Source organism: Candidatus Palauibacter polyketidifaciens, assembly GCF_947581785.1.
In the GTDB taxonomy this organism is placed as follows: domain Bacteria; phylum Gemmatimonadota; class Gemmatimonadetes; order Palauibacterales; family Palauibacteraceae; genus Palauibacter; species Palauibacter polyketidifaciens.
In genome coordinates this window covers 1-57,671 of the sequence record NZ_CANPVO010000025.1, presented here as the reverse complement: position 1 = coordinate 57,671, position 57,671 = coordinate 1, and the positions used below count along the sequence as shown (strand labels likewise).

Here is a 57,671-nt window from a genome sequence, read left to right as displayed (position 1 = left end):
GCCGGTCCGGCACCGGGCATTTCTCGAGCGCGCGCTGGCTGCGATACCCGGTGTGGACGGCGTCGTCGGTCTGGCGGCGGGCGGTTCGTTCATCGCGGGCGAGATCGACGAGTTCTCCGACCTCGACCTCGTGCTGGCGGTGGAACCGGCGGCCTGGCCGGAGATCCTCGACCGGCAGCAGGCGGTCGCCGCCGACCTCGACCCCTCGTTTCTGGCGGGCTTCACCGGGGAGCACGTCGGCGAGCCGCGTCTGCTCGTGTGCCTCTACGGTCCTCCCCTCCTGCACGTGGACCTGAAGTTCGTGTCGCTCGACGACGTGCACGAGCGGATCGAAGATCCGGTCATCCTGTGGGAGGTCGACGGCTGCCTGAGCGCCGCGTTCGCCCGTGCCGCACCGCGCTACCCGGCCGCGGATCCCGGCTGGATCGAGGATCGCTTCTGGATCTGGGCGCATTACGTCGCCGACAAGATCGAACGTGGCGAGATCTTCGAGGCGCTGGACGGTCTCGGGTTTTGGCGGGCCGTGGTGCTGGCGCCGCTGGCGTTCAGACGGGCCGGCGTGGCGGCCACCGGCGTGCGCCGGATCGAAGACCGGCTCCCCGCCTTCGCGACGGATCTCGAACGGACGGTTGGAGGCGTCGACGCCGCGGCGTGCGTGGCCGCGCTCGAGGCCGCGATCGAACTCTACACCGAGCTTCGGGCAGCCGACGGCACGGGAAGCGCGGTCGAGATGAGCGTCGTCGAACGGGAGGTTCGGGCTTATGTGGTGGGGCTTCCGGGCAGGCTGCAGTTACCCGGCCGAGGCGCGTAGGGAGTCCGGGTCGAGCATCAAACGGGGGCCGGGATCCGCTCGACGTGGATCCGGTCGGCCCTCTTCATGGCCTGAGCAACATGCTTCACGGTGTGTGGGGTCATCTCGTTGAGCGGCGGTTGGCCGACGTGGTATGATCGAAGGGAGCGGTGTCCCCCACGATCTACAGGAGGCGGTTGGTGGGAAGCAAACGTATAACCCGGAGGGCGGTCCAGGCTGGCATCCTCGCCGGAGCGTGGCTCTTTGCCGGGTGCTCCCCGGCAGGCGACGGGGACGTGGGCGGAGCGGCTGACGGCGGCGCAGAGGGCGGGGCAGCGACGACGGAGGCTGTCCACTTCGCGTTCACGGAGGTCGTGCCGGGGGTGTACCACGCTCGCGGGGCAAGCGACCTCGTCGTGGGATCGAACGCCGGTGTGGTCGTGAACGAGGCGGACGTGCTCCTCGTCGATTCCCACATTTCCCCCGCGGCGGCGAGCGCCCTCATCGAGGACCTGCGCTCGATCACCGACAACCCCGTGCGCTACGCGGCGAACACGCACTGGCACTTCGACCACGCGCACGGCAACCAGGTGTATCCGCCCGAGGTCGAGATCATCAGTCACGAGGCGACCCGGGCGGCGATCGCGGCGGGACGCTCGAATTCGGGCCGCTCGTACGAACTCTTCGTGGGATCGATCCCCGGGCGGATCGAGCAGATGGAGGCGACGCTCGACACGATGACGGACGCGACGGCGCGAGCGGAACTGGAGGCCACGCTCGAACGTCAGCGGACCTACTACGCCCAGTTGCAGGAGGTCGTCCCCACGCCCCCCAACACGACGCTCTCGGAACGACTCACGCTCCATAAGGGCGGACGCGAGATCCAGTTCCACTTCTTCGGGCGCGCCCACACGGAGGGCGATGTCATCGTCTACCTGCCGGATGACCGCGTGATCATCACCGGAGACATGCTCACCGCCGGTCTCCCCTACATGGGCGACGGGTATGTGAACGAGTGGATCGAGACGCTCGACCGCCTGAAGGCGCTCGACTTCGACTGGATCATCCCCGGCCACGGCGAGCCGTACCGGGAGCGAGAGCGGATCGACCACCTGCAGGCCTACATGCAGGACCTGTGGGACCAGTCCGCCACGCTCCACGGTCAGGGAGTGAGCGCCGAGGACGCGGCGGCGCGCATCGACCTTACGGCACACGCCGACAACTTCGGCGGGATCGCCAGCCCGGGCGCGAACCCGGTCGCGGTGCTGCGGATCTTCGAGCTGCTCGACGGCACCGTGAACTGAGACGGAACCATGAGGACGAAACCATAGAGACGAAACCAGAAAGGGAGTTCACGATGTCCACAGATTCGAACCGGCGCGATTTTCTGAAGGTCACGGCTGCGGCGGGCGCCGTCCTCGGGTTCGGCGTCCCCGGTGCGGCCCGCGCCCTCGCGCCCCGGCCGTCCGCGAACCGGGCGCCCGCGGGGCAGGCCCGGACGCTGCTCATCCTGGGCGGGACCGGGTTCATCGGTCCCTACCAGGTTCGATCGGCGCTCGCGCAGGGGCTGGAAGTGACGATCTTCAACCGCGGCAACCGCCCCGGCATGTTCGAGGGCGTGGAGGAACTCGTCGGGGACCGGAACGGGGACTTCGAGTCGCTGCGCGGCCGGACGTGGGACGTCGTCGTCGACAACTCCACGGCGCGTCCCGACTGGGTGACGAGCATCGGGGAGTTCCTGCGCGACTCGGTGGGATACTTCTACTACGTCTCCTCACGCTCGGCGTACGCGAGCCACTCCACCGTGCCGATGACGTCCGCAGTGCCCTCCTACACGTACGAGACCGCCGGCGTGGACCGTGCGACTGCCGACATCACGCGGCTGCCCTACGGCCTCGCGAAGGCGGAGTCCGAGCGGGAGGCGATGAGGATCTTCCCCGACCGGTACGGGATCTTCCGCCCGGGCCTCATCATCGGCCCCGACGATCCCACGGACCGCTTCACGTACTGGCCGGTGCGGATCCACCGGGGCGGCGAGGTGCTGTCTCCCGGCGACGGGACGGACCCGGTGCAGATCATCGACGTGCGCGATCTCGGCGACTTCATGGCGCTGTCCTCGGACCGCGGGCACACGGGCATCTTCAACCTCGTGGGACCCGCGACGCCGCGGCCGATGTCCGAACTCCTGTACGGCATCCGCGCCGTGACGACCGCTGAAACGACGTTCACGTGGGTGCCGCGCGAATTCCTCGCCGAGCGCGACGTGCGGCCCTACGCCGAGATGCCGGTGTGGCGGCCTCCGACTCCGGGATCGGAAGGGTTCGCGCGCTTCGACCTCTCCAACGAAGTCGCGCACGGGATGACGTTCCGCTCGCTGGCGGATACGACGCAGGCGACGCTGGACTTCCATTTCTCGCGTTCGGCGGAGCGGCAGGCGGAGATGCGGCCGGGACTCCCGGCGGAGCGTGAGGCGGAGATCCTGCAGGAGTGGCACGCGTCGCGCTGAAGGCCGGTCGCCGGGGCGGCCCTTGCTGGCCGCCGTGAAGGCGGCAACTGTGGTCAGCGCGCACATGTGAGGTGGTGCGCGGGACGGGGCGGAGGTGGGGCACGAGACCGACGGAAACGGAGGCGACGTGAACGACCGAGACGAGAGCTCCGGACTCACGCGGCGAGCTTTGATCGCCGGGGCGGCGGCCGCCGCCGGGGGCGCGATTACGGCGGGCGCGACGCGCGGACTGGTCCAGGAGGCGCCGGATCCGACGAAGGTGCCGGGCGCGCGTCCCGTCACGGTCGGGTCCCGCTCTCCGCACGAGACGCCGGAGAAGCTCCTGTCCGGTTCGATGGGCGGCTCGTCGCGGACCCCGCTCCAGGATCTGCACGGGATCATGACCCCGGCCGATCTTCACTTCGAGCGGCACCACCACGGGATCCCGCAGATCGATCCGGCGAGCTACCGCCTCCTCATCCACGGCATGGTCGACCGGCCGACGCTGTTCACGCTCGAGGACCTCAAGCGCTTCCCGCAGATCTCAAAGCTGCTCTTCATCGAGTGTTCCGGGAACGGCGGCGGTGCGTACTCCCCTTCGCCCAGCCCGCAGAACACCCCGCAGTCGATCGACGGCCTTCTGAGCACGAGCGAGTGGTCCGGCGTCGCGCTTTCGACGCTGTTCGAGGAAGTGGGGGCGCACGCGGACGCGACCTGGTTCCTCGCCGAGGGATCGGACGCGGCGGTCATGGGCCGCAGCATCCCGATGGAGAAGGCGTGGGACGACGCAATGATCGCCTACGCCCAGAACGGCGAGGCGATCCGGCCGGAGCAGGGCTATCCCGCGCGGGTATTCCTGCCCGGGTGGGAGGGCAACGCGAGCGTGAAGTGGATCCGCCGAATCGAACTCTCTGACCGGCCGTCGATGTTCCGCGATGAGACGTCCAAGTACACGGATCCGCTCCCGGACGGGACATCGCGGCAGTTCTCCTTCGTGATGGATGCGAAGTCGATCATCACCCATCCCACCTACCCGCGGCGGCTGCCGGGGCCGGGATTCGTCGAGATCTCCGGCTACGCCTGGACCGGCCGGGGTCTGATCGAACGCGTGGAGGTGAGCACGGACGGCGGCGACTCGTGGCACGACGCGGTGCTCCAGGAACCCGTGCTGCCCAAGTGCACGACGCGGTTCCGCCACGGCTGGGAGTGGGACGGCGGTCCGGCGCACCTGCTGAGCCGCGCCACCGACGAAACGGGGTACACGCAGCCGGTTCGGCAGCAGGTCCTCGACGCGCGCGGGCCCGGCACGCGCTACCACTCCAACGCGATCCGCGGGTGGCGTGTGGCCCGCGACGGATCGATCGAGTTCGCGCCGGTATGAGCCGCGCCAATGCGGTCTCGCGGCTGGTGGTGGTGGCGGCCGTCGTGCCGGCGCTGGCGGCCTGCGGTGCGGACGACTCCGCGGGCGGCGTGGAGGCCGGCAACGCCGCACCCGGCGCGGCTACGGTCGTGACGACCGATCCGGGCGACGGGATGACCGGGCGGGCGGGCGCGGACGAGCCCGTGTACGGCTTCGGGACGCCCGCGACGGTATCGCAGATCGCGGCCTGGGACATCGACATCGGTCCAGACGGCGCAGGCCTGCCGCCCGGAGAGGGCACCGTCGCGGAGGGACTGGAGGTGTGGGAGCGCCACCGCTGTGTTCTCTGCCACGGACCCACGGGGCGCGAAGGGCCGAACGACATCATCACGGGCCGTATCCCGGGTGACGAATTCCCGTTCGCGAACGACCGCACTCTGCGCTCCACCGTCGGCAACTACTGGCCGTACGCGACGACGCTGTTCGACTACACCCGCCGCGCCATGCCCTTCGACCTGCCGGGCACGATGACGGACGAAGAAGTCTACGCCGTGGTCGGCGCCATGCTCTACTTCAACGATCTCCTGCCGGCGGACGCCGTCGTCGACTCCGCGATGGTCGTCGACACACGGATGCCCGCGCGCGACCGCTTCGTCCCCGACAACCGAACCGGCGGTCCCACCATCCGCTGACCGACGCGGCTACACGAGTTCGATTCGGAGGCGCCGCCCCAGTGCCTCGGCAGCCCCTATCAGCATGGCGAGTTGTATCCGATCATTGTCGGGGTCCAGTATCCGGTCCAGTTGGCTGCGGCTCGTGTTCATCTTCCTCGCCATCGCATTCTTGCTCAGGCGTTCCGTAGCCATGGCCTCCTTCAATTGCCACGCGATGACGCGCTTGACGGCCGCAGCCGTTGTTTCCTCCAGCGTCCCCTGTTCCCGGAGATAATCCTCGAACGACGAACCGACGCCTCCCCTTTCGTCAACCATGACGAACTCCCTTGCCCGCCTTCGTGCGATGTCGATGTCGGACTCCGGCGCCTTACCGGATGCATGACCTGTGGTACACGCCGTCAAGCGCGGACGTGAGGGGCGCGGTGCGCGATGCCGGGTCGCTTCAGGCAACCTGCCGGGCCGGCATGTGCGTGTCGATTCTCATCGTGTTGATGTAACTAGGTTTACGTGATCGACAACGCGGGTTCCCGCCAATTGATTCCCGCCAATTGGCGGTCTCAGGCTTGAGACCGCCGACGAGCTTCCAGAGCCTTCCGAAGCTGTCCCGCGTCGGGGCGCTGGTAGCATTCGAGCACCGTTTTGGCGTTCTTCCAGCCTCCGAGCTCGCAGAGGATCTTGAGCGGCTGGTCCATGAGGTCGGAAGCGAACTTCCGTCTCAGAGAATGCCAAGTTCTGCCGGGCATCGGATCCAGTCCCGCAAGGATCTGGGCCTTCCTCCACCAAGCGCGCAACCTGCTGCCGTCCGGACATGCCAGCGGATTCCTGGGCGCAGGCAGCACCGGCACTTTGCCGGTTCCGGGGTTCATCCTCCGCGCCTCTTCGAGAACGGAGAGCGCTTCGGAGGTCAGGGGCGTGACGTGTTCGTGACCCGCCTTGTCGTGCTCGGCGCGCCAGAGGATCGTTCCGCCCTCGAAATCGATGTCGCACCAACGGAGTTTTCTGATGGCTCCGATCCGGTGTCCCGTCTCGTGTGCGAGCACGAGCGCTACGCGGAACCGCCAGTCCACCCGGCGTGCCACCTTGAGGAGCGCCAAGTACTCGTCCTCGGCGAGCACTACCCGAGTCGGGTTCTTCTCCGTCGGCTTCCTGAGGCCCTTGAGCGGGTTCCGGTCGAGAAGCGGGTGGCCCCGTTCGTCCCTCGACCTCGCGGCCCAATTCAGAACTGCGATCAGGAACTTGAGGTCGTATTCCACCGTCCGGTCGCCCACGGGCCTCCCGCTCCGGCCGATCCTGCCAGCCCGGCGCTCCCGAATGAAGCGGTCCCAGTCGCGCTGGGAGAGCGTTGCCGGGTCGCGGTTCCGTCCGAAGAAGCGGAGGAACATGCTCATGGCGGCCCGGTCGTGCCCTCGCGTATTCGCGCCCTTGGTGGGTGTCACCTCCTCACCGTAGATGTCAAATAGCGTCCCCAGCGTGAGCGGCTCCGGCTCGGCTTCCGCCTTGTCGTTGGGCTCGTGTATCGCGAAGCCCGCGGCGGCCTCGTCGGCCTGCCGCTTCGCCCGCGACCAGTCGCGGTGTCCCAGCGACCGGGTGAGCCTTCGCCCGTCCTCGCGCCACTCCAACTGGAACAGGCCGGTCTTCGGGTCGGGGAACGCCCGGACCCGGTTCCGGCCCCATTCGCCGGCACCGTAGGAGCGCCGACTTCGTTTCGTGCGTGCCATCATTCGATTCCTCTCGTGATGGACCGCACGATCTGCGCGAGCAAAGTATCGCGGAGAGAGGGTGTCTCTGCCAGTGCGTGGCGGCCTTCCTTGGATTGCGTGAGAAGGTCCCGCCATGGGCGATTCCAGGCGTAGCGGGCCCGTGCCGCGATGGGGGTCTTGCCATCGTGAACCCGTCGGTCAAGAAGCAGAACTTCCCGACGTGGCACGGCTGCAACGGCACGCGGTCATGACGGAGGTCCCCCCAAAGCACCCGACTTTCGGCCGATCCGTAGAGTGCAACCGCAATCCGGCCATCCCCTCGGGTGGCTTCTGTGTAGTCTCCGGCGAGTGTTACGTTCAGAAACTTGACCCGATCACTAGTGAACGCGAGCGTCCGACAGCTACGGGGGCTTCAGGAGCTTGGCGCGGTGATGGTCGGCCGGTCGGCCAAACCAAGAGCCGGGTGTGCCACGTCGCTGGCAGACTCCGCCGACCAGACCGCGGCTGCGGGGGCTTATGGTGGCCAGTAGGACACCGGAGCAGATCTCTCGCCGCAGTCTGGGGTCGCGCCCACTGAACACTGAGGAGTACCGACTTGTCCGACGCACCCTGGCAGCTACATCCCGATGTGCATGGGATGACCGTCAGCACCCTTCTCGACACTGTAATGGATCTCGGCTCGGCCGTCGACAGCTTGCAGGGAAAGCAGTCGCTGTTCGACACCGACGGAGGCTGGCGTGTGCTCCAGGCCGTCGTCCGCCAGATCTCAGTTCCCGTGCGGAAACTCTGCGTCGACAGCGAAGGCGCACTACTCAAGAAGACCATCGTTAGCCCAACCTTCCATCCCCTCGGCGGTCGAAAAGGTCGATACCGCCGCGCAACGATGTCGTGGCGCTCTGAGCGCCGAGAATGGGTCCTCGGCTACGCGACGGGGAAGAAGCAGGCAGTGGTGGTCCCCGAGACCCAACACGAAATCGAGATCGGAAGACTCTACGGTGTCGACTTCCTCGACGACGGTTGGTGCGCGATTCACACCCCTTTCGATCTCACATCGCGACCCATTGCATTGGACGCTTGGCTAGACGCCAAGGCTGTGCAGGTCAACTCAGTCAGTTACACCGTCCGAGACGCGCTGAAGATCGTAGCCGACTACGAGGGCGCGCACACCAACGAACTGCCTGCTTGGGTTGCGGTCGGCGTGAATCCTGAGGACATCGACAAGGGCAGGAACATGAAGTACCGCTTGGTCAATTCGGTGTACTTCGGATGTCTGTCGTACGTTCACATCGTGGTTCTCTACGCGGCGCTGTACCTCACGGGAAGATTCCAGGAACTCCTGGCCGAGTCAGCCAACACGCCTGCGGCGGTGGTTGCCTCTCCTGTCGAGCGCTTGATTCGGCACATCCGCACCGACCTCGTCTTCCGCGCTCGCATTGTCAACGCAACCCATGAGATGATCGTCGTCGGTAAGTCTGATGTCCCCGGAAGCCGTCGTCGCCGCCCCGTCTATCGCCTGTGGTCGGGTTCGCCCCAATGGGACGCCCCTGCCCCCCGCCCGGATCCGGTCGATCACCCGTAATCCGGTCTTTGCACTGGGTTCCCCGCGGGTCAAGAGGACGGACAGCCTCCGTGTGGGTTCGCCGAGCGGCCTCTCAGGGCGGAGCACGACGACTGGCTGGAGCCCGAGGCTAGCGCGATGATCCGCTGAAAGCGGGTCTTCATTGCGATTGACTAGGCGCGGCTCGTCTGCGGAGTGCGCAGGCCCGATCTGCACGTTTTGAAACTTCGCGCAGGGCGGGCCCGTCGTCCAGAGTTGGCGCCCCGGTCGGCTTTGGCGCGTGCGCGCCACGGGGGCGTGTGTTTCTCCGGTTTGTGGAGGAGCCAGATGTGTTTTCGCTTCACGAAAACCTCTGGCCGGGGGATACCCCCGGACCCCCGCAACGACATCTTCGCGCGCCACAAGGAGGCCGCCCGATTTGGTTCGTCCCCGGAAGCCCGAGGCCGAACGCAGGAGCCGCACGATCGGCGTGCGCGTCACGGCCGCGGAGGCCGCGGAGATCGCCAAGCGGGCCGCAGAGGCCCGCATGACGACGGGCGGCTACATGCGCCGGAGGGCGCTGGGGCAGCCGGTCCGCGTGGCGGCCGTACACCGTCTCGGCGCCAGGGAGCGGGTCGAGCTCCACCGGATCGGCGTCAATCTCAACCAGATCGCCCGCGCCCTGAACTCGGGGGCCTCGGCACCGACCGGGACGCTGGAGGCGGTCGAGCGGGTGGCCGAACTCGCGGCCGGTCTGCTGACCGGCGAGGCGCTGGACCGATGATCCCGAAGATCAACGGACTGGGGCGGTCGTTCGCCGGAGTCGCGGCGTACTGCCTGCATGATGCCCCGGAGCCGGACGACCGCCGCCCGGAGACCTCGGAGCGTGTCGGGTGGACCGACACCCGGAACCTTGCAACCGTCCGACCGGAGCGTGCTGCGCGGCTGATGGCCGCGACCGCGAAGGCGGCTCCCGACCTCAAGCGGCTGGCGGGCGGGGCGCAAGGGGGCCGGAAGCTGGCGAAGCCGGTCCTGCACTACTCGCTCAGCTGGGCGCGGGACGAGACGCCCGACAGGCGGGAGATGAGCCGGGCAGTGGACGGGAGCCTTGAAGCGCTGGGGCTTGAGCACCACGAGGCGCTGATCGTCGCGCACGAGGACACGCGGCACCCCCATGTCCATGTGATCGCGAACCGTGTCGATCCGGCGACCGGGAAGGCGGCGAAGCTGGGCAACAGCAAGCTCCGGCTGTCGCGCTGGGCCGAGGGCTTCGAGCGGGAACAAGGCCGGATCCGGTGCGAGGAGCGGGTCAAGAACAACGCACGGCGGCGCGCGGGCCAGGAGGTGGTTCGCAACCCGTGGGAGCGGCCGCTTCATTGGGCGCGCTACCGCCGCGAGGGGATGCTGCCCAGGCGGGCGAGGCGGGCGAGGGGACCGGTCGACGAGAAGCGGGTCGACATGGAGGCTTGGCGGCGCGCCGAGGCGCAGGCTTGGGAGAAGGTCGAGGACGGGCGGTGGCTGGGGTTCTGGCGGCTCGAGACCCAGGCGCGGAAGGAATGGGCCGAGTTGCACAAGCGGCAGGAGGACACGCGGCAGAGGCTCGACCGCGAGAGCCGCACCGTCCGCGGCCGGCTACGGATCTGGGGGGTCGAGCGCTCGTTGCGGGAGTTGGTCGGGGCGATCCGTGGCCGGGGCGATCTGGTCGAGGGCTGGCGCGAGGAACTCGACCGGTACCACAAGCACGAGCGGGCCGCGCTAGGCAAGGCGCACGGCGAAAGCGCCCGGGAGATCGAGCGGAAGGTGCGAGAGAACTACGGAAGGGGGCTGCGGGACGCGGAGCGGTGGGCGCGGGAGATGAGGGACCGCGAAGGGACGCGGGCGCGCGGCCCGAGCATCACCCGCATTGTACCGCAGCAGCCGCGTCCCAGAGGCCCGGACCGCGGCGGGGAAAGGTTCGAGCGATGACCCTCGTTATTGGATCGTGGTAGAATGACCCATGACCGGTAAGGGGTTACGAGCGAACTCTGGAGCTCATTCTTGGGGCGACTGGATTGGCTTGCGTACGGACGCATGTTCGGGGTGCGCTTCCTTCATCGTCGCGTATGAAGCGGGAGGATGCCTGGATGCGTTGCCACGTTCCTCAAAACAGGTTCTGGACGTTCAGGCCGAGACGGCTCGTCCCTCTGTATTTTTGCATTAGGTGGGACGTACCATTAGGTTTTCGGTGGAATTTCGGTTTTCATCGGGTGGATTGGTAGCGCCTGGGATTACATCTCAGTCAACGGACTGCTTCCAGAATCCCCATTCCGGACGATTAGGTTCACCTTTTCCTCCTCCCTGGGATCGAGCGGCTCGGGCGGCTTCCACGGCTGTAGCCCTAGTTCGTTCACGACATCGGCGATCCTGAGCGTCAACTCTCCGGACGCGACCTCATCGGGCGCGAACACCTCCCGGAGCCGCCGCTCCCTGGCGGATGCCCCACGGCGCTTCGAGGGTGTCCGCAACCCGGTCCCGATCCTCGGCGGACAACCCCGAGGCTGGGTGCATGCGGACATGATCGGCGGCCTTGAAGAGCGGGCGGATGGTGGGCCGGAGCGGGGCCGGACGTGGCGCGCATCCATTCGTCGTAAGCGACCGTCCTCAGGTGCCCGCAGTTGACGAAACGCCTTGAGGGGTGTACGGTTACGTTCAATGTTGGCTTATTCATTCTGCTGGAGGAGATGATCCTGAGAAAGCTCAAGAACGGATTGGCCGCCCTGCTCCCCGCATGCTGCATCGCGCTGGTGTTTACGCTCACCCCTGTGGACAGCACCTACACTTTTGGGATCGTCGGTGCTGATCCGGTGTGCGCCCAAGCGGATGACGCTGCTGACCGCTGCGAGGACTGGTGGGAGTTGATCAGCGCGGTGCACGACTTGGCCTGCCCCCCCGGCACGAGCGCAAACTGCCAAGTCGCTTGCAACTTGGACGGTGATGTCGTGGAATCTAGCTGCATGTGCTTCCGGTAGCGTTCGCGGCAGGCATTGCAGCAACAGGTGAAGTTGCGGCATGAATCTGCCTACCCACACTACGGACACGTCCCTTGTGACGATTGACCTTCGAGCGCGGCGCATGAGCAACCGGCTACGGGGCTGGACGTTGTTCCTTGCCCTGATCTCCGGGGGGTATGCCGGATTCCCGGCGTCGCTCGTGGCCGGTAAGGCAGGTCAGGAGTTGCCGGTTTCCTATCGCGTGTCCGAGGAACCACGAGTCCAGATCGGATCCGTTGACGACGACGCCTCCGCCCTCTTCGGGGTCACCGACGCGATTCGCCTGAGAGATGGCGGATTTCTCGTGGCGGATGGAGGTTCGCGGGCCCTGAAGTTCTTCGATTCGCGCGGCGCCTACGTGAGGTCGCTCGGCCGCGCGGGAGACGGACCGGGCGAATTCAGGGGGCTGTACAGGGTCGCGGAACTTGAGGACGGACGGATCGCGGCGTTGGATGTCATTCTGGCGCGCGTGACCCTTTTCTCGATCGATGGGGGGCGCGACCACACCTACCAAGTACCCCGGGGGCTTGGCGGAACGGAAAAGGGTATCGAGGCGCGCGGGTTGCTTGAAAACGGATCCGTGGTAGGGTTCCGGGAGGTCGAGGGGGCCGGCGTCGAGACGCGGTACGGAGATAATCCGGGTAGCATGCTGGTCCACAGTGCCCCGGTGGTTCAGCCCGTCCTCATCGATACCCTGGGACGCGTCTCCTCCTTCCTGAGACCGATACCGGGGACTGAGACTCTCTCCCAAAGAAGCATCAGGCGGGACGCCGAGACCATTAACATAAGCGGACAGTTAGTCCCCTTACCGTTCCTTCGTAAGGTGGTGGTAGCGGCGCGCGGCGACCGGATCGCCATCGGACCTGTCCTCGGGTATTTCGTCAGCACCTTTGACGCGGATGGAACGATGCGAACCTCCTTCGGGGGATCTCTACCGATGAGGGAGGTGCCGGAAGGAGTTCGCGAGGCGTGGGTCGACGAATGGGTTGCCAGATTTGCTCGCCGTAGCGAACGGCGGGAATGGCGAGGGCGATACGAGGAGTTTCTGTCTTCCGGATCGGCATCGGCGGTCCTGCCGGCCTTCACGGCGCTGGCGGTCCAGGCGGACGGAAAAGTGTGGCGGAAGATTTACGACCCGGAGCTCGAGGAGAGTGACCCGTCCCGCTGGATCGTCGTCGATCCGTCGCGTCAACTAGGTTCCAGCGGTACAGTGACGCTGCCGGGGGGCTTCCTCCCGTACGATATCGGCCCCGACTATGTGCTGGGTGTGTGGAAGGACGTGCTCGGCATCGAATACGTACGTGTGTACGATCTGATCGAGGTGCCATCCGGCGGGTAGGCCACCTCGGGGTGGTGAAGCCCGACCCCGCCCGGGTGACGGCCATCCACCTGGTCGACGACGGGGATTCCCGCTATTCGACGCCGTTTTCCCGCTATATTAAAACGGTGGAACTAGATGCGGTCTAGCGGCAAGAAGCGCAGATCGTGCAGTCCTGATTGAACTTATGTGATTTCCTGCCGTGATTCGGTCCTTTGGCGTTCCGTCGGGCCGGCATGTGGGCAGGGTTTTCGGGATTGTCGTGAGTACCCCATTGGGTTACCATGCGCCATGCACACCGTCGCTGAGACACCAACCTTCTCCCGTCACTCGAAGTCCGACAAGACCGACCTGACCCGCGGCGAGCGCCGAGCGGTGGCTGCGCTCATCGCCGCCATCAAGCTTCAAGGAAGGCAGGGGAAATGAGCACGTTTGGAGAAGACCTGATCCAGTCCTTGAACGAGGCCTTGGACGATGCGAAGGGGGAGGGTCCCGCCATCGTTCACGCCCCGATCTCCCCGCGCGAAGTTCGTATGGAGGCGAAGCTTACACAGGCTCAAATGGCGGCCCTGATGGGAATGAGCCTCTCCGGCTATCGGAAGTGGGAGCAGGGGAGACGACGCGTCAGCGGCCCGGCTGCGGCGCTTCTGCGCATCATCAAGCACGATCCCAACGCCGTGAGGCCTGCGCTGGTGCAGTCGCCATAAGAGGTGGAGCGTCCGTCGGCCCGCCCTGGAGAAGCTTGAGTTCCTGCAGCCGCAGCTGTTCCGCCGCGGCGCTCGTGAGTCTGCTGGCGGTCGTGGGCACCGCGCAGGCGCAGGACGGCACGGTCGGTTCCGGTCAGGCGGGGAGCTACATCGGCGCATTCGCGGGGCCGGGCTCGGTGGACGTTCGCATGACCGACATCGACGGCTTCACGGGGTCGAACGGCGTCCCGGGCCAGGCGTTCGAGTACGGTGACACCGGACTCGCGGCCGGTGTGCTGGCGGGGCGGTACTTCCGCCTGGGGAGCGTACAGCTCCTGTTCGAGGCGGACGGGGCGTTCAGCGGTCTGTCCGCGTCCCCCGGACAACTGGATGCGGCCGGAATGGACGAGACGGCGGCGGCGGAGTTGCACTGGGCCGGGACGGCGCGCATCGGCGTTCGGAGGTCCCTCGGGCGCGTCAGCGTGTTCGTCGCCGGCGGCGCGTCGGTGGCCGGAATCTCCAACTCGTTCACCGATCTCGACCCGGGAACGGACGATCGCCTGCAGTTGGACCCCGACGATTCCTTCGACGAGCGGCCGACGCGGGTCGGATGGGTCGCCGGGGTCGGCATCGAAATGCCGGTGGCGAGTGCCTGGACCCTCCGATTCGAAGGCCTCTACAACGATTTCGGCGAAACCGTCCACCAGGCGGAAAATCGGCTTGGCGTCAACGCCGGCGTCTGTGGACCGACCGGGCTCCCGAGCCCCTGCCGCTACGGCTTCGACGAGCGGTTCGCTCTCCTCCGCCTCGTCCTCGTGCGCCGTCTCGGCCGCTGATCGCCCCACGACCCCAAGGCTCCCGCCCGACCCGCCGACGCGTCAGCCGCTGATTTCGTGTGCCTCGCCTGCCCCGCGCGGGAGCCGGATCCGCTCCACCAGCCGCTGGGCCTCGGCCGGCGGCGGCGGCGTGAAGCGGGACACGACGGACGCCACGGCGAAGTTCACCGTCATTCCCACCGCCCCGATCCCCTCGGGCGAGATCCCGAACCACCAGTTCTCCGCCACGTTCGCCGCCGGGTTCACGAACTTGAAGTAGACGATGTAGGCGGCCGTGAGCGTGATTCCGCACAGCATGCCCGCGATCGCCCCCTCCCGGTTGAGCCGCTTCGAGAAGATGCCGAGGATGATGACCGGGAAGAACGACGACGCCGCGAGCCCGAACGCGAACGCGACGACCTCCGCTACGAAGCCCGGTGGATTCATCCCCAGGTAACCCGCCACGACGACGGCGAACCCGGCGCTCAACCGCGCCGCGATGAGTTCGCCCCGCTCGCTGATGTCCGGCCGCCAGTTGCGCTTGAGCAGGTCGTGGCTGATCGCCGCCGAGAGTACGAGCAGGAGTCCGGCCGCCGTCGAGAGCGCCGCGGCCAGCCCGCCCGCCGCGACCAGTCCCACCACCCAGTTCGGCAGCCGCGCGATCTCCGGGTTCGCGAGCACCATGATGTCGCGGTCGATCGTGAGTTCGTTCTGCACGGGCGCGCCCGCCGCGTCCACCGCCTCCGGTCCCACGTACTGGATGAGTCCGTCCGCGTTGTGGTCCTCGTACGAGATCAACCCCGTCGTCTCCCACTTCGTGAACCACTCCGGCATCTCCGCGTACGGCTGGTCCGTCACCGTGTTGAGCAGGTTCGTCCTCGCGAACACCGCCACCGCCGGCGCCGCCGTGTAGAGGAGCGCGATGAACACGAGCGCCCAGCCCACGCTGATCCGTGCGTCCCTCACCTTCGGCACCGTGTAGAAGCGGATGATGACGTGCGGCAGCCCCGCCGTCCCCACCATGAGCGCGGCCGTGATCGCCAGCACGTCGAGCGTCGATTTCGTCCCGTCCGTGTAGGCGGTGAAGCCCAGCTCCTGGTGCAGGCCGTTCAGCCGGTCGAGCAGGAACGTCCCCGTCTCCTGATCCGCCGCCCCGAGCCCGATCTGCGGAATCGGGATCCCCGTGACGAGCATCGACAGGAAGATCGCGGGCACCATGTACGCGAAGATGAGCACGCAGTACTGTGCGACCTGCGTGTAGGTGATCCCCTTCATCCCCCCGAGCACCGCGTAGAAGAAGACGATCCCCATCCCGATGGCGACGCCCAGCGTAATGTCGATCTCGAGGAAGCGGCTGAACACGATCCCCACGCCGCGCATCTGGCCCGCCACGTAGGTGAAGGAGACGAAGATCGCGCAGATGACGGCCACGACCCGCGCCGTCTGGGAGTAGTAGCGCTCGCCCACGAAGTCGGGGACGGTGAACGCGCCGAACTTCCGCAGATACGGAGCGAGCAGCAGCGCCAGGAGCACGTACCCGCCCGTCCACCCCATCAGGTAGACCGAGCCGTCGTACCCCAGGAAGGAGATGATCCCGGCCATCGAGATGAAGGAAGCGGCCGACATCCAGTCCGCCGCCGTCGCCATCCCGTTGGCCAGGGGATGGACCCCCTTGCCCGCCACGTAGAACTCGCTCGTGGAGTGGGCCCGCGACCAGATCGCGATCCCGATGTAGAGCGCGAACGAAAGTCCGACGAGCGTCGCCGTCCACTGGAGAACCGTCATGCCGCGCCCTCCTCTCCGGCTACGTCGTCACGCTCGTCGACGTCGAACTCCCGGTCGAGCCGGTTCATGAGGAAGACGTAGACGAAGATGAGGACGACGAAGACGTAGATCGCACCCTGCTGCGCGAACCAGAACCCGAGCGGAAAGCCCGTGCCCGGGATCCGGATCGTGTCGAGCGCATCGGCGAACACGATCCCGGCGCCGTAGGACGCCAGCGCCCAGATCGCGAGGAGCGTCCCCACATAGCGGAGGTTGCGGCGCCAGTACTCCAGATGATCGCGGCCTGCTGCGGGATGATTCATGGGTCTCCCAGCGTGCGGGTCCGAACTTCTGCGGGTTGCCAGGACTTCACTTCGGCGTCGCCCAAGGCTGCGGCCCGGGTGGGCGGCGCGCCAGTGTCACGCCTCGCGCAGCGACTGCGGTTACCAGAACACGCCGAAGACGAGCCAGGCCGAGATCGCGGCGAGAAGTCCCGTGTAGAGCGCGGGGCTGGCCAACAGCGGCACGCGTTCGCTGAAGGGGTGAAGGCGGATCGGGCCGAGCTCGCCGGAGCTCTTCGCCAGCCAGTCGTCGGCGCCCGGGGGCGACGCGTCGCCGGCAGCCGCCTCGACACCGGCCGTCCCGACACCGACCGTCTCCCGCCAGCGGGGGTGGAGCGCCGCAAAGGCGCAGCCGGCGGCCGTGAACGCGACCGCCCACACGAACGCCTCCCACTGACCGGTCAGCCAGGATGGCAGCCAGGACACGTCGATCACCTCGCGGTCCACGAAACCCACGACGCCGTACAGCCCCCCCGTCGCCAGGCCGGCCATCCCCACCCGCCGGTTCGTGCGCGTGACGGCGCCGACCAGGTAGACGATGAGGAGCGGCGTGACGAACACCGATGTGACCGAGCGGAAGGCGGCGAGCATCGTCGGCGCGCGCAGGATCAGCGGCAAGTAGGCGAACCCCAGCACCAGGATCGCGACCGTCGCCATGCGTCCCACGCGGAGGTAGTGGGCGTCGTGTCGGTCCCGCGAGATGAAGCGTGCATAGATATCACGCGTGAAGACGGCCGACATCGAAGAGCCCATCGAGTCGAACGTGCTCACCGCGGCGCTCACGACCCCGGCCACGACGAGCCCCTTGGCGCCGATCCCGAGGTAGGTGGAGATCAGGTGGGGGTACATTTCGTCGGGCCGGGCGAAAACCGGGAACTGCGCCCGCCCGAAGAGCCCGAGCATGCCCGTGAAGAGCAGGATGACGAGGCTCACGCCGACACCCAGGACCCCCGCCATCTTCATGTCCCACAGCGAGCGGGCGCCCATCATCCGCTGCGTCGAGGTGTGGCTCACCGTCCACCAGCCGGAGGAGATGAGGATCCACGCGATGAAGATGACGGCGGGCGACGTGGTCCCGTCCCGTCCCCGAAAGGCGCTCACATGGACCAGGTCCGCGGCGGCGAGCCCCGGCGCGAGTCCCTCGGCCGTCGTCCCCAGGCTCTCCAGTTGCGCGACCATCGCGTTCCAGCCGCCCACGGCCTGCCACACGGCGATGCACACCGCGAGACCTCCCGCCATCACGAGCACGCTCTGCAGCACGTCCGTCGCAACGACGGCCCGCAACCCGCCCACGGCCGTGTAGACCCCGGACAGGAGGACGAGTGACACGATCAGTGCCCAGGACAGTGCCGGCCTCAGGCCGCCGACCCCGACCAGCGTGAGATGGACGGACCAGATCATGAGTCCCAGCACGGAGGTCCGGTACTGGATCTGGATCAGCGCGCCGAGGACCCGCGTCCCCGGACCGAAGCGGTGCTCGAGGTACTCGGAGTTGGTGTACAGCCCGGCCCGGTAGATGGCGGGGACGATGAGGAAGGTCGCGATCGTCACCCCGACGAGTCCGCCGAACGTGTGCGCGGAGAGGAAATGCAGGCCCTCGCTCGCGATCGTCCCCGTGGCCGACACGAACTCCGAGTTGTCCATGTTCGTCGCGAACAGGGACAGGCCGACCGCCCACCACGGAAGCGCGCGCGAACTCAGGAACCACTCGCCGCTCGTGGAGGTGCCGCGCGCGCGGCGCAGCCCGTAGGCGATGATCGCACCGTTCAGTCCGAGGACGATCAGCCAATCCAGGGCGCTCAAGGGATGGAAACGCTCCTGCGGTGAGGTTGCCGCGGTCGGGCGAGGCGTCCGCTACCGTAGCCGGCGCCCCGCCCGACGGTCAACGGCGGCCGCTCGGGTCGGTCATGCGGCGACCGGCCGGGCGGACGCCGCCACGTCCAGCGCGCGGTCGAGGTCCTCGATGATGTCATCGATGTGCTCGATGCCTACGGAGAGCCGGATGGTCTCCGGACGCACGCCGACGCTGATCTGCTCTTCCTCGGTGAGCTGCCGGTGCGTCGTGGAGGCCGGGTGGCACGCCAGCGACTTGGCATCCCCGATGTTCACGAGCCGCTTGAACAGCTCGAGCGCGTCGTAGAACTTCACGCCCGCCTCGAAGCCGCCCTTCACCCCGAAGGTCAGGATCCCCGAGGCCCGGCCGCCCAGGTACTTCAGGGCCAGCTCGTGGTACGGATCGCCCGGCAGTCCGGCGTAGCTCACCCACTCCACGACCGGGTGGTCCTCCAAGTGCTTCGCCACCGCCAGCGCGTTCTCGGAGTGGCGCTCGATGCGGAGGTTCAGTGTCTGGATCCCCTGGATGATCTGGAACGCGTTGAAGGGCGAGATCGCCGACCCCGTGTTGCGCAGCGGTACCGTGCGCGCCCGCCCGATGTAGGCGGCCGGCCCGAGCGCCTCCGTGTAGACGACCCCGTGGTAGCTGGGCTCCGGCGTCGTGAACTGCGGATAGCGGCTCGCGTGCTCGGTCCACGGGAATTCCCCGGAATCGACGATCGCGCCGCCGAGGGAGTTGCCGTGCCCGCCGATGTACTTCGTCAGCGAGTGCACGACGATGTCGAAGCCGTGTTCGATCGGCTTGAGGAGCGCGGGCGTGGCGACCGTGTTGTCGACGATGGTGGCGACGCCGTGGGCGTGCGCCACGTCGGCGACGGCCGCGAGGTCCACGATGTTGCCCGCCGGGTTTCCGATGCTCTCGACGAACACCGCCTTCGTACGGTCATCGATCAGCTTGGCCAGGTCGTCCGGGCCGTCGCCCTCGGCGAAGCGCACTTCGATCCCCAGCTGCGGGAGCATGTGGGCGAAGAGCGTGTAGGTGCCGCCGTACAACTGGGGCACCGAGACGATGTTGTCGCCCGAGGCGGCGAGATTGAGGATCGAGTAGTTGACGGCCGCGCTGCCGGAGGAGAGCGCAAGCGTCGCCAGGCCGCGTTCGAGCTGGGCGAGTCGCTCCTCAAGGACGGCCTGCGTGGGGTTCATGATGCGGGAATAGATGTTGCCTTCGACCTCGAGGTTGAAGAGGTCCGCGCCGTGCTGCGCGTCGTCGAACTCGTACGCCACGGTCTGGTACAGCGGCACCGCGACCGCGTGCGTCGTGGGCTCGGATTCGTATCCGAGGTGGATTGCTACGGTCTCGTCTCTCATGATCTCCGTCTTCTCTCCAATGGGGCCCGATCTCTCGGGCGGTGAATATCCGCGCCTCCGGCCGATCGTTTCGTCGCTGCGGGACGGCCGTCGAACGCGGAGCTGTACTCCGTGTCGATCAGCCCCGCGCGCAGCCCGCGAGACAGAATTCGGCGTTGGCCAAACAGGCGCCGGCCGCGCCCCGGACGCCGTTGTGCGCGACCACGGTCATTGCGAGGTCGTGCGGCGGCGCGGCGCGGATCCTGCCCACGCTCGCCGCCATCCCGCCGGCCGCGCCGATGTCCAGGCGCGGCTGCGGACGGTCCGGCTCCGAGCGCACGATGAGCGGCCGTTCGGGAAGCGAAGGCAGGGCCGGCAGCGACGGCGGAGCCCGGAACTCCGCCAGCGCCCGGGCCGCGGCTCCCGGACTCGCCGGGGACGCGAACTTCAGGAACACGTTCGCCGTGTGGCCGTCAAGCACCGCGACTCGATTGACGCTCACCGCCACGGCGATCTCCGACCCCAGGATCTTGTTGAGTTCCGGTTCGATCTTCTCTTCCTCGCCGGGGATCCAGGGGATGGCGTTTCCCCCGATCTGGACGGAACCGACTCCGGTCAGGCCGCCGCCGGTCACCGCCTGGAGGGTGACGACCGTGGCGGCCTCGATCCCGAAGGCGTCGTGCAGCGGGGCGAGGGCCAGCGCCAGTCCCGCAACCACGCAGTTCGGGTTGGCGACGAGCCGGCCTCCCCCTTCCGACCAGGGTTGTTCGGCGGTGAGGGCCAGCGCCTGCGGGTTGACCTCCGGCACCAGCAGCGGCACGTCCGCCCTCAGCCGGTGAACCGAGGCGTTCGTGCTCACGATGTGCCCGGCCTCCGCGAGCGCCGGCTCGAGTTCGCGCGCCACCCCCGACGGAAGCGCGGACAGCACGATCCGGCATTCCGGTGGGTCCGTGACGACGCGGAGCGGCAGTCCGGCCGCCTCCGGGGGCGGGTCGCCGCCGAGGCTCCAACGGACGGCGTTGCCGTACCTCTCGCCCGCGCGCCTCTCCGATGCCGCGACGGAGGCGAGCCGGAGGGAGGGGTGCCCGTCCAGCATCCGGATCAGCCGCTGTCCGACGATCCCGGTCGCGCCCAGGACGGCGACCGGCAGGCGTTCGTCCAACCGACGGGTCATGCGCATCGGGCGCTCGCTTTCCGGCCGCTGTTGCGGTCATGTGCCGGGTCGTGCCGGCCGACCCACGTGCCGGTGCCGCCGGGGGCCGCGACGCGGAACGGGATTCGGTGGTCTTCGGCGAAACGCAGCGCCCGGTCCTGGACGACGCCACCGGCCGTCCGCCGGGCCTCTCTCCACGTCGCCGTGCGCAGCGGCGCGATGTCGGGGAACCGCTTCGGATCGGCCGGGAAGATCCCGTCCACATCCTTCACGAGGCGAACCTCTGTCGCGCCGAGCGCGTGGCCCAGGAAGAGGGCCGTGAGATCGGATCCTCCCCTCCCCAGCAGCGACGTCACCCCGGTCTCGTCGACGCCCACGAACCCGGGAAGGACGATCGCATCGTGGGCCGCGAAGGTCGTCTCGATCCGGCGGGCATCCACCGCCACCGGATCGGCGGATCCCAGCGGACCCTGCGTGCGGACGGGCAGGTGCCAGAACGACATGCCCACGGCGCGCACGCCGGCCGTCGCCAGCGCGAGGCGGAGCAGGGCGACGGACGCTTCTTCGCCCGTCGCCAGAAGCGACCCCATGAGATCGTCCGGGAGCGACGGAGCGACTTCGCGCGCCGCGGCGAGCAGATCGTCGGTTGTGTCACCCATGGCCGACACGACCGCGACGACGTTCGCGCCACCGGCGACTTCGGCCCGGATCTCCTCGGCCACCGACCGGTACGCGGCCGGACGCGCCAGCACGGATGAGCCGAATTTGAGTACGTGAACGCGGCGAACTTCGCGCAATGAAACGCCTCCCCGAGTCTCGATTCACACTCAGCGGACTCCGGAGAAGCGACGCCCTGGAAACGACAGCTGCCGTGCTAACGAAGCGCGGCGGGCGACTCATCTACCAACGGATCACATCCGTCGCAGGAGTTGGCACATCAGTGGAAGAGCCACCTTCCACAGGTTGCCCCGGTGTCTTCGGGCCTGTCCCTCGACCGGTCTCGATGAGCGTTGAGGGCGCAGAGGCTACAGGGTCGTGGGCCGCGCGTCAAGTTGACCTCCGCTGCCGAAGCCGCCAGGTTCGGCCGCTACTCATCGAGACCGGCTGAGGGACGGGCCCTTTGAAGCCGGGGCAACCGGGGCACGCGCGTTCACGCGCAGCCCAGCGGTGCCAACTCCTGCGGACCCTTGAACGGGGATCCGAGAGATGAGCGTCGCACCCGCACGGGTCGGTCGGCTGCTCCGGAGTTGGCGTCGCGCAAAACATGGAGAAGCCGATTGAACGCCGTGCTGCCGGAGGGTCGGAGGGGTGCCGTCGCGATGCCGGCGGAGTGGAGGCCGGAATTCGCGGCCGGGGTCGACGCTCGCTTCCGGGTGCGCTACGAGCTCGCCGGGCCCGAGGGCGCGCCGCTGCTCGTCGCCATGGGGGGGATCTCCGCCGACCGCCACGTCTGCGCGAACGTCCTGGATCCAGCGCCCGGCTGGTGGCGGAAGCTGGTGGGCCCGGATCTGGCCATCGATACCAACCGCTGGCGGCTGCTCGCGATCGACTTCCTCGGGTCTCCCGGGACGTTCGAGTCGACGGAGTTCGCCGACCCTTCGAAGGGTCTTTCGCCGGACCGGATTCACATCACGCCCGGCGATCAGGCGGAGGCCGTGGCGGTTGTGCTGCGCCACCTCGGCGTCGAACGGGCCCACCGCATGCTGGGCGCCTCGTACGGGGGGATGGTCGCGCTGGCGATGGGGGTCCGCCATCCCGCCCGTGTTGGCGGCGTCGTTCTGATCGGCGCGGCGCACCGCGGCCATCCGCAGGCCATCGGAATACACGCGGTGCAACGGTGGATCGTCGAGTTCGCGCTCCGGCACGGCCGGGGGAGCGAAGGCGTGGCTCTCGCCAGGGCGCTGGCGTTCACGACCTACAAGTCGGCGGCCGGGCTCGACGCCCGCTTCCCGCACGACTGGGAGTGGGAGGATGGCGCCCCGGTCTACGCCGTTGGCCGCTACCTGGAGGAACGGGGACGGGAGTTTGCGGATCGGTTCCCGGCGGAGACCTTTCTGACGCTGTCGGCTTCGGTCGATCTGTGCGACCTGCGTCCGGAGGAACTCGGCGTCCCCGCCTGGCTCATCGGGTGGGAGGAGGACACGCTGGTGCCGCCCTGGCTGCTCCGGGAGACCGCAAATCGGATCGGCGCGCCCTCGCACCTGCGGATTCTGAACTCGGACGCCGGGCACGACGCCTTCCTGCTACACGCGCCCGACTACGAGGAAGCCCTTCGAGCCTCGCTCTGACGCCGGGGAGGCGGCGATGCCGGCAAAATGACGATGCCGGCGAGGCGACGCCCAGCCCGGCGGCGACGCTCAGCCGAATGGCGCCGTCGCGACGGGAAGCCGCACGCATGAAGGATATGCGGCGGAGTGCAGGACCGTGTTGCGGGCCGTCCGCATGCGCGTGCCGGTCCCCACGTCCTCTCCCGTGTTGAGGTTGCGGCTGAAGCGGGGGAAGCAGCTGCTCGTGATCTGAAGCCGGATCCGGTGGCCAGCGCGGAACACGTGGCTCATCGGATAGAGCTGGATGCGGAACTCCGTTGCTACGTTCGGCTCCAGAAGCTCCGTTCGGTCGAGCCCGCCACGATACCGCGCGCGCAGAATCCCCTCCGTGAGGACGAACGATCCTCCGGCCGGATCGACGTCCGTCACCCGCGCCACGAAGTCCGTGTCGCGCGCCGACGACTCGGCGTAGAGCACGACCTCGACCGGCCCCGTGACCTCCAGATCGCTCTCCAGGGCCCGCGAGGTGTAGACGAGCACGTCGGGCCGCCGCTCGAGCGGCGCCTGCTCGACGGGGCCGCCCCGCATCGGCGTCTCGGCGTGGGTCGTGATCAGCCGGGAAGAGAGGTTGCCCCCGAGCGACGGCGCCGGGTCGCGGGGATCGTACTCGAAGCGATCCGGCGGCTCGTCCCCCGGCGGCTCCGGATCCAGCCAGGCGTCGCCGCTCCGGTTCGCGCGCCCGTGGCTGCGCAGATACCAGGGCACCTCCTCCGTCCCCGGCGGCGGCCATTCCGCGCCCTCGCGCCACCGATCGGCGCCCGTCGTGAACCAGCGCAGCGGCGGGTCGTCGCCGATCCCGTCGTCCACGCCGCGAAGCTGCCAGTCGAACCAGCGCCGCTCCTCCTCCCGCACGTCCACCCAGGCGTCGGGTCCGAAGTCGAGATCCCCGACCGTCCTCGTCTCCGGGACTTCGTGCGACCAGGGGCCGATGAGCGTCCGGTTCTGCGCGCGGGCCCGGGAAGTCGCGGCTCCCGCCGTCATCCCCTCGTGGTTGCGGAGCGCCGACCCCGCATACGCATCGTACCACCCGCCCTGCTGAAACCCCGGCGCCGTGACACCGCCGTATTGATCAGTGACCCTGAAGCGGCGCCAGTACTCGTCCCGCGTCGGGTGCTCCAGCCACTCCCGCCAGTACGGGATCTTCCGCCCGATCGCGCGCTCGTCCATCTCGATGATCGGCAGGTGGGCCCAGAACTTCGGGTTCTGGAACAGGCGGGCGGCCTGCCTGCCGGTCACGATCGCGAGGTTTGTCTCCCAGATCGCGGCCGCGCCGAGCGAGAGGAGCAACTGGAAGGCGCCGCCCAGGTAGTGACAGTCGCCGAAGTGGTCGTCGCAGATCACGTGCGGCGCCATGCAGGCGAGGTGCGGGCTTCCGAGCGGCGCGCTGAGCCACTGCGTGAGGCCGCCGTAGCTGCGCCCCCACATCCCGATCTTCCCGTTGCACCACGCCTGCCCCGCCACCCACTCCAGCGTGTCGTACCCATCCTCGATCTCGGGGAGATACGCGTGGAACACGCCCTCGGACCCGAACCGGCCGCGACAGTCCTGGACCACGAACGCGTACCCGCGCTCCGCCCACCAGATGCCGGTCTCGATGAACACGTCCCGGCCGCTCTCGTACGGCGTCCGCGTCAGGATGGTGGGGAAGGGGCCTCCGGAAGCCGGCAGATAGACATCCGCCGAAAGCCGCACGCCGTCCCGCATCCGCCCGGGAAGCCCATGCAGAAGCCGCACCTCCTGCAGGGACTCGTGCACGGCGTCCTCAGACGTCAGCCCAGGGATCCAGCACTTCGATCCCGGCGCTCTTGAAATCCCTCACGTTTCGCGTCGCCAGCGCAGCGCCTCGGCAACGAGTGACGGCCGCGATCTGACAGTCGAATTGGCTGATCGGGCGTCCAGCGGCCCGTCGCTCGGCCGTGATCTCCGCGTAGGCCCTCGCTGCGGAACCGTCGAACGGCAGCACGCGGTTCGTGAAGAAGTCCGCAAAGAACCGATCTGCTGCATGCGCCAGATCCCGTCGGCGCCTGCCGGCTGGCAGGATGGCGATGCCGGTTCGGATCTCCGCCTCTGTGATCGCAGTGACGAAGAGATCCCGCCTCGCGCGGGCGTCGACCCATGCGAGCACTTCAGGCTGCGGGACCCCGCGCATCAACTCTGAGACGACATTCGTGTCGAGGATGAACATCGGTGCGACTCAGTCGAACCGTGGCGGTTCGCGCATCGGCTCGCGCGGGGGAATCTCGAGCTCCACGCCACCCAGGGGCGCGAACAGTTCATGGATCGCAGTCCCCAGGCCCTTCGCGGGCATCTTTTCCTGGCCGACTGTCTCGCGGAGAATCACCCGCGCTTCCTCTTCCATGGAACGATTATGCTCCGCCGCTCTAATCCGAAGCCGGCGTTTCACCCCGTCACCCAGATTCCGAATCGTGATACTCGCCACGTCTCTACCACCGTCAGTCTGGAGTTTGTGCAAAACGTAACTTGCGGGTTGATCTCATTGCAGTCAATGATGTCATCAGGCGGAGTCGCTGATCGAGACGGGGGGGGCGGCTCCGCAGGCACCTATGAGTTGGAGGGCGGGATGGCGGCGGCGACGTCGGCCGGCTCGGCCCGGACGGTGTAGTCGGGGTCGGCGGAGGCGTACACGATGGTCCCCGAGCGGTCGATGACGAAGGTGGACGTGAGCGGGAGTTCCCAGGATTCGTCGCCGTTGAAGCGGGCGAGATCGATGCCGAGGCCGTCGCGGTAGAGCGCGCGCAGTTCGCCCTCGACCCGGAACGTCAGGCCGTAGTCACGAGCGACCCCCAGCCCGAGGTCCAGCAGGACGTCGAACTCGATGCCGTCCTCCTCGACCCAGCCGCGGGCGAACTCGGCGAGCTGCGGAGAGAGCGTGACGAGTCGCGCGCCCTTCGCTTCGATCTCCGGAAGAACCGACTGAAGAGCGACCTGCTCTTCGCGGCAGTACGGTCACCAGCGGCCGCGGAAGAAGCTGAGCACCACGGGGCCGCGCTTCAGGAGCGACTTCAGCCGGACCGTGGGGCCGGCCACGCTCGGGCGGGCGAAGAGCGGCGCCCGGTCGCCCACGCCGGGGATTCGGTCGAGGATGCCGGAACTTCGCAGTGCCTCCGTGCCGGCGTGCATGACCGCCGTGGCGGCTACCGGTCGGGCGGCCTCCTTCTGCGCGCGGATCTCGGCGAGTCGCCGGCAGAGCGACCCGCTCACCGCGGCACTCCCCACAGTAGTCCTGAGGCTCGCCTCGCCATCACGGCGTCCCGGCGCGGAGGCGCCGGTCCCAGAAGTCGAGCTGGACGTCGCGGAGTTCGCTTCCCGCCTCCACCGTGGGCCCCAGCACGAGATGGGCCTCGGAGTCGCGCGTGTAGGCCGGCCACGGGGGCAGTCCGGGACCGTTCGGGTCGCCGTCCGCGGCGAAGTTCACCCAGTAGGAGGACATCGTCTGCGCCAGCCGGCGGTCCGCGGCTTCCCGTTCGCCGGGACCGACGTTGCCGAAGGCGTACACGATCTCCGCCGCGTGGTACGACTTGAGATAGTCCTTCGCGGGTCCCGGCGGCTCGTGCGTGAAGTAGTAGAGCCACGCACCCGCGCCGGCGGCTTCCGACGCCCGCGCCCACGTCCGCATCTGGATGCCGAACAGCGCGTCGCCGCGGCTCCGCATGAAGGCGTCGAAGATCTCGCCTTCCTCCTCCACGGGGTAGGCGACGTCGAAGCGCTCCGCATCGTCCCCGACGCGGCCCGCCACCCACTCGCGCCACGCCTCGAGCGTCTCGGGCACCGATCTCGGGGACGAGAGAGAGGTCATCTCATCCGCGTTGAACCCCACGAGCACCGGGACGTTGTTGTGCGTTCCGTCGGCGAACGCCGTCGACACGTCCGTCGGCAGCACCCAGCCGTCCACGTTCTCCGCCGTCCTGAAGCCGCGTCCGGCCGGCGTGTCGAGTCCCGCCATCACGCTCGCGGCGGAGAGTTTCCGCATGTCCTCCAGGGTCTCCGCCCCGAGCGCCCCGAGGAGCGCCGCGCCGATCTCCTCGGCGGAGCGTCCGCCCTCCGGCGCTTCCGAAAGGCGCATCATGGGTCCGAAGCGCCCCCCGCTCTGTCCGATGGCGCGGTGGAAGAGGCCCGCGGCCAGCGGCGTCGCCATCAGCGTGTTCACGCTCCACGAGCCGGCCGACTCGCCGAAGATCGTCACGCGGTCCGGGTCCCCGCCGAAGGCCGCGATGTTGTCCCGCACCCACTCGAGCGCGGCAACTTGGTCGAGGACGCCGTAGTTGCCGGACGATCCGTGTTCGGACTCGGCCGTGAGAAGCGGATGTGCGAGGTAGCCGAACGGTCCGAGCCGGTAGTTGATCGTGACGACGACGGCGCCCTTCTCCGCCAGCGCCGTCCCGTCGTAGATGCCGGTGGAGCCGGACCCCCGCGTGAGCGCGCCCCCGTGGATCCAGACCATGACCGGTCGCCGCTCGGAGGCGTCGGCGGCCCCGGTCCAGACGTTGAGGTACAGGCAGTCCTCCGCCGTCGGGGCGGGGGGACCTCCGAAAAACGAGCCCGCGCCGTACGGAGTCTGCATGCACTCCGGGCCGAAGCTGTGCGCGCGCAACGTCCGCCGCCCCCACGCTTCGACCCGCTGGGGCGGCTTCCAGCGCCGGTCCCCCACCGGCGGCGCCGCGAACGGAATCCCCCTGTAGGAGCGGATGCCGTCGACGAGGACGCCGTCGACGTTCCCGCTGGCGGTCTCGACGCGGGTCTCCTGCCCATGCAACTGCGCCTCGAAGCCGACGGCGGCCAGCGCGACGAGGAGGAAGGCGGCAAACGTACGCATAAGGCGCTCCGGAATCAGGAGGGAGGCGAGGAGCCGGTGGGGGGCGGCATCTCCCCGTTCCAGCGAAAGCGCTTGAGCGAGATTCGTCCCCACTTGTCGAACTCCACCCCTTCGTTCGCGAGCAACTGGTACTGGATCATCTCGGAGTACGAGTCGCCGCGGGGACTGATCTCGCCGCGCGCGTTGATCACGCGGTGCCAGGGGAGCGGCCGGTCGGAGGCATAGAGCGCGTAGCCCACGAGACGGGCCTGTCCGCCGAGTCCGGCGAGTTGGGCGACCTGCCCGTAGGTGGCGACGCGACCGGCGGGAATCCGGGCAACGACGTCGCAGATGCGCTCGTGGAGATCCGAAGCCATGGTTACCGATCGTCCGTCAGGCGGGCGCGCCGGGGCGCTCGTTGGCGTGGACGCGGCCCTTCCAGTTCCACCACTTGAGCAGTTCGCGCTCGGCGCTCGGCAGTTCGCGGTCGGGCCTTCCGGCCTCCCCGGCGTGGGTCTCCGCGAAGTAGACGGCGCAGCGGAAGACGTACAGCACGCATGGATCCATGCTCACGCCGCGCTGCTCGGAGAGGCGGTCATAGAGTTCGTTGGGGTCGCGTCCTTCGAGATCCCGCACCCGGCCGATGCCCAGTTCCGTCAGGTCGCGCGCGATGCTCGGCCCCACGCCCGGGATGGTCTGCAGGTCCAGCGTGTCGGTTGCGGCGGGATTCATCGTCACTCGCTCGGTGGCCGGGAGTCGTATCATCTTCGAGAACCATAAAGACGCGCGTGAATCTTGGGGAGGGGGAACCGATGGACAAATGGAAGGCATCGCATATCGCCCTGCCCGTCATGGAGAGAGACGGATGACGCAGTCCGAGTCGCCGCCTCCGGGCTACCGCCCCGACCTCGACGAGGCGGTCGAGACATGGTCGCGCATGAACGACGCCTCGATTTTACGCAGCGTCGCGGCCGTCATCCTGGGGTTCGTCGCGCTGACGCTGGGGTCGGTCCTTAGCGGGCGGCTGATGCTGTCGCTCTTCGGCGTGGAACCGGAGATGGCTCCGGGCGCCGCGTTCATCTTCACGAGTCTGGGCGTGCGACTCGCCGTTACCATCCTGGCGGGCTTCCTCGCGGCGCTGGCGGCTCCGGGCGCGCCACGGCTCCACGCCGGCGTCCTGGCGGCGATTCTCGTCTTCTTCAGCCTCGCCTCGCTCGCCGGCCTCTCCGCCTCCGGCGACCCGTACGGACCCGCATGGTATCCCATCGCGATGCTCGTCATCGGTCCCGTCGGCGTCCTCATCGGCGGGTCCCTCCGAGCCCGACGACGCTGATCCAGAGCCCCGGAAAGGTCGAAATGCGAATCGAAACGCTGGCGGTGAAGACGGGCATGGACCCGGACGGGACGAGCCGGGCGATCGCGCCCCCGATCACGCTCTCGACCACCTTCGAGCGCGGGGAGGACGGGTCGTACCCCGGGGGGTTCGACTACTCCCGCAGCGGGAATCCGAACCGGGCCCTGCTGGAGGCGGCGTTGGCCGCGCTGGAAGGCGGGCCGGAAGCCGTCGCGTTCCCCTCGGGGATGGCGGCGACGTTCGCCGTCATCTTCTCGCTCTCGCCCGGGGAACACGTCGTCGCGGCGGACGATGCGTACTACGGGACCGGCGTTCTCCTCCGGGATTCGTTCGCGGAGCGCGGAATCGAGGCGAGCTTCGTCGACATGACCGACCTCGATGCCGTCCGCTCGGCCATGCGGCCGCACACCCGTCTCGTGTGGATGGAGACGCCGTCGAACCCGCTCATCCGCATCTCCGACATCGAGGCGATCGCCGGAATCGCGCGGGAGGGCGGGGCGATCTCGTGCTGCGACAACACGTGGGCGACGCCGCTCCTGCAGCGGCCGCTCGATCTCGGCATGGATCTCGTAATGCACTCCACGACCAAGTACTTCGGCGGCCACAGCGACGTGACCGGGGGCGCGGTGATCGTGCGCGAGTCGGGCGGGACGCTTGAAGCGCTGCGGAAGATCCAGAAGGACGGTGGCCTCGTGCCCTCGCCCTTCGACGCCTGGCTCACGCGACGCGGACTCGAATCCCTCGCCGCGCGCATGGCCATGCACTGCTCCAACGCCATGGAGCTTGCCCGCTTCCTCGACGCTCATCCGCGCGTCGCGCGCGTCTACTATCCGGGTCTTCGGGACAACCCCGGGCATGCGCTCGCCGCGCGTCAGATGTCGGACTTCGGGGGGATGTTATCGTTCGATGTTGCGGGCGGGCGGGAGGAAGCCTTCGCGGTCGCGGCCAACGTGAAGGTGATTGCCCGGGCCACGAGCCTCGGGGGGACCCACTCCCTCATCGAGCACCGGGCGTCCGTCGAAGGGGCGGCGACCCGTGCGCCGGAGAACCTGCTCCGGATGTCCGTCGGCCTCGAGCACGTCGAGGACCTCAAAGAGGACCTGGACCGGGCCCTCGCCGCCACCTCCTGAGCTCCCGGATCGCACCGGAGGCGTTCCCGCGGGAACGCCTCAGTTCCCCAGCGCGTGCACCCAGTCGGTAAAGAGCCGCTCACCGGCCGGGTGCAGACCCGCGTGGCGGCCTGATTCGAGGAGTGCTTCGACGAAAGTCTGCGCGTAACCCCGGCTGCAGATGAGGAGGACGGCGTCGTCCCGCCAGGTGACGATCTGACAAGGTACATGCAGGACGGGCCCCTGCGTCAGGAGCGGCCGCGCGCGCGCAGGGTCGAAGAGGTCGAGGTTGGTGACGCACTCCAGCACCTCCGGAACGGAGTCTCCGAGGAGGGCGAGCCAGCAGTGGGAGTCGGTCGTGTCCGTATAGTGCGGACCGTCCGGCGTGGCGGGCGCCGCCCCGGGTCCGACGTGCCAGACGGAGGCCTGGGTTCCGTTCATCCGGTTGATCAACAGCCCGTCGCGGACCGCGACTTCCCCGGGAGTGCCGGGCACGTCGAGGCCGAACGGCCGCACGGTCCGGATGTCCCGGTTCTGGACATCCCAGCGGGCGCGGTGGCTGAGGTCGATGAGGCCGGCCTGGCGCATGACGTCGGCGGGGGCGGGGTCCGATTCGTAGTCGAGCACGACGTTCCAGCCGGCGCGGCGCTCGGTGCGGGCGGGCGCGGCGTCGAAGCGGACCGGAGACCGGCGATGGGCCGCGGGCGCCGGCTGCGATGGCGCCTCGCCGGGCCGGCGTGGGCGCCCCTCGGCGGCGATCCGCAGGCGCTGCCCTCTCGGATCATGGAAGTGGGGAGGCACCACGGTTGCGGTCGAGCGCACGGTCCGCCGGCCCAGCGACTCGTACAGGTCGAGCGATCGGCCCCGCTCCGCCAGCCGGTCCTCGACGAGGGCCAGTCCGTACTGCCAGCCCAGCGTCTCGCTGTGCCGCGTGGTGCAGACGAAGCCGGCGATCCGGTCACCGTCCACGACGAGCGCTCCGTCCTCGGGCCGGTGAGCGGGGTCGCGAGCGGCCCCGGCACCCGCGTCGCCCGCGGGGTCGTCGACCCGGAGTCCCACGAGCTTCAGCCGCCCGGACTGCCCCTCGCAGTAGCGGAGCGCCGCGGCGCCCACCTTGCCGGAGGCCGTGTCCCCGCGGTCCCAGAGCCAGCCCATGCCGATGTCGAGGAGGGTGACGCGCTGCTCGGACTCCGTCCCGATGATCACGTGTCCCTTCTCGGCCCGCAGGCAGTTCTGCGCTTCGAGCCCGAACGGACGGATGCCGTACTCCGCCCCGGCCTCCCACAGCAGATCCCACACGTACCGGGCATGGCTCGCCCGCACGTGGAGTTCATAGGACAACTCGCCCACGAACCCGAGGCGCAGACACCGCGCAGCGACGCCGTCTCCCACCTCGATCTCGCGGCAGCCGAGATACGGGAACGCGTCGTCCGACAGCTCCGCACGCGTGATCTTCTCCAGCACGCGCCGGGCGTTCGGCCCCGCCACGTTGATGGAGGCGAGCGCGTCTGTGAGGTTCACGAGGTTGTAGTCCCACCCGTCGTATCGCGTGTGGAAGCGAAGCCACTCGACGGTGGTCCCCGCCCGGTTCGAACTCGTCGTGAAGTAGAACTCGTCGTCGCCCGTCCGCACGACGACGCCGTCGTCGATGACGTTGCCGGTGTCGTTGCACATCGCCGAGTACGTGCAGCGGCCGGGCCGCGCCCGCGTCATGTCGGAGACGTAGACGCGCTGGAGGGCGCGCAGGGCGTCGGGTCCCCAGATCCGGAACTTCCCCAGCGGCGAACTGTCGAGGAGGCCGACGTTCTCGCGCACGTTGCGGATCTCCTCGAGACACTCCCGGTCCTCGCTGAAGTAGCGCGCCCGCAGCCACGGCCCCGCCCGGCGGAACACGGCGCCCCGCGCGGCCTGGTCGTCGTGGAGCGGGGTCCGTTTGTGGACGTCGTGGTTCGGGCCCGCGAGCGTCGCGAGGGAAGGGGGGATGACCGGCGGGCGCACCGTCGTGGCGGCGAAGCTGCCGACCGGCCGCCCCGCGATCTCGGCCATCGCCATGGCGAGGTTCTGGCCCGGCACGCGGTACTGGCCGGGGCCGAGCCCGAAGTTCCCGAAGCGCTTCGCGAGTTCGGGCACGTCGAAGGCGTAGGCGGCGCTCTGGGCCGCGTTCTTCCAGGTACCGTCCTCGTCGAAGTCGAGGAACGCCTTGCGGCCGGGGGCGAGGCGGCGTTCGGTGATGGGTCCCCGGACGATCGAGGAGCCCCGGGCGGGCCCCGGCCGGTCTGCCAGCCGGGCGCGCTCCCGAGCCAGCGGACTCGCCACGTTCGCGCCGCACGCTGTGGCGGCCTCGAGCCCCGCGATCCGCCCGGAAGATGTGAGCGCCTCGAGATCGGTGAGCCGAAGGACGCCGCCCGCGGCGAACACGTCGGGCGGCAGGCGCTCGAGCTCGAAGGTCCGGGTGCGCTCGCCGCGGCGGAACCGCGCGCCGGCACACGAGAGGACGCCGATGTCCGGCTGGCGTCCCGCGCTCGCCACCAGCAGATCGCACGCCACGCGCAGCGAGTCGCCCGTCCCGCCACCCCTGGATCCGACCGACGCGCCGCTCCCCGCGCCGGTCGTCGTCCGGGCCGCCAGTTCGACACGACGGACGCGGCTCCGCCCGCGCACGCGACTCGCGGCCCACCCCGGCCGGAAGTCGATCCCCGCCTCGACCAGCGCATCCACCAGAGCCTCGTCGTGACCCTCGTGCCGCGCATCCGCGACCAGGCGCACATCCACTCCGAGCGACGCCAGATCCACCGCTGCCTCCAGCCCGAGGTCGTCGCCCACGCTGAAGACGGCGGCTGCGCCCGGCCGGACCCCGTACGTCCGCGCGAGCCGGATCGCCGTGTCGACCTGCGTCACGCCCGGCCGGTCGTTGTGCTCGAACACCAGCGGCCGTTCGATCGAACCCGTCGCGACCACCACGGCTCGGGCACGGCACTCCCAGTGCGTCTCGTCGAAGGCGGCCGCCGTCGCGCTGTCCGTCCGGCTGCCGGCCCGGCGGCCGGTACTCCGACACTGGAAGCCCGTGAGGAGGTTCTCCCCCCAGATCCCCGTGACCGGTGCATGCCGGAACACGCGCACAAATTCCATGCGCTCGAGTTCGTCGGCGAGGGCGGACACCTCCCCGGCGAGCGAACGACCGTCCCGCACGCGCCAGTCGAGATGTCCCCCCAGCCACGGCCGGCGTTCGAACAGGCACACGCGAAGGCCGAGCCGGCCCGCCTCCAGCGCGGCCGACAACCCCGCCGGACCGCCGCCGACCACCGCCACGTCGGCCTTGAGGTAGCGTTCGGCGTGCTCCCCCCGGTCCGGGACGTCGAGCCGCAGCACGCCCAGGCCGGCCAGCCCCCGCATTCGTTCCTGGAAGAACCGGGCGGCCCACGCGGGCCGGTGGAAGAGCCGGTAGTAGAAGCCCGCCGGCATGAACCGGTCGAGCCGGTCGAGAAGGCCGTACACGTCGAAACGCGGATCTCCCCGCACGTTCTGCGCGCCGACCTCCATCCCCTCGCGCAGCGGCGTCGTCCCCGCCGACTGGTTCGGGATGCCGTCGATCGAGACGAGCTGGCTCGACCCTTCCCCCTCCAGGTCGTACAGCCCCCGGGGCCGGTGATATTCGAAGCTGCGGCCGAGGGTGCGGACCCCCGCCCCCCAGAGCGCCGAGGCGACCGTATCTCCCTCGAAACCCTCCAGCGTGCGCCCGCACCAGCGAAAACCGAGCGGCCTGGAGCGGTCGATCCGCTCGGTCGGGGAAGGAGGCAGCCGGCTCACCGAGAGTCGCCCCCGCTTGCCTCGTCCCCGCTCGTCTCCCCGCCGCCGGGCCGCGCCTCCCGGTTCGTGGCCGGGTCGCGCCAGGTCGAGAACCAAATGCCGCAGCCGGCCGCGTGGTGCCACCACTCCTCCTGCGGCTCCGGGCGGTTCATGCGGAACTGCGCCCAGCGAAAGTGCGCCTCGGCCCCCGCCGCGAGGCCCGCTCCGGCCTCGGGATTCGCTCCGGCCTCGGGATCCGCTCCGGACCCCGGATACGCTTCCTGCGGCCTCGGGCCCCGCTCCGGCCCCCCGTACGTGAACTCGTAGACGTCGCGCTTCCCGCACACCGGGCACGTCAACCGGAAGGTCACGAGCGGCGCTCCCGGGTCGGGTCCACAGGTGCGTCCACGGTCGGGTCCACGGTCAGTCCCACTGGCCGTACTTCATCGTCGTCGCCGTCTCCCCCATGTACCGGTTCTCGAGGAAGCGGCGGAGCGCGAACGGCTTCAGGATCTCCGGCGCCTCCTCCCGCGCCATGAACTCGGCCATGTACTTCCCCGCCACGGGCCCGGACTTGAAGCCGAAGTACCCCCAGCCCACGTCCAGATAGAGCCCCTCGTGCGCGAAGTTGCCGTCGAGGATCGGCGCCATGTCCGGCGTCATGTCGGCCAGCCCCGCCCAGACCCTCAGAAACCGCACGCCCTTCAGGCACGGCATGAAGTCCGTCAGCGCTTCGGCCTGGTGCTTGAAGTAGCCCGCGGTGACGTCCGTCGTGTAGTTCACCTGCGGGTCCATGTGCGCGCCCGTCGCGATCTCCCCCTTAAGCGTCTGGTTCGCGTAGACGTGGTAGGCGCCCGAACTCACGACGTGGTGGAGGAACGGCTTGAGCGGCTGCGTCACCATCGCCTGGATCGTGAGCGGGTTCACCGGCAGCTCGATGTCGAGCATCGCCGCGATCGCCGGCCCGTATCCCCCCGCCATGATCCCCAGCTTCCGGCACCCGATCGGCCCTGCGCTCGTCCGCACGCCCGTTACCCGCCCGCTCTCCGTGTCGATCCCCTGAACCTCGACGCCCTGGTGGATCGAGGCCCCGTGCAGGCTGGCGCCCCGGGCGAGTCCCCACACCACCGCGTCGTGGCGCACCACGCCGCCCGGCGGGTGGTACATGCCCGCCTGGATCGGGTGCGCGGGCCGGTCCGACACGTCCAGCGCCGGGACCAGTTCCTTGCACTGTTGCGGGTCCACCAGTTCCGAGCGCACGCCGCAGAAGTTCGCCGTATTGACGGAGAGCCGGAACGCGGCGACCGCCGCCTCGCTGTGGGCGAGGTTGAGGTTGCCGCAGTTGTGGAACATGAGGTTGAAGTCGAGTTCGTCCGTGAGGATGGGCCACAGCTTCAGGCCCTCGTCGTAGAGCGGGACGTTCTCCTGCGTGCGCTGGTTCGCCCGGACGATCGCGGTGTTCCGCCCCGACCCCCCGAACCCGACGTACTCGCTCTCGAGCACCGCGATGTCCCGGACCCCGTGGTCCTTCGCGAGATACCAGGCCGTGGCGAGCCCGTGGATGCCGCCGCCGATGATCACGACATCGTAGTGGCGGCGGAGTGGCCTCTCCTCCCACAATCGGCCCGGGCGAACGACCCCCGCTCCCAGCGCGGACTTCAGCCTCCAAAGCGATCCGAAGCGCGATCCGAAGCTCACGGAATGCGAGTCGACGGGCGAGGGGTCAGCCGATGACCGAATAGGACGAATCGGGATTCATCGTCCGGAGCCGACTGAAGAACCCGATATCGCAGTCCCGTCTCGTATATTTCATATGGAACCGGACCGGATCCGCGTCATGGTCGCGCCCGCCCTCGACCTGCTCGATGAGTTCGGCCATGAGTTGGCCCGCGACGGGCGCGTTCTTGAACTGGTTCCCGGACGTCCCCACCGCCATGTAGAAGCCGGGGAGGTCCGATTTGTCATAGATGGGGATCCAGTCGTCCGACACGTCATAGAGGTCGACGAGTCCCTGCCGCGCCTGGGGCACGGGAAGTCCCTGCACCCGCTGCGCTTCGCGCAGGACCTGCGTTTTCCACTGATAACTGAAGGTATTGTCATAGTCGTCCGGGTCCTCCACCCACTCCAGATCGTCGCAGGGCGGATCCTCGGAACCGATCAGAATATGGTTGCCGACCTCGGGCCTCGAATAGCACCCGATATCGCTGTCCGAGATCAGCATCCCGACGACGTTATAGTCGACACCCTCCGGCGCGGGGACGTGACAGACCTCCTGCTTCAGCGCGCGCGTCTTGATGTTCATCTCTTCCTCGACCCCCGCCATCCGGTTGATGACGAAGGAATGGGGACCGCCCACGTTCACCACGACGGGCGCCCGCACCTCGGACCCGTCCTTCAGGCGGACGCCCGCGACCCTCCCGCCCCCCCGGAGGATCTCAGTCACCTCCGTGTTGAAGCGGAACTCGCCTCCGTGCGCCTCGCACCCGAGTTGAATGTTGTGGCAGCAGAGTTGCGGGTCGTTGATGTAGCCGGATTCCGGGATATAGACGGCCCCGGCCACGTTCCCGCCCGTCGGCCGGCCGAACGCCGGGTCCTCCTCCGTCACGGGAGGGCCGAACTGCCGCGTGTCGAGGACGGAGAGCTTTTCGCGCATCCCCTCCGCGTCTAGGTCCTCGTACGCGACGTGGAGTTCGTCGAGACTCTCTTTCACCCGCTGCAGGTAGTGGTTCTTCTCCGTCTTCGTGACGAGGCAGCCGGTGTTGACGTAGCGGGCCAGCCCGGAAGGGTCCGGCACGCCGACGTACTTCCCCCAGTCGAGCCAGTAGAAGTACGACTCGCGCGCCATCGCCACGCCGTCGGGCGTCGAGTAATGGAGACGGATGATCGCGCAGGTGTTCGAGGTCGAGCCGTAGCCGGCGGCGGGGAGCTTATCGACGTTGAGCGTCCGGAACCCGCGCTTGGCGAGTTCGAACCCGGTGCAGACGCCGATGACGCCGGCCCCGATGACGATCGCGTCGTAGTCCCGGGACATCGCGTTCTTCACCTGCCGATGCGCTCGTACACCGCATGCGAGACGCGTTCGTTCCCGTCCGCGTCCGTGCTCCGGTACTCGTTGTCGATCCGGTTTCCGTCCTCGGAAAGGACGTTGATGATGACCTGCGTGACGCGGCCGTCCCGCCGGCTCGTGATCCGGTTCGTGTAGCGGTCGACGACTTCCACCGCCGTCTCGACCCCGTCCCGCCCCGTCACGGGCCGGAATTCTCCGTCGAACATCGTCTCGTAACTCCACTTCGCTTCGCCGCCGCGGGCGTTCGTGGACTCGACGGTGATCTTCATCCCGCCGTCCCCCCATGGGTCATAGGTCATGACGTTGAGGGCCGGGGCCGGCGCGTCGGAGCGCAACTTCCACACGCCGTAGCGGGGGTTGGCGCGGTCGGCGGACGGGTCTGCCGGGGTCCCCGGGTTGAAGAGGAAGTAGTCGTAGATCGCGCGCGAGATCTGGGCGATCGTCGCCTCCCGGGCCGGGACGGGCCGCTCCGAGTCCTTCACGAAGAGGACCGTGATCACGTGTCCCGCGTCATCCGGAAGGTAGATGTATCCGACGTCGTTCGTGGTCCCGCCGATGGTTCCCGTCTTGTGGCCGACGGGTGTGCCGGGCGGCAGCACGCCCTTGATGCGGCCGGTGCCCGTCTGGACGCGCAGCATGACGTCCTTGAAGACCTCCGTGTTCTTCGAGCCCAGCGCCTTCCCCGCCCAGGTCATCGCCAGGAGGTGAGCCATGGCGCGGGGTGTCGAGGTGTCCTGCAGGTCGGTCGAGAACGCCTCGCGGGCCGCCTCCCGCTCCGAGGCGGAGACCTCGCCCGCGCGTTCGCGGAACTCCGCCATCGAAATCCGTCCGTCCGCCGGGGTCTCGACGCCCGAGTAGTCCCCGATGAGGACGGATGTCGGACGGTTCACGCTCAGGCCGTCCACGTTCAGTTCACTCATGCGGGCATTCACGGCGTCCGGGCCGCCGGCCGCGGTGAGGGTGAGGTCCGTCGCGCTGTTGTCGGAGATGAGGAGCATGAGTTCGAGCAGGTTCCGGAGGGAGAGCGCCACCCCCGGGTCGTCGAACAGGTTCGAGATCGTGCCGCTGCCGGGATGGATGTCGCCGGGTTCGAGTTCAACCATGTCCGCGAGCGTGATCTCGCCCCGGTCGACCCGGGACAGGAGTTGGACCGCGATCGGCACCTTGTAGGTCGAGGCCATCGGGAAGCGCTCGTCCTCGTTGAACCACACCGCGCGGCCCGTCTCGATGTGGACGGCGCCCACGCCCACCGTGCCCCCGCTGCTCGGGGCCAGCCGCTCGATCTCGGCCAGAAGACGGCCAAGGCCCGGGTCCCCCTCGGGCGTGACGGACTGCGCTGCGACAGGAACGGCGGCCACGAGCCCGACCGCAAGGGTCGCTGTGGTCAGGGTCACCTTGGCCAGGGTCGTCGCCCGCCTCGTGGCGGCCCACCCGGTGAAGTAACGACGTGTCCGGACGCGCATCGATCATACTCCGTGGTTCGTTTACGCTGAGTTCCACTCCAGCCGGTACGGTAGCCGTTGCGCAGCGCCCGGACGAGGCCGCCGCGACAGGGTCGACCCGGGAAGCCGATCCGTGACATACTCCGCGTATGGGTACGGGGGAGGAGACCATGCCGGGCGACGGCGGCGCGCTGTCGTCCGAGGAACGCCGCGCGGCGGAGGCGGTGGACGCGGAACGGCTGTTCGCGCTCCTCGCCGACCTTGTCGCGATCGAAAGCGTCGCGAACCGGGAAACGCCGGCCCAGGAGCGCGTGGCCGAGGAGATGTGCGATCTCGGCGTCGAGACGGACGTGTGGGAAATCGACTTCGAGCGGCTGCGCCGGCACCCCGCGTACACGGCCGACGTGGAGCGTCGCGAAGGTCTCGGGGTCGTCGGCAGCATGGGCCGCGGCGAGGGCCGGACGCTGATCCTCAACGGCCACGTCGACGTCGTCCCCGCGGGAGAGGCCGAGCGCTGGACGCACCCACCCTTCGAACTCACGCAGCGCGGCGGGCGGCTGTTCGGGCGCGGGGTCGTGGACATGAAGGGGCAGCTGTGCGGCGCGCTGGCGGCGGCGCGGGCGCTGCGCGACGCGGGGATCGAACTGGCCGGCGCCCTCCAGGTCCAGAGCGTGATCGGCGAGGAGGACGGCGGCTCCGGCATGCTGGCCACGATCGAGCGCGGGCACACCGGGGATGGAGCGATCGTCGTCGAGCCGACCGGGTTCGTCATCGCGCCCGCGCAGGCCGGCGCGCTCAGCTTCCGCCTCACCGTCCCCGGTCTCGCCGCGCACGGGGCCATGCGGGAGGAAGGCGTGGACCCGGTCGAGAAGTTCATCCCGATCTTCCGGCGGCTCCGGGCGTTGGAGGCGGAACGGAACCGCGACGTCGCCGATCCGCTGTTCCGCGGGGAAACGCTGCCGTACGCCCTGACCATGGGACGGCTCCGGGCCGGGATCTGGCCCTCGACGGTGGCGGAGAGCCTCGTCGCGGAGGGTCGCTACGGCGTCGCGCCCGGGGAGGACCTCGCCGGGGCGCGACGCGCGCTGGAGGACGCCGTGGCCGAGGCTGCTTCCGGCGACGCATGGCTGCGCGACCACCCGCCCGCCGTCGAGTGGGTCGGGGCGCAGTTCGCGGCCGCCCGCACGGACGCGAGCGACCCCGTGGTCGGCACCCTGGCCGGTGCCGTGCGGTCGCTCGGCGGCACGGACGCCCGCATCGGGGGCGTGCGGTACGGCGCGGACATGCGGCTCCTCGTCAACCACGGCCGCGTGCCCACGGTGCTCTTCGGCCCCGGCGACGTCCGCGAGGCCCACCGTCCCGACGAGAGCGTTCGCGCCGCCGACCTCGTCGAACTGGCCCGTATCCTCGCCGTCACGGCGATCCGCTTCTGCGGCATCCGGCGGTCGCGCTAGCCTGCTCCCGCCGGAGCGGAGGGATCCAGGACCGCCACCCCGGTCGGCTCGAAGTGCCGAACATTGCGCGAGACGACCGTCAGCCCGCGCTCCAGCGCCGAGGCGGCGATCAAGAGGTCCGCGTCCTGGCGGCCCAGAGTCTGCGAGAGGCGTCCCCAGCGCCTGGCCGTGGGAAGGTCTACGGGCAGAATGCGGTCCCCGTACAGTCTGATGACGTCGTCGAGCCACCCGCCCAGCGTGTCCGCGAAGTCCGGATTGCGGCGTCGCTGTTTCTCGATCCCCCGCTCGATCTCCCCGATAGAGACCACGCTGAGGTACAGGTCGCCCGTACGCTGACTCGCCACCCACCGGACGATCGAGCGGCTGCGTTCATGTTGACGGAGCGCCGAAAGAACGTCGGTGTCGACCAGGAACATCAGAGATCGACCCGCCGAAGGGTCAAAGGCCGCCGCTCGAATTCACCGTCGTCCCGGGGAATTGCGAGCAGCACCTCCGCCAGGCTCGGTGCGGCCGCCGCCTCCTTCTTTCGGAGTCGCTCGTACTCCTCCACGGCCACCACTACGACGGCCGGCTTACCCCGTCGCGTCACGCGCTGCGGTTCTCCGGCCACGGCGGCCGCGACGACCGCGCTGAACCGGTTCTTGGCATCATGCAACGGCCACTCATTCATCGGGACTCCCTATGTCCAATACACATGTCTAGATTATTGTGTTGGACAGAATCGCGGTCAAGCACGTCGGCTGCGTTGCGGTCGGGATCGAGAAACCGGAAACGTCTTCCGGTCGGATCAGGTCTCGCTAAAGTTGAGGATACGCCCTCATATCAACGGCTGCTCATCGAATCTCCCCGAGGACAGGTGCTGCCATGTCTGCTCGAACGTCGATCGCAATCCGGTTGGCCCTCTCATTCGTCCTGGCGTTCGCCGCGGCCCCTGTCCCGCTCCACCCACAGGCCTTCGAGGTCGAGGAGGCGACGGTCGCGGAGGTCCACGCGGCTTTCCGGTCGGGCGACCTCACCTGCGAGGGGCTCGTCGCGCGCTACCTGGCCCGGATCGACGCGTACGACCAGCAGGGGCCGCGGCTCAACTCGATCGCGGTCGTCAACCCGCGGGCCCTCGAGGAAGCCCGAAGCCTCGACGCCGCCTTCGCGTCCGGCGGCCTCACGGGACCGCTGCACTGCATCCCCGTCCTCCTCAAGGACCAGGTCGAGACGAGCGACATGCCGACGACCTACGGGTCGGCCCTCTTCGCCGGCTACATGTCGGAGCGCGACGGAACCATCGTCACGCGCATGAAGGACGCCGGCGCCCTCATCATCGCGAAGACCAACATGGGCGAATTCGCCTCGCGCTACGTGGGGTCCGGGTTCGGGATCATCCGCAACGCGTACGACCCGCAGCGCAACCCGAGCGGTTCCTCCGGCGGGACCGGTTCCGGTGTGGCGGCGAACCTCGGCATGATCGGCATCGGCGAGGACACGGGCGGATCCATCCGCGGACCGGCGGCCGTCGCCTCGCTCGTCGGCCTCCGTCCCACGCTTCCCCTCGTGAGCCGCTTCGGGATGATGCCCGCCAACCCCACCACGGACACCATGGGCCCGATGACCCGCACCGTGATGGACGCGGCCATCCTCCTCGATGTCATCGCCGGTTTCGACCCGAACGATCCCGTGACGGCGTACTCCGTGGGACAGATCCCGGAATCCTACGCGGACGGACTCGACGCGGATGCGCTGGCGGGGGCCCGGATCGGCGTCATCCGCGAGCCGATGGACCGGTCCGTTGACACGTCATCGGAAGGCTTCCGGCAGGTGCGCGCCCGGATGGAGGCGGCGATAGGGACTCTCCGCGACCTCGGGGCCGAGGTGTTCGACGTCGCCATCCCCGGGATCGAAGGCGTGGCGGCCATCTTCGGCGCCAACTCCTACGAGACGGAGGAAGTGACCGACGCCTACCTCGCCGAACTCCGCGACCCGCCGTACCGCACACTCGCGTCGATCCTCCTCTCCGGCCGCGTGAATCCGTGGCGGGCCGCCGGCATGGCCGACCTCCTCGGGAAGACGACCCGCGACCCCGGCTACCTGGAATACCTCCTGGCGCGCGACCAGGTGAGGGAGGACGTCATCGCGACGATGGCCGAGCACGACCTCGACGCCTTCGTCTACGCCACCTTCGACCACCCTCCGGACCTGATCGCCGAGGATGTGGAGACGAACCCCGCCCCGGCCGACCGCTACGCCCTCGGCGACAACCGCTCGCTGAGCCCGCTCACGGCGCTCCCCGCGCTCACGGTGCCCGCCGGGTTCACGGACGACGGCCTCCCGGTGGGTCTCGAGTTCCTCGGACGCCCGTTCACGGAGGCGATGCTCCTCGGCTTCGGCTACGCCTACGAACAGGCGACGAACCACCGCCGCTCGCCGCCCGCCGCCCCGCCCCTCGGAGGTTGACTCGACCGCCATGCACCATCATGTTGTGCATGTGTCAAAAATATGCACATCCGAGAGGGGTCAATGTCGAGGATCCACTTCGTCGTTAAGGAGACCGCCAAGATCAGCTACCAGGCGGAGGCGGAGCGTGAGGGGAAGTCCCTCGGGCAATGGCTGCGCGAGGCAGCCGACGAGAAGCTGGAGGCCGCCCGTCCGCGTCTGTTCACCGTAGAGGAACTCAAGGCGTTCGCCGCCAAGTGCGACGCGATGCATCCCCCCGGCGCCAAGGAGCCGGACTGGGAGGAGACCAAGCGCCTGATCGGCGAAGGGAAGCTCAGTTCCGCGAGAAAGCTGGGCCTCCTCTGATCTTCGTCGACGCCAACGTCTTCATGTACTTCGTCGGTTCCGAAGATCCCCGCCGAGACGAGGCCCGATCCTTCTTCGAGCGGTCGAGGGAGCGGAATACCCCGCTCGTGACGTCCGCCGAGATTCTTCAGGAACTCCTGCACGTCTACGTCAGCAGGGATCAGCAACACCGACTGCGCCCGGCGTTCGATCTTGTTGAAGCCACCGTGACCGAGGTCTGGTCCGTCCACCGTGAGGACGTGCAAATGGCCTGTGACATGGTAGTCCGACATCCGGAACTCGAGGCGCGCGATCTCGTCCACCTCGCGTGCTGCATTCGCCGTCAACCCGACGACCTTATGACGTTCGACCGGGCGCTGGCCGCGGCCTGGCGTTCCCGGTCGCCCCGCAGGAACTGACGCGAACTCTCGGCAGACCGCCCCGCGTCGCACTCCCCCTCCATCCGCCGCGTCACCTCGTCGCTCGCCGTGCTCTGTCTGACCCGTATCTCCCGGGATAGCGTATCCGGCGGAATCTTCGCGGAAACCCGGCACGGGCTGCCTGCCCGCGGCAAGAAGGAGAGCAGCGAGATGAGAGACTCGACGAGACATGGTGCGTCGCCCGCGCGGCTGGCGCTCGTTTGGGGCGTCTTCATGGGAGTTCCCGGAATCTTTCCTCCGTTGACCCCGGAGGTTCGGGCGCAGGAGGTCGATCAGGAGCTGGTGGCGGAGGTGGTGGCCGGCCTGCCGTTGCGCGAGATCGGCCCCGCGTTGATGGGCGGCCGGATCGCGGACATCGCCGTGCACCCGCACCGGAGCAGCACCTGGTACATCGCGGTCGGCTCGGGCGGCGTGTGGAAGACGACGAACGCGGGCGTGACGTGGGACGCGATCTTCGAGGACGAGTCCGTGTACTCGATCGGCGATGTCGCGATCGACCCCAACAACCCGGACGTGATCTGGGTGGGGACGGGAGAGAACGTGAGCGGGCGCCACGTCGGCTGGGGGGACGGCGTCTACCGCAGCCGCAACGGCGGGGAGACGTGGGAGAACGTCGGGCTCCCCACCTCGGAGCACATCGGCAAGATCCTCGTCGACCCGCGCGACAGCGACGTCATCCTCGTGGCGGCGGAGGGGTCGCTCTGGGCCGCGGGCGGTGAGCGCGGCGTCTACAAGTCCACCGACGGCGGCGACTCCTGGCGGCTCGTGCTGGGGATCGACGAGAACACCGGCGTCACCGACATCGAGTTCGCCCCCGGCAACCCGGACATGATCTACGCGGCGGCGTACGAGCGGCGGCGGAAGATCTGGGGGCACCTCGCCGGCGGCCCCAACTCCGGCATCTACAAGTCCAGCGATGGCGGCGAGGGCTGGCGCCGGATTACGGCGGGACTCCCGGGCGGCGATGTGGGAAAGATCGGACTCGCCGTCACCCCGGCGAACCCCGAGGTCGTGTACGCGACCATCGAGGCGAACGACGACGAGCGCGGCTTCTACCGGTCCCTCGACAAGGGGGAGAGCTGGGAGCGGCGGAACTCGTACATCTCCGGGGGCACGGGTCCCCACTACTACCAGGAGATCGAAGCCTCCCCGCACGACGCGGACGTCGTGTACCAGATGGACGTCTTCATCCAGGTCACGCGGGACGGGGGCGCGACGTTCGGGAACCTCGAGACGGCGCGCGACAAGCACAGCGACAACCACGCCCTCTGGGTCGATCCCGAGGACCCGCTGCACCTGCTGGTGGGGACGGACGCCGGCCTGTACGAGAGCTTCGACGACGGCCGCACCTTCCGTCACTTCCCGAACCTGCCCATCTCGCAGTTCTACAAGCTCGCGCTCGACAACGCGGAGCCGTTCTACAACGTGCTCGGCGGGGCGCAGGATCTCGGCACGCTGTGGGGTCCCGCCCGCACGACGAACGTCGAGGGGGTCCGGAACCGGGACTGGTACGCGCCGATGGGGGCGGACGGGTACGCGGTCCAGATCGACCCGCGGGATCCGGACATCCTCTACCTGCAGACGCAGCAGGGGAACCTCTACCGCTACGACCGGAAGAGCGAGGAGGCGCTCGACATCCAGGCGCAGCCCGCGCCCGGCGACCCGCCCGAACGCTGGAACTGGGACTCGCCCGTCCTCATCAGTCCGCACGACGCCGACCGAATCTACCACGGCTCGCAGCGCGTGTGGGCGAGCGACGACCGGGGCAACTCGTGGACCGCGATCAGCGGCGACCTGACGACGAACGTGAACCGCTACGAGCTGGAGTTCATGGGGCGGGTGTGGAGCGTCGACGACCTCATCGACAACGGCGCCATGTCGAAGTACGCGACCCTCACGGGGATCTCCGAGTCGCCGGTCACGGCGGGCGTGATCTACACGGGGAGCGATGACGGCCTCATCCACGTGACGGAGGACGGCGGGGCGAACTGGCGGCTCGCGGCCCCGCTGCCCGGCGTGCCGGAACGGGCGTTCATCAACGACATCGAAGCCTCGCAGCACCTCGCCTCGACTGTGTTCGCGGTGGCGGACAACCACAAGGAGGGCGACTTCCGGCCGCTCCTCTTCCGGAGCGACGACGCGGGGCTCTCCTGGCAGTCGATCTCCGGCGACCTGCCGGACGGCACGATCCTGTGGGCGATCGAGCAGGACCACCTGAACCCGAACCTCCTCTTCCTCGGAGCCGAGTTCGGGATGTACGCGAGCGTGAACGGGGGCGAGAACTGGCACATGCTTCCGGGCCCCACGATCCCGCACCGAGATCTGGAGGTCCAGCGGCGGGACAACGACGTGGTCGGGTCGACTTTCGGCCGCGGCTTCTACGTGCTCGACGACTACACGCCGCTGCGCGAACTGGCGGGCGGCGAGAATACGGCCATGGCCGCCGCCGATGGCGGCGCGCTGTTCCCGGTGCGCGACGCGTGGTGGTACATCCCGTCCGTGCCCCTGCAGGCGCGCGGCAAGCCGACGCTCGGGACGGACGACTACACCGCGCCGAACCCGGACTTCGGCGCCGTGATCTCCTACTATCTGCCTGAGACATCGACGACGATGGCGGAGGCCCGCCGCGCCGCCGAAGGGGAGGTGCGAGCGGGCGGGGGAGATGTGGCGTTCCCCGGCTACGACGTGCTGAACCAGGAGGCGACGGAGAGCGGACCCCGGGCGCTGGTCGCGATCGCCGATGCGGACGGGCGGACCGTGCGCTGGGTCGCCGGCCCCGCGAGGGAAGGGCTGCACCGCGTGAGCTGGGATCTGCGGTCCCCGGCGCCCGATCCGATCGACCTCACGGTCCCCGGCTTCACGCCGCCGTGGGTGGGACCGCCCCAGGGGCCTCTCGTCGCCCCCGGCGAATACTCCGCGCAACTCGTCGTGGTGACGGCCGACGGCGCGCGGGAGGTCGGCCGGGCGCAGGCGTTCGAGGTGAAAGCGGTGCCCACGGCGGAGCCGGGAACGGACTTCGGGGCCGTCGTCGCCTTCCAGAACGAGGCGTCGGAGTTGAGCCGCCGCATCGCCTCGGCGGGCGAGGAGATCGGCCGCGCCCGCGATCGGCTGCGTCACATGCGGGCCGCGCTTCTCGAGGCGCCGGACGCCCCGCTGGAACTGTTCGGCGACCTCGATACGCTCGGCGCCGGCCTGCAGGACTTCTCGATCCGGCTATTCGGCGACCCGGCCCGGCAGCGCCTCAACGAGTCCACCGTGCCCTCGATCTCGAACCGCGTGGGACGGGTGATCGGCGGCCACTGGGACACGCGCCAGACGCCGACGGCGACCCACCGCCGCAACCTGGAGATCGCCGAGACGGACTTCGGCGACTGGCTCGCCGAGTTCCGGAACTTCATGGACGGCGCCTTCGCCGGCGCCGAGACCGCGCTCGAAGCCGCCGGCGCCCCCTGGACCCCCGGCCGCCCCCTCCCCGGCGGCTAAGGTCGGAACATGTCGGTTTGCCTCGCTCGACGTTCGCCGTGTACGGTGTGGAAGTTGACGGCCCGATGATCCTCGACCCGACGTTTGTCGCGGGTGAGTGGGAGGCAGGGTAGAGGCGAGGTGGGGATGACGGTTCAACAGCAGGAAAGCAGGAAACGGATCGAGGCTCGCGGCCGGGAGCCCGATGCCATGGGCATGCCGCTGCCCAGATCCGGAGAGCGGCCTGTCGCATATGCCGACCGGGTCGGCGAGTGGTACGTGTCGCGCAAGTCGACTCGGCACAGGAAAGATCACGGGCTCTACCTGACGCCCGTGCCGGTCGCCGATTTCATGGCCGCCCGGATTCCGTCGAGCGCAGAGCGCGTTCGCGTCCTGGATCCGGCCGCCGGAGCCGGAGTCCTTTGCTGCTCTGCAATCGAATCTCTTGTTTCTCGCGATCCAGTTCCGGAGCACATCGAAGTCGTCGCTTTCGAAATCGATAAGGATCTTATCGAGCCCCTACAAGCTGTCTTGACCTACTTGGTGAATTGGGTCCGACGGTCACGCGACCTCAAGGTGGATGTTCGCGTAGAGGCAGCTGACTTTGTTCTCGCCAACGCTGAGAGTCTGGGTGCGGCCAACGATCTCTTCACGACCGGCCCGCGAGACCCGGATTTCGACGTCGTGATCTCCAACCCGCCCTACTTCAAGATCGGGAAGGGCGACCCGCGCGCTCTGGCGGCTTCCTCCGTAGTTCATGGCCAGCCGAACATCTATGCGCTCTTCATGGCCGTCAGCGCGATGCTTCTTCGCGACGGCGGCAGTTTCGTATTCATCGTCCCCCGCAGCTTCGCTTCGGGGCCGTACTTCCGGCGCTTCCGGAGCGTTTTCTTCGATCAGATTCGACCGGCCGAGATTCACCTGTTCGAATCGCGCCGCGCCGCTTTCAGGCGCGATGACGTGTTGCAGGAAAGCGTGATCTTCACCGGTCTTCGCGAGCCCAACTGGCACTGTAGCGACACGGCCTTCTCCATCGCCGTTTCTGCAAGTGCCGGGGTGGACGATCTTGGCCATGCGGACCAGCGCACAGTTCCCGCCGCCGGGATTCTCGACGTCACCTCCTCGGGTCGAGTTTTGCGATTGTCGCCGGACGAGAGGGTCGACGAGATCATTACGCTCGTGGATTCATGGCCGAATACCCTTCAGAGCTTGGGCCTCAACATCTCCACAGGCCGCGTCGTCCCCTTCCGCGCGGAGTCGCTCATCCGAAAGAGCGGTGCCGTGCCCGCAACCCACGTACCCCTACTCTGGATGAACCACGTAAGGGCGATGCGGACTACTTGGCCTCTGAACCGGCATAAGCCGGAGTATATCGCGCAATCCGGGGCGGGGTCCCTGCTCCTCCCCAACCGGAACTACGTGCTCCTGCGCCGATTCAGCGCCAAGGAGGAACCGCGCAGATTGACGGCAGCCCCTTACCTTGCGGACGATCTCACAACGCCCGCCGTGGGGTTCGAGAATCACCTGAACTACATCCATCGACCCGGCGGAGCCCTGTCCGCAGACGAAACCTGGGGGTTGGCGGCTCTCTTCAATAGCGAGTTGCTCGACACTTACTTCAGGGCCATGAGCGGCAACACGCAGGTGAGTGCTACGGAGATTCGGGCCATGCCACTTCCACCACGTGAAACGATCCGGGCTCTCGGCAAGCAGGCGAGACACCTTCCGAATCGCACGAACGGCTTGGAAGAGCTCGTTACCACTCTCCTGCAGACACCGGTGGACGAAGGGGACAGGGCCCTTGCCAACGATTGAAGAGGCGCAGGAGATCCTCGAAGCTCTCGGTATGCCGCCGGCGCAGACCAACCGCATGTCCGGGCTCACGTTGCTGGCGTTGTGCGGCCTGAAACCCGATGACCCCTGGTCGGCCGCGAGCCGGACAGGATGCACCGTGACCAAGAGCATCATGAGCCATGTCAGGGAGCACTACGGTATCGAGTACGCACCCAACACCAGGGAGACCTTCCGGCGCCAGGTGCTTCATCAGTTCATGCAGGGCGGGATCGCCGATTACAACCCGTTTGAGCCCCATCTGCCGACGAATAGCCCGCGCGCGCATTACGCGATCACGAAGGCAGCGCTGACAGCTGTGCGGACGTACGGCGGGGACGAATGGCCTAGCGCGCGCACCACCTTCCTCGGCGAGCAGGGATCTCTCGCGGAGCGCTATGCGAGAGACCGGGACCGGGCGATGATTCCGGTCACGGTTGGGGATGGGACCGAACTACGACTCTCTCCGGGGAAGCATAACGAGCTACAGAAGGTGATCGTCGAGCAATTCGCGCCACGCTTCGCGCCCGGCGCTCAGCTGCTGTACATGGGCGATACGGCAAAGAAGGACCTGCTTGTCGACGACGTAGCGCTGCAACGGCTCGGCATCCCAATCAATGATCACGACAAGCTGCCGGACGTCGTGCTGTACGATGACGAGCGTAACTGGTTGTTCTTGGTGGAGGCCGTGACCTCACACGGTCCCGTGTCGCCGAAGCGCGTCGTTGAGCTCGAAGAGATGCTGACGGCTTGTCCGGCAAGCGTCGTCTACGTGAGTGCCTTTCCTGATTTCCGGGAGTTTCAGAAGCACCTCAGAAACATCTCGTGGGAGACGGAAGTCTGGGTGGCCGAGGTGCCAGATCACATGATCCACTACGATGGAGACCGGTATCTGGGACCGAGGAAATGACAAAACCAGGGTCAAGAACGGTAAGGGATTTCAGTTCACGGGTGCGTGGCGCCCTACAGTGGTCCGGCTGGCCGGCCACTTCGCCGGAGTTCCGAAAGGTATTCTGCGGCCCCCTCCCGTTCTTCCCGGAAGAGTTCATACCGAGACCAGTTACGATCCTGGGCGTAGTGGCATTCACGATATCGCGCGTGCTTCCCACACCGGCAGTACTCGTCCAACATCCCTCGCTTCATCGCGACGTTAGCGGAACAATGTTGGGGACCAGGCCACCGGTTCAGGAGTTGCAGGTGCAGGGACTTCGCTAGCCAGAGCACCGACCAGTCCACGAGATCGTGCAGCGGACTCACCCCCCAGATCCACTCCCCCTGCATGTGCGTGCAGAGGCTGGCGTCGGGGTAAACATGATAGCCTGCGGGACGCACGCCGTCCTCCCACGTAGCCCAAATGCGTACATCCGGAACATACGTGTTGGTGGTGGAGGGCAGTCGTGACGGAACTCTGTAAGGGCCGTTCAGCGGGATTTCCAGCACCAATCGGCCACGATACGGCAACGGTCGAATCACGCCGACATGGGTTGATAGATGGGCGAGGCTCGAGGAGCTGTTGCGTACTGCGGCGGTCGGATACCAGCGCTGTAACTCTTCGAGCCCCAGCGCCCTGTTCAGCCGATGCCCGAGGGTGTGTGCGGGCGAACGGGTCTTATCGGCGGACGAACCGGCGTTATCGGCGGACGATGATCGTCCGGCTTCTCGACATCCGGCTTTTTGTGGGGATCCACCGGTTCCTGCGGCTTGTCGTTTGACATGATACAACTCCTTCCCCGGAGCAGATCTTGAGACGGGTCCTCGTCCGAGTTCGATGTACCCGCCTGGCTGGATCGATACCCCGGTTTCCGGCTTGTCAGCGGCCACGCCAAACGCTCGAAGTTCACGGAGGTCCATATCTCGCCCACCTCGCTCGTCCCGTCGGCGTTGCGACCGGCACCGGAGCGGTGTATTCGTAATCGTGGCACCAGCCATCGCTAAACAGGATAATACCGTATAGCGATGCATCGCAAGCAACATCGTGATAATCCGCGAAAAGGAGGAAGCCGTGGAGCTCGGTGCACGATTGCAGCAGATACGTGAGGATCAGGGGCTGTCGCAGACTCAATTCGCGGAGTTGGTCGGAACGTCCCAATCAACGATTTCGCAGATTGAGGCTGGTGAGCGTAACCCGTCGTACGACATGCTCCGCAGACTCGCGACTGCTCTGAGTGTTACCATCGGATACGTCTTGGGGGAGACGGAGATCAGCGATTTGAATCCTGAGGAAGAAGCATACTTCCGGGAATTCCGGGGCCTCTCAGAGAGTGCCCGCCGCCAGCTCAGTCAGTTCGCGCAGTTTCTCCGAACGACGCACGGCATCGATGAGGATGGAGACGAACAAGCGTGAATCCGGAAGGCCTCCGGTTCGCACAGCATTTTCGTCAAGCCCTCAAGCTCCGAGACGTACGGCAATGCGATCTGACCGAGATCGCCGCGCGGGATGGCATCGAGATCATCGATTTCGACGAACCCGACCCCGGCTGTACCGCATGCCTCATGCCAAATCCTTACGCAGACGGTGGGGCGATCTTTCTCGAGCCGGGTCAAAGCACAGGCCGCCGTCGTTTCTCGATCGCGCATGAACTCGCGCACTACCATATCCCGACGCACAAAAAAGAGCAGCGCCGCTGCAAGGAGTCGTCGCTCCAAGCAACCGAGGGTTTCGGCCGTCAACTGGAGTGGGAAGCCAATTCGTTCGCGGCTGAACTCTTGATGCCCGCCAAGCTATTCAGAGCAGATGCGCGACAACTCGACGTAAGCGTCGAGGCAGCCCATCGGTTGTCGTCCCCTGGTCACTACAACGTCTCAATCACTGCCGCCGCGCGTCGGATTGTTCAGGTCTCCAACGAAAGCTGCGCCTTGATTGCAACCCGAAACGGATACGTGGAATGGCAGGAGCGCTCAAACTTCTACTACCACATGGCTACCCGCGGGCAGAAAGTCCGCGGTGGCACATTGGCGGCGTCGGTCACGCGTGGAGAGCCGACGAATCCCCATTGTGAGCACGTGGACGCGGCGGAGTGGCTAGACGACCCGGGAGCGCGTGGAGTACGCCTCCTTGAGAGTACGCATGCCATCCCTAGTCTGGGGCAGATCCTGTCACTTCTCTGGCTGCCGGACTCTGACTAGCGGCGTGGCGCGTTACCTTCAGGGCGAGTGACGCGCAGAATAGGCCTGCTTGTCCGGGGCCTCGCCGTCGGTCGTCAGTGGCCGATGGCGAGGCCGTCCTTGCGGGGGTCTGACGCGCCGGCCCAGCCGCGGTCCAGCTTCATGACCAGCTGACCCCCGCCGAACGAGGCGCTCTCCCAGTCCACGAGTTCGTGGCCGAACGCGCCCATGCCGTCTTCGAGTCCGTCGGTCAGCCTCTCGACCGCGACGCGCAGGCCACCCATGTGGCGGAACCGCGCCGCGTCGATCGCCTGCTGCGGGTCCATCCCGAACTCGATCATGTTGAGGACGACCTGAGTGTGTCCCTGCGGCTGCATCGACCCGCCCATGACGCCGAACGCCATCAGCGGCTCCCCGTCCCGGGTCACGAACCCCGGGATGAGGGTGTGGAACGGCCGCTTGCCGGGCGCGACCTGGTTCGGGTGTCCGTCCTCGAGCGTGAAGCCGGCGCCCCGGTTCTGCAGCACGAAGCCCGTCCCCGGCACGACGACGCCCGAACCGAACGAGCCGTAGATCGAGTGGATGAACGAGACCATGTTCCCGTATCGGTCGGCGACCGAGAGGTAGATCGTCTCCGTGGCGGTTGCGAATTCACCGGGCTCGACCCGCTCGGCGGCCACGGCCGGGTTGATGAGCGCCCGCCGCGCCGCGAGGTAGTCGGGGTCCAGCAACTCCTTCGGGTCGATCTCCATGTGATCGGCATCCCCGACGTGCCGGGCCAGGTCCGCGAAGGCCACCTTCTTCGCCTCGATCAGGTGGTGGAGGTACTCGGGCGAGTTGTGCCCCATGCTCGCCAGGTCGAACGGCTCGAGCATCCCCAGCATCTGCAGGGCGGCGACTCCCTGGCCGGCCGGGGGCAGTTCCCAGACCGTCCAGCCCTTGTAGTCCATCGACAGCGGCTCGACCCAGCGCACCTCCATCGCGGCCATGTCCTCCGGCGTGAGGTAGCCGCCGAGTTCCGCCAGTCCCTCCGCTACGCGCGTGCCCAGCTCCCCGCCGTACATGGCGGCCGGGCCTTCCGCCCCGATCGTGCGCAGCGAGCGCGCGAAGTCGGGGTTCCGGAACCACTCGCCCGCTTCGGGTGCCCGCTCGCCGTCGATGAGGTAGGTCGCCGCCGCCCCCGGATCCGCCTGCAGCTTGCTCAACTGCCCCTGCCACTGCCCCGCGATGATCGGCGTGACGGGGAAGCCCTCCTCGGCCAGCGCGATGGCCGGCGCCACGATTTCGGCGAGCGGTCGGCTCCCATACTTCTCGTTGAGGGCGCCCCAGCCCGCGATCGCCCCCGGCACGGTCACCGCCCCCGGCCCCGAGCCCGGCACGCGGTCGTAGCCGTCCGCCCGGATCCGTTCCGGCGTCATGTGGGTCCCCGCGCGGCCGGTCGCGTCCAGGCCGACGAGCCGCCCCTCCTCCGCAGACCAGAAGAGCGCGAACAGGTCGCCGCCCAGCCCCGTCATGTGCGGTTCGACGAGCGAGAGCACGGACGAGGCCGCGATCGCCGCGTCGAAGGCGTTGCCGCCGTCGCGCAGCACGCCGAGCGCGACGCTCGACGCCATGGGCTGACTCGTCGCGACCATTCCGTTCGGAGCGTAGACGGTGGATCGCCCCGCCATGGACCCCGGAGCATTCATCGCGGCCTCCTGACTTGACGAGTTCCTCAGGCTCTCCGCATCCGCGGTGCCGCAGGCGGCCGCGGTCACGGGGAGGACGGCGAGGACGAGAGTCGTGGCAACGTCGCGCATGCACATCATTCGGCTGATCCCCGCAAAAGTTGACGGTGGGCCCGACCCCGGGCGCCGCACGCACACTACGGCCTCCATGCGGCCATGGCATCCCAGCGCGGGTGGCGCGAGAGGTTCACCGGCCCCGATCCGTCCGCGCGCATCGCGTAGATCTCGGAGTTCCCGTCGCGCTTCGTCGAGAAGAGGATGAACTTGCCGTCCGGCGACCAGCGCGGCAGTTCATCCACTCCGGCCCGGCCTGAGAGGTTGGTCTGGCCGCTCCCATCGGCCCGCATCACGTAGATCTCCGCGTCGCCGATGTCCCGGTAGGACGTAAACGCGATCCGCGATCCATCCGGCGACCAGGACGGGGAACGCGCGCCGCCCTCGGCGGGAAGTCGCGTGAGCCCCGTCCCATCGGCCCGCATCGTCCACAGCGAGAACCGCCGGTTCCCGTCGCGGTCCGAGGCAAAGACGATCCGGGCGCCGTCGGGCGACCAGTCCGGGTCCACGTCGAAGGACGATGGGCTCCGCGTGAGGTTGACCGGATTCGATCCATCCACTTCGATCACCCAGATGTCCGGATCCCCCGTGCGCTCGGAGACGAAGACCACGCGCCTCCCGTCCGGGGACAGGCGCCCGGACCGGTCGTACGCCGTGTCCCGCGTCACCGGCCTCCAGTCCGAGCCGTCCGCGTCCATGAGGAAAATGTCGGGGTTCCCGTCGAGCCAGCTCGTGAACACGATCCGCGAGCCGTCCGGCGCCCAGCTGGGCTCGAGGCTCGTCTCCCCTTCCGGCGTGAGGGGCCGCTGTCCCGTCCCGTCCGCGTTCGCCACCCAGATGCGCATGAATCTCTCGCGGATCGAGGTGAAGACGATCTCGCCCGCCGCGGGCGGTTCGGGACCCGTGGCGTCGCCGCACCCGAGCGTCATCAGCACTGCCAGCATCGTTGCCAGCGTCGCGTGAGGCCTACGGCCGGGCCCTCTCCAGGCGTACATGACGTTCGTCCGTCCTCCGGGTCTCGGGAGATTCCGCACGGCCCGATCCCTCGTTGCGTCGTGTCCGAACGCGGACGAGCTTGCGCCGCCGTGATTGGGACCGGCCAGGGAGTCAAAGATGAGACAACTCGAACGCTCGCACCAAGCCCTCGTGGGCGCAGTCGTCGCGGCGGCGCTCGCGGCGGCCTGCGGCGAATCGCCGCGTGGGTCGGTCGACACCGACGGGCTTTTCCGGGTCGGCGCGACGATCGACGTGGGGGCGGGTCCGCACGGAATCCGGTTCAGCCCGGACGGCGACACCGCCTGGGTCGCCTTAAGCGGCGAAGGCGGGATCGCGGTCGTGGACCTCTCCGAGTCCGCCGTCGTGGCGCGGTGGGAGGCCGGGGACACGCCGCTCGACCTCATCCGCGTCGAAGGCGGCTGGCTCGTGAGCCAGTTCCGGGACTCGACGCTCATACGGCTCGACGACGAGGGCCGGATCGTCACTGGCGCCGTGTGGGGCGTCGGGGCGGGTCCGTCGCTGTTCACGCCCGGGACGGTGCGCGGAGAGACCTGGATCACGACCGAGTTCTCCGACCGGCTGTGGACGGTGGACACCCGCGAGGGCGCGCCGCGGGGGTTCCATGCCACCGGCGATCGCCCATATCCCGCGGATGTGATGTGGGACGGATCCCACGCCTTCGTCCCCAACCTCGACGCGGGATCGGTCAGCGTCATCGACCTCCTGAACGGTGAGCTGGACGCCACGGTCGAGGTGTGTCCCGGCCCGCCGGGGGGCGCGCTCACGCCCGACCAGGTCACGTACATTGTCGCCTGTGGCGGATCCGACGAGGTCGCCTTCATCAACACCGCGTCCTTCGCGGTCACGGGCCGCGTCTCGGAGGGCATCGGCCCCCGGCCGTTCTCGGCCGTGGTGCCGGGAGACGGTCGGTACGCGCTGGTCAACAACGCGGGCGGGAGCACCGTCTCCGTCGTCGACCTCGAATCCCGGGCCGTCGTGCAGCGGCTGGAGGTCGGCGAGCAACCCATCGTCCTCCGCGTGCACCCGGACGGCGAGCGCGTGTTCGTGGCGAACGAGATCTCGGGGACGCTCGTTGAACTGGTGCCGGCCGCGCCGGCGTCGCCTGCTCCCTCCGGGGGCGCGGCGACGCTGAACGAGGTCGTCGTGCTCGGGGTGATCCACTCGGGTCACGAGACCAGCGAGATGTTCAGTCTGGAAGTCGTGAGAGACCTGGTGCGTGAGATCGATCCGGACTACTGGCTGACGGAGATCCCGCCCAACCGCTGGGACCGGGCATGGGCCGAGTTCGAAGCCACGGGGATGGTGGAGGAGCCGCGGGTCCGCCGCTTCCCCGAGTACATGGACGGACTCTTCCCCCTCTCCCGCGAACTGGAGTTCGACGTCATCCCCACGGCGGGCTGGACCGAACCGATGTCGGACTTCCGGGCCGCGTATCTCGACGCCTACTCGCGGGACCCCGACCGGGCCGAAGGATGGGCCGAATACCGGGCGGCCGCGGAGGCGTCATCCGAAGCGCTCGCCGCGGGCGCGGCGGACGACCCGCGCTGGATCCACACCGACGCCTACGACGAAGCCTACGACATCCGCATGCGGACGTATGCCCGCCTGTTCGACGCGGAACTGGGTCCCGGGGGGTGGGATGCGATCAACGCCTCGCACTTGGCGTACATCGAGGACGGGCTGGACCGTCACCGGGGGGAAGGAGTCCGCTTCCTCCTCACCTACGGAGCGGGCCACAAGGGGCCGTTCCTCCGCGAACTCCGGAAGCGCGACGACATCGTGCTTCTGGACGTGGGACCGTTCCTCGACCGGATAGCCGCCCCAACGCGGCAGCGCGCCCCGCGTCGTCCCTCGACCGACCCGGTCTTCGATTCGTCGGAGCACAGGGATCTTTCCGAGCGGCTGCTGGACGTCCGCGGCGGCTTCTTCACGCCGGACGGCGGTCTCGTTGTGTTGGACCGCACCGAGATCTACATCGTCGACATGGCCTCCGGGGAGCATCGAGTGGTGGGGCGCGAGGGAGGGGGGCCGGAGGAATTCGGCTTTATAGGGGGGGCGGTTCGCACGTCGGAGGGTGTCATCGTTAGCGACTTCCTCAGGGGTCGTATCGTGTCGATTGGCCACGATGGTGGTTTCGGCCACTCACAAAGCTACCTGGATGCTCCGCTCAACAGCCTTCAACCGCGGCTGGTAGCCCGTCGTCCAGACGGCAGCACGGTCTTACGCGACAGAGACGGCGGTGCGATGGTGCGGAAATCCAAAGGTCGATACTGGCGGCAAGCTCGGTATGTGGCGGTGGATGCCGACGGCGGAGTTCGGGTGGTCGCGGAGACGCAAGGCAACGAACGGCACTCCGACACGAGACACGACCGTCCCGTGTTGTTTGGGCACCGGACATTGGAGGCGGCGAGCTCAGACCGTCTCGTCGTTGCCGAAACTGACCAGGGATCCATCTCGGTACTCGACTGGAGCGGCGCGCCGGTCGCCAGTATTCCCATGCCCGCCGGCGTCAGGCTGTCCGCAGGCCAAGTGCGGATGGGGCGAGAGTCCGAGGCGTCGCAGCGGCAGAAGCAAGGGGGATGGCTCATTGAGGCCGCGGAGGACGGCAGGTTCCCGTTCCCGCCGTCGGACGTAAAGGAGCGACTCCTCTCCCTTGTGCCGGACTGGCCGGCAAACGAAGTGGCGCCCCCGATCGATGCGATGCTGACGGACTTCGATTCGAGACTCTGGGTGAGAGATTATCGGCTTCCCGGCCAGGATAGCGTAACGTGGCGAGTGTGGGACATCGACCGGGAGCGGCTGCTGTTCACGGTGAGCATGGATGGTGAGGACCGGTTGCTCGACGCGCGAGGCGACACAGTCCTGCTGCGCCGATTGGATGCATTCGACGCTCACCAGGTTGTGGTTGCTCCGCTTCGCCCCGAGCAGGCCAAAGGGGGGACTTAGCAGCCCGTGGCAAAAGCCCTGCTGCGTTCGAGCGGCGATACATCTCGCCTGAATCGCTACGCTCTGCGTCGCTCCTCGGTCAAATAGCGCTGCAAGTCGGACGCTTGGAATCCCATGATGTCCGAAGTCGTCTGTCG

At 68.2% G+C, this 57,671-nt stretch carries 48 protein-coding genes and 2 riboswitches; of the genes, 24 read left to right on the top strand and 24 right to left on the bottom strand.

Going from position 1 to position 57,671, the window contains the following annotated elements:
- Nucleotides 1–52 precede the first annotated feature (52 nt).
- The 5 genes from RN729_RS08000 (at nucleotide 53) to RN729_RS07980 (ending at nucleotide 5,327) form a co-directional block, all read left to right on the top strand.
- Nucleotides 53–811: a hypothetical protein gene (locus RN729_RS08000; RefSeq protein ID WP_310783470.1), complete on the top strand. Its 759-nt coding sequence runs from the start codon at nucleotides 53–55 to the stop codon at nucleotides 809–811.
- A gap of 275 nt (nucleotides 812–1,086) precedes the next feature.
- A complete protein-coding gene (locus RN729_RS07995) occupies nucleotides 1,087–2,094 on the top strand; it encodes an MBL fold metallo-hydrolase (protein WP_310783468.1) in 1,008 nt (335 codons plus the stop codon).
- Between the two features lie 53 nt (nucleotides 2,095–2,147).
- On the top strand, nucleotides 2,148–3,296 hold the full coding sequence (locus tag RN729_RS07990) for an NAD-dependent epimerase/dehydratase family protein (RefSeq protein ID WP_310783467.1): 1,149 nt from the start codon (nucleotides 2,148–2,150) through the stop codon (nucleotides 3,294–3,296).
- Nucleotides 3,297–3,423: 127 nt separating this feature from the next.
- Nucleotides 3,424–4,656, top strand: a complete 1,233-nt coding sequence (gene soxC / locus RN729_RS07985; protein ID WP_310783465.1) for a sulfite dehydrogenase — start codon at nucleotides 3,424–3,426, stop codon at nucleotides 4,654–4,656.
- Nucleotides 4,653–5,327: a hypothetical protein gene (locus RN729_RS07980; protein ID WP_310783463.1), complete on the top strand. Its 675-nt coding sequence runs from the start codon at nucleotides 4,653–4,655 to the stop codon at nucleotides 5,325–5,327. Before soxC ends, RN729_RS07980 begins: the two co-directional genes overlap by 4 nt.
- A gap of 9 nt (nucleotides 5,328–5,336) precedes the next feature.
- Here RN729_RS07980 and RN729_RS07975 read toward each other — a convergent pair whose 3' ends face one another.
- The gene (locus tag RN729_RS07975; RefSeq protein ID WP_310783461.1) at nucleotides 5,337–5,624 is read right to left on the bottom strand and encodes a hypothetical protein; all 288 of its coding nucleotides are present in this window, start codon (nucleotides 5,622–5,624) and stop codon (nucleotides 5,337–5,339) included.
- A 242-nt stretch (nucleotides 5,625–5,866) separates the two neighbouring features.
- The gene (locus RN729_RS07970; RefSeq protein WP_310783459.1) at nucleotides 5,867–7,030 is read right to left on the bottom strand and encodes a tyrosine-type recombinase/integrase; all 1,164 of its coding nucleotides are present in this window, start codon (nucleotides 7,028–7,030) and stop codon (nucleotides 5,867–5,869) included.
- A gap of 616 nt (nucleotides 7,031–7,646) precedes the next feature.
- On the opposite strand from RN729_RS07970, the gene RN729_RS07965 reads away from it, so the two are divergent.
- The 6 genes from RN729_RS07965 (at nucleotide 7,647) to RN729_RS07940 (ending at nucleotide 14,415) form a co-directional block, all read left to right on the top strand.
- Nucleotides 7,647–8,588, top strand: coding sequence for a hypothetical protein (locus RN729_RS07965; RefSeq protein WP_310783457.1), 942 nt, complete (start codon nucleotides 7,647–7,649; stop codon nucleotides 8,586–8,588).
- A 397-nt stretch (nucleotides 8,589–8,985) separates the two neighbouring features.
- Nucleotides 8,986–9,330: a plasmid mobilization relaxosome protein MobC gene (mobC, locus tag RN729_RS07960; RefSeq protein WP_310783455.1), complete on the top strand. Its 345-nt coding sequence runs from the start codon at nucleotides 8,986–8,988 to the stop codon at nucleotides 9,328–9,330.
- Nucleotides 9,327–10,511 carry a relaxase/mobilization nuclease domain-containing protein gene (locus tag RN729_RS07955; protein ID WP_310783453.1) on the top strand — a complete coding sequence of 395 codons (1,185 nt, stop codon included), beginning with the start codon at nucleotides 9,327–9,329 and terminating at the stop codon, nucleotides 10,509–10,511. Before mobC ends, RN729_RS07955 begins: the two co-directional genes overlap by 4 nt.
- A gap of 1,083 nt (nucleotides 10,512–11,594) precedes the next feature.
- Nucleotides 11,595–12,914 carry a 6-bladed beta-propeller gene (locus RN729_RS07950; protein ID WP_343218909.1) on the top strand — a complete coding sequence of 440 codons (1,320 nt, stop codon included), beginning with the start codon at nucleotides 11,595–11,597 and terminating at the stop codon, nucleotides 12,912–12,914.
- A 401-nt stretch (nucleotides 12,915–13,315) separates the two neighbouring features.
- Nucleotides 13,316–13,600: a helix-turn-helix domain-containing protein gene (locus RN729_RS07945; RefSeq protein WP_310783449.1), complete on the top strand. Its 285-nt coding sequence runs from the start codon at nucleotides 13,316–13,318 to the stop codon at nucleotides 13,598–13,600.
- Between the two features lie 35 nt (nucleotides 13,601–13,635).
- Nucleotides 13,636–14,415, top strand: a complete 780-nt coding sequence (locus RN729_RS07940; RefSeq protein WP_310783448.1) for an outer membrane beta-barrel protein — start codon at nucleotides 13,636–13,638, stop codon at nucleotides 14,413–14,415.
- A 42-nt stretch (nucleotides 14,416–14,457) separates the two neighbouring features.
- Here the strand turns inward: RN729_RS07940 and RN729_RS07935 are convergent, their stop codons facing one another.
- The 6 genes from RN729_RS07935 to RN729_RS07910 form a co-directional block, all read right to left on the bottom strand.
- Nucleotides 14,458–16,179 (bottom strand): sodium:solute symporter family protein, encoded by a 1,722-nt coding sequence (locus RN729_RS07935; protein WP_310783446.1) that lies wholly within the window; start codon nucleotides 16,177–16,179, stop codon nucleotides 14,458–14,460.
- Complete coding sequence (locus tag RN729_RS07930) at nucleotides 16,176–16,481, bottom strand: DUF4212 domain-containing protein (protein WP_310783444.1); 306 nt, start codon at nucleotides 16,479–16,481, stop codon at nucleotides 16,176–16,178. Before RN729_RS07930 ends, RN729_RS07935 begins: the two co-directional genes overlap by 4 nt.
- A gap of 120 nt (nucleotides 16,482–16,601) precedes the next feature.
- Complete coding sequence (locus RN729_RS07925; RefSeq protein ID WP_310783442.1) at nucleotides 16,602–18,302, bottom strand: hypothetical protein; 1,701 nt, start codon at nucleotides 18,300–18,302, stop codon at nucleotides 16,602–16,604.
- A 102-nt stretch (nucleotides 18,303–18,404) separates the two neighbouring features.
- Nucleotides 18,405–19,700: an O-acetylhomoserine aminocarboxypropyltransferase/cysteine synthase family protein gene (locus tag RN729_RS07920; protein ID WP_310783440.1), complete on the bottom strand. Its 1,296-nt coding sequence runs from the start codon at nucleotides 19,698–19,700 to the stop codon at nucleotides 18,405–18,407.
- 118 nt (nucleotides 19,701–19,818) lie between these two features.
- On the bottom strand, nucleotides 19,819–20,853 hold the full coding sequence (gene asd / locus RN729_RS07915) for an aspartate-semialdehyde dehydrogenase (protein WP_310783438.1): 1,035 nt from the start codon (nucleotides 20,851–20,853) through the stop codon (nucleotides 19,819–19,821).
- Nucleotides 20,850–21,629 (bottom strand): hypothetical protein, encoded by a 780-nt coding sequence (locus tag RN729_RS07910; protein WP_310783436.1) that lies wholly within the window; start codon nucleotides 21,627–21,629, stop codon nucleotides 20,850–20,852. Before RN729_RS07910 ends, asd begins: the two co-directional genes overlap by 4 nt.
- Nucleotides 21,630–21,725: 96 nt before the next feature.
- A riboswitch (SAM riboswitch) is annotated at nucleotides 21,726–21,842 on the bottom strand.
- Between the two features lie 78 nt (nucleotides 21,843–21,920).
- A riboswitch (SAM riboswitch) is annotated at nucleotides 21,921–22,045 on the top strand.
- 73 nt (nucleotides 22,046–22,118) lie between these two features.
- Between RN729_RS07910 and RN729_RS07905 the strand changes: the two genes are divergently transcribed.
- Nucleotides 22,119–23,120, top strand: coding sequence for an alpha/beta fold hydrolase (locus RN729_RS07905; RefSeq protein WP_310783488.1), 1,002 nt, complete (start codon nucleotides 22,119–22,121; stop codon nucleotides 23,118–23,120).
- A 69-nt stretch (nucleotides 23,121–23,189) separates the two neighbouring features.
- On the opposite strand, the gene RN729_RS07900 is transcribed toward RN729_RS07905, so the two are convergent.
- The 7 genes from RN729_RS07900 to RN729_RS07870 all read right to left on the bottom strand — a co-directional run bounded on the left by RN729_RS07900 (nucleotide 23,190) and on the right by RN729_RS07870 (nucleotide 28,704).
- Complete coding sequence (locus RN729_RS07900) at nucleotides 23,190–24,914, bottom strand: CocE/NonD family hydrolase (RefSeq protein WP_310783434.1); 1,725 nt, start codon at nucleotides 24,912–24,914, stop codon at nucleotides 23,190–23,192.
- Between the two features lie 7 nt (nucleotides 24,915–24,921).
- Entirely contained in the window at nucleotides 24,922–25,344 is a 423-nt protein-coding gene (locus RN729_RS07895) for a type II toxin-antitoxin system VapC family toxin (RefSeq protein WP_310783432.1), read from the bottom strand.
- Nucleotides 25,345–25,353: 9 nt separating this feature from the next.
- Nucleotides 25,354–25,599: a plasmid stabilization protein gene (locus RN729_RS07890; RefSeq protein WP_343218910.1), complete on the bottom strand. Its 246-nt coding sequence runs from the start codon at nucleotides 25,597–25,599 to the stop codon at nucleotides 25,354–25,356.
- Nucleotides 25,600–26,126: 527 nt separating this feature from the next.
- On the bottom strand, nucleotides 26,127–26,381 hold the full coding sequence (locus tag RN729_RS07885; RefSeq protein ID WP_310783427.1) for a hypothetical protein: 255 nt from the start codon (nucleotides 26,379–26,381) through the stop codon (nucleotides 26,127–26,129).
- A 40-nt stretch (nucleotides 26,382–26,421) separates the two neighbouring features.
- The gene (locus RN729_RS07880; protein ID WP_310783425.1) at nucleotides 26,422–27,993 is read right to left on the bottom strand and encodes a carboxylesterase family protein; all 1,572 of its coding nucleotides are present in this window, start codon (nucleotides 27,991–27,993) and stop codon (nucleotides 26,422–26,424) included.
- A 14-nt stretch (nucleotides 27,994–28,007) separates the two neighbouring features.
- Nucleotides 28,008–28,349, bottom strand: coding sequence for an MGMT family protein (locus RN729_RS07875; protein ID WP_310783423.1), 342 nt, complete (start codon nucleotides 28,347–28,349; stop codon nucleotides 28,008–28,010).
- A 16-nt stretch (nucleotides 28,350–28,365) separates the two neighbouring features.
- Nucleotides 28,366–28,704 (bottom strand): helix-hairpin-helix domain-containing protein, encoded by a 339-nt coding sequence (locus RN729_RS07870; RefSeq protein ID WP_310783421.1) that lies wholly within the window; start codon nucleotides 28,702–28,704, stop codon nucleotides 28,366–28,368.
- 133 nt (nucleotides 28,705–28,837) lie between these two features.
- Here RN729_RS07870 and RN729_RS07865 point away from each other — a divergent pair, with 133 nt between their 5' ends.
- Nucleotides 28,838–29,305, top strand: coding sequence for a hypothetical protein (locus RN729_RS07865; protein WP_310783419.1), 468 nt, complete (start codon nucleotides 28,838–28,840; stop codon nucleotides 29,303–29,305).
- Nucleotides 29,306–29,328: 23 nt separating this feature from the next.
- Complete coding sequence (locus RN729_RS07860) at nucleotides 29,329–30,456, top strand: PLP-dependent transferase (RefSeq protein WP_310783417.1); 1,128 nt, start codon at nucleotides 29,329–29,331, stop codon at nucleotides 30,454–30,456.
- A gap of 39 nt (nucleotides 30,457–30,495) precedes the next feature.
- On the opposite strand, the gene RN729_RS07855 is transcribed toward RN729_RS07860, so the two are convergent.
- From RN729_RS07855 to bla, 5 genes are read right to left on the bottom strand one after another with little or no spacing between them, the layout of a single operon-like run.
- Complete coding sequence (locus RN729_RS07855) at nucleotides 30,496–34,242, bottom strand: FAD-dependent oxidoreductase (protein WP_310783414.1); 3,747 nt, start codon at nucleotides 34,240–34,242, stop codon at nucleotides 30,496–30,498.
- The gene (locus RN729_RS07850; RefSeq protein WP_310783412.1) at nucleotides 34,239–34,592 is read right to left on the bottom strand and encodes a sarcosine oxidase subunit delta; all 354 of its coding nucleotides are present in this window, start codon (nucleotides 34,590–34,592) and stop codon (nucleotides 34,239–34,241) included. Before RN729_RS07850 ends, RN729_RS07855 begins: the two co-directional genes overlap by 4 nt.
- A 52-nt stretch (nucleotides 34,593–34,644) precedes the next feature.
- Nucleotides 34,645–35,919, bottom strand: a complete 1,275-nt coding sequence (locus RN729_RS07845) for an FAD-binding oxidoreductase (protein WP_310783410.1) — start codon at nucleotides 35,917–35,919, stop codon at nucleotides 34,645–34,647.
- Nucleotides 35,920–35,944: 25 nt separating this feature from the next.
- Nucleotides 35,945–37,252: an FAD-dependent oxidoreductase gene (locus RN729_RS07840; RefSeq protein ID WP_310783408.1), complete on the bottom strand. Its 1,308-nt coding sequence runs from the start codon at nucleotides 37,250–37,252 to the stop codon at nucleotides 35,945–35,947.
- A gap of 8 nt (nucleotides 37,253–37,260) precedes the next feature.
- Nucleotides 37,261–38,751, bottom strand: a complete 1,491-nt coding sequence (gene bla / locus RN729_RS07835; protein ID WP_310783406.1) for a class A beta-lactamase — start codon at nucleotides 38,749–38,751, stop codon at nucleotides 37,261–37,263.
- Between the two features lie 149 nt (nucleotides 38,752–38,900).
- On the opposite strand from bla, the gene RN729_RS07830 reads away from it, so the two are divergent.
- Nucleotides 38,901–40,184: an ArgE/DapE family deacylase gene (locus RN729_RS07830; protein WP_310783404.1), complete on the top strand. Its 1,284-nt coding sequence runs from the start codon at nucleotides 38,901–38,903 to the stop codon at nucleotides 40,182–40,184.
- Here the strand turns inward: RN729_RS07830 and RN729_RS07825 are convergent.
- The gene (locus RN729_RS07825) at nucleotides 40,181–40,600 is read right to left on the bottom strand and encodes a type II toxin-antitoxin system VapC family toxin (RefSeq protein ID WP_310783402.1); all 420 of its coding nucleotides are present in this window, start codon (nucleotides 40,598–40,600) and stop codon (nucleotides 40,181–40,183) included. The genes RN729_RS07830 and RN729_RS07825 overlap by 4 nt on opposite strands.
- On the bottom strand, nucleotides 40,600–40,854 hold the full coding sequence (locus RN729_RS07820) for a type II toxin-antitoxin system prevent-host-death family antitoxin (RefSeq protein WP_310783400.1): 255 nt from the start codon (nucleotides 40,852–40,854) through the stop codon (nucleotides 40,600–40,602). The genes RN729_RS07825 and RN729_RS07820 overlap by 1 nt, the downstream gene beginning before the upstream one ends.
- A gap of 194 nt (nucleotides 40,855–41,048) precedes the next feature.
- Between RN729_RS07820 and RN729_RS07815 the strand changes: the two genes are divergently transcribed.
- From RN729_RS07815 to RN729_RS07780, 8 genes are all read left to right on the top strand, one after another.
- On the top strand, nucleotides 41,049–42,629 hold the full coding sequence (locus RN729_RS07815; protein ID WP_310783398.1) for an amidase family protein: 1,581 nt from the start codon (nucleotides 41,049–41,051) through the stop codon (nucleotides 42,627–42,629).
- Nucleotides 42,630–42,692: 63 nt separating this feature from the next.
- Nucleotides 42,693–42,974 carry a hypothetical protein gene (locus tag RN729_RS07810; protein WP_310783396.1) on the top strand — a complete coding sequence of 94 codons (282 nt, stop codon included), beginning with the start codon at nucleotides 42,693–42,695 and terminating at the stop codon, nucleotides 42,972–42,974.
- Complete coding sequence (locus RN729_RS07805) at nucleotides 42,866–43,372, top strand: type II toxin-antitoxin system VapC family toxin (protein WP_310783394.1); 507 nt, start codon at nucleotides 42,866–42,868, stop codon at nucleotides 43,370–43,372. Before RN729_RS07810 ends, RN729_RS07805 begins: the two co-directional genes overlap by 109 nt.
- Before the next feature lie 171 nt (nucleotides 43,373–43,543).
- Nucleotides 43,544–46,876: a hypothetical protein gene (locus tag RN729_RS07800; protein WP_310783392.1), complete on the top strand. Its 3,333-nt coding sequence runs from the start codon at nucleotides 43,544–43,546 to the stop codon at nucleotides 46,874–46,876.
- A 126-nt stretch (nucleotides 46,877–47,002) separates the two neighbouring features.
- Nucleotides 47,003–48,670: an Eco57I restriction-modification methylase domain-containing protein gene (locus tag RN729_RS07795; protein WP_310783390.1), complete on the top strand. Its 1,668-nt coding sequence runs from the start codon at nucleotides 47,003–47,005 to the stop codon at nucleotides 48,668–48,670.
- Complete coding sequence (locus RN729_RS07790; protein ID WP_310783388.1) at nucleotides 48,657–49,595, top strand: BsuBI/PstI family type II restriction endonuclease; 939 nt, start codon at nucleotides 48,657–48,659, stop codon at nucleotides 49,593–49,595. The genes RN729_RS07795 and RN729_RS07790 overlap by 14 nt, the downstream gene beginning before the upstream one ends.
- A gap of 1,065 nt (nucleotides 49,596–50,660) precedes the next feature.
- The gene (locus RN729_RS07785) at nucleotides 50,661–51,029 is read left to right on the top strand and encodes a helix-turn-helix transcriptional regulator (RefSeq protein WP_310783386.1); all 369 of its coding nucleotides are present in this window, start codon (nucleotides 50,661–50,663) and stop codon (nucleotides 51,027–51,029) included.
- On the top strand, nucleotides 51,026–51,811 hold the full coding sequence (locus RN729_RS07780; RefSeq protein WP_310783384.1) for an ImmA/IrrE family metallo-endopeptidase: 786 nt from the start codon (nucleotides 51,026–51,028) through the stop codon (nucleotides 51,809–51,811). The genes RN729_RS07785 and RN729_RS07780 overlap by 4 nt, the downstream gene beginning before the upstream one ends.
- A gap of 74 nt (nucleotides 51,812–51,885) precedes the next feature.
- On the opposite strand, the gene ggt is transcribed toward RN729_RS07780, so the two are convergent.
- Nucleotides 51,886–53,598, bottom strand: coding sequence for a gamma-glutamyltransferase (gene ggt / locus RN729_RS07775; protein ID WP_310783382.1), 1,713 nt, complete (start codon nucleotides 53,596–53,598; stop codon nucleotides 51,886–51,888).
- 56 nt (nucleotides 53,599–53,654) lie between these two features.
- Complete coding sequence (locus RN729_RS07770) at nucleotides 53,655–54,515, bottom strand: hypothetical protein (RefSeq protein WP_310783380.1); 861 nt, start codon at nucleotides 54,513–54,515, stop codon at nucleotides 53,655–53,657.
- A 169-nt stretch (nucleotides 54,516–54,684) separates the two neighbouring features.
- On the opposite strand from RN729_RS07770, the gene RN729_RS07765 reads away from it, so the two are divergent.
- Nucleotides 54,685–57,534, top strand: a complete 2,850-nt coding sequence (locus RN729_RS07765; protein WP_310783378.1) for a hypothetical protein — start codon at nucleotides 54,685–54,687, stop codon at nucleotides 57,532–57,534.
- Nucleotides 57,535–57,671 lie beyond the last annotated feature (137 nt).

Excerpts from the sequence above, each read along its gene's own strand:
- RN729_RS07990 (WP_310783467.1), top strand. The coding sequence starts at position 2,148 with ATGTCCACAGATTCGAACCGGCGCGATTTTCTGAAGGTCACGGCTGCG.
- RN729_RS07980 (WP_310783463.1), top strand. The coding sequence starts at position 4,653 with ATGAGCCGCGCCAATGCGGTCTCGCGGCTGGTGGTGGTGGCGGCCGTC.
- RN729_RS07975 (WP_310783461.1), bottom strand. The coding sequence starts at position 5,624 with ATGGTTGACGAAAGGGGAGGCGTCGGTTCGTCGTTCGAGGATTATCTC.
- RN729_RS07970 (WP_310783459.1), bottom strand. The coding sequence starts at position 7,030 with ATGATGGCACGCACGAAACGAAGTCGGCGCTCCTACGGTGCCGGCGAA.
- RN729_RS07965 (WP_310783457.1), top strand. The coding sequence starts at position 7,647 with ATGACCGTCAGCACCCTTCTCGACACTGTAATGGATCTCGGCTCGGCC.
- RN729_RS07955 (WP_310783453.1), top strand. The coding sequence starts at position 9,327 with ATGATCCCGAAGATCAACGGACTGGGGCGGTCGTTCGCCGGAGTCGCG.
- RN729_RS07950 (WP_343218909.1), top strand. The coding sequence starts at position 11,595 with ATGAATCTGCCTACCCACACTACGGACACGTCCCTTGTGACGATTGAC.
- RN729_RS07945 (WP_310783449.1), top strand. The coding sequence starts at position 13,316 with ATGAGCACGTTTGGAGAAGACCTGATCCAGTCCTTGAACGAGGCCTTG.
- RN729_RS07935 (WP_310783446.1), bottom strand. The coding sequence starts at position 16,179 with ATGACGGTTCTCCAGTGGACGGCGACGCTCGTCGGACTTTCGTTCGCG.
- RN729_RS07930 (WP_310783444.1), bottom strand. The coding sequence starts at position 16,481 with ATGAATCATCCCGCAGCAGGCCGCGATCATCTGGAGTACTGGCGCCGC.
- RN729_RS07920 (WP_310783440.1), bottom strand. The coding sequence starts at position 19,700 with ATGAGAGACGAGACCGTAGCAATCCACCTCGGATACGAATCCGAGCCC.
- asd (WP_310783438.1), bottom strand. The coding sequence starts at position 20,853 with ATGACCCGTCGGTTGGACGAACGCCTGCCGGTCGCCGTCCTGGGCGCG.
- RN729_RS07895 (WP_310783432.1), bottom strand. The coding sequence starts at position 25,344 with ATGTTCATCCTCGACACGAATGTCGTCTCAGAGTTGATGCGCGGGGTC.
- RN729_RS07880 (WP_310783425.1), bottom strand. The coding sequence starts at position 27,993 with ATGCGTACGTTTGCCGCCTTCCTCCTCGTCGCGCTGGCCGCCGTCGGC.
- RN729_RS07875 (WP_310783423.1), bottom strand. The coding sequence starts at position 28,349 with ATGGCTTCGGATCTCCACGAGCGCATCTGCGACGTCGTTGCCCGGATT.
- RN729_RS07870 (WP_310783421.1), bottom strand. The coding sequence starts at position 28,704 with ATGAATCCCGCCGCAACCGACACGCTGGACCTGCAGACCATCCCGGGC.
- RN729_RS07865 (WP_310783419.1), top strand. The coding sequence starts at position 28,838 with ATGACGCAGTCCGAGTCGCCGCCTCCGGGCTACCGCCCCGACCTCGAC.
- RN729_RS07860 (WP_310783417.1), top strand. The coding sequence starts at position 29,329 with ATGCGAATCGAAACGCTGGCGGTGAAGACGGGCATGGACCCGGACGGG.
- RN729_RS07840 (WP_310783408.1), bottom strand. The coding sequence starts at position 37,252 with ATGTCCCGGGACTACGACGCGATCGTCATCGGGGCCGGCGTCATCGGC.
- bla (WP_310783406.1), bottom strand. The coding sequence starts at position 38,751 with ATGCGCGTCCGGACACGTCGTTACTTCACCGGGTGGGCCGCCACGAGG.
- RN729_RS07830 (WP_310783404.1), top strand. The coding sequence starts at position 38,901 with ATGCCGGGCGACGGCGGCGCGCTGTCGTCCGAGGAACGCCGCGCGGCG.
- RN729_RS07825 (WP_310783402.1), bottom strand. The coding sequence starts at position 40,600 with ATGTTCCTGGTCGACACCGACGTTCTTTCGGCGCTCCGTCAACATGAA.
- RN729_RS07820 (WP_310783400.1), bottom strand. The coding sequence starts at position 40,854 with ATGAATGAGTGGCCGTTGCATGATGCCAAGAACCGGTTCAGCGCGGTC.
- RN729_RS07815 (WP_310783398.1), top strand. The coding sequence starts at position 41,049 with ATGTCTGCTCGAACGTCGATCGCAATCCGGTTGGCCCTCTCATTCGTC.
- RN729_RS07810 (WP_310783396.1), top strand. The coding sequence starts at position 42,693 with ATGTCGAGGATCCACTTCGTCGTTAAGGAGACCGCCAAGATCAGCTAC.
- RN729_RS07800 (WP_310783392.1), top strand. The coding sequence starts at position 43,544 with ATGAGAGACTCGACGAGACATGGTGCGTCGCCCGCGCGGCTGGCGCTC.
- RN729_RS07795 (WP_310783390.1), top strand. The coding sequence starts at position 47,003 with ATGACGGTTCAACAGCAGGAAAGCAGGAAACGGATCGAGGCTCGCGGC.
- ggt (WP_310783382.1), bottom strand. The coding sequence starts at position 53,598 with ATGATGTGCATGCGCGACGTTGCCACGACTCTCGTCCTCGCCGTCCTC.
- RN729_RS07770 (WP_310783380.1), bottom strand. The coding sequence starts at position 54,515 with ATGCTGGCAGTGCTGATGACGCTCGGGTGCGGCGACGCCACGGGTCCC.
- RN729_RS07765 (WP_310783378.1), top strand. The coding sequence starts at position 54,685 with ATGAGACAACTCGAACGCTCGCACCAAGCCCTCGTGGGCGCAGTCGTC.